At 44.2% G+C, this 56,462-nt stretch carries 66 protein-coding genes (1 of these 66 running past the window's edge); 42 read left to right on the forward strand and 24 right to left on the reverse strand.

Annotated elements, in window-relative coordinates; all coding sequences use genetic code 11:
* The 16 genes from QWZ13_RS09045 to QWZ13_RS09120 form a co-directional block, all read left to right on the forward strand.
* Positions 1-636, forward strand: partial view of an alpha/beta hydrolase gene (locus QWZ13_RS09045; RefSeq protein WP_290281487.1) — the 3' portion only. 159 nt of this gene lie to the left of the window's left edge; only the last 636 of its 795 coding nucleotides appear in the window; its start codon lies off the left edge, out of view; it ends in the stop codon at positions 634-636.
* Positions 633-1,451, forward strand: a complete 819-nt coding sequence (locus tag QWZ13_RS09050; protein WP_290281488.1) for an alpha/beta fold hydrolase — start codon at positions 633-635, stop codon at positions 1,449-1,451. The genes QWZ13_RS09045 and QWZ13_RS09050 overlap by 4 nt, the downstream gene beginning before the upstream one ends.
* A complete protein-coding gene (locus tag QWZ13_RS09055) occupies positions 1,448-1,573 on the forward strand; it encodes a hypothetical protein (RefSeq protein WP_290281489.1) in 126 nt (41 codons plus the stop codon). Before QWZ13_RS09050 ends, QWZ13_RS09055 begins: the two co-directional genes overlap by 4 nt.
* Before the next feature lie 6 nt (positions 1,574-1,579).
* A complete protein-coding gene (gene prmB / locus QWZ13_RS09060) occupies positions 1,580-2,506 on the forward strand; it encodes a 50S ribosomal protein L3 N(5)-glutamine methyltransferase (RefSeq protein WP_290281490.1) in 927 nt (308 codons plus the stop codon).
* Between the two features lie 15 nt (positions 2,507-2,521).
* Entirely contained in the window at positions 2,522-3,619 is a 1,098-nt protein-coding gene (aroC, locus tag QWZ13_RS09065; protein WP_290281491.1) for a chorismate synthase, read from the forward strand.
* A gap of 10 nt (positions 3,620-3,629) precedes the next feature.
* Positions 3,630-4,109 (forward strand): FKBP-type peptidyl-prolyl cis-trans isomerase, encoded by a 480-nt coding sequence (locus QWZ13_RS09070; protein ID WP_290281492.1) that lies wholly within the window; start codon positions 3,630-3,632, stop codon positions 4,107-4,109.
* Between the two features lie 9 nt (positions 4,110-4,118).
* Positions 4,119-4,475, forward strand: a complete 357-nt coding sequence (locus tag QWZ13_RS09075) for a YacL family protein (RefSeq protein WP_290281493.1) — start codon at positions 4,119-4,121, stop codon at positions 4,473-4,475.
* A 180-nt stretch (positions 4,476-4,655) separates the two neighbouring features.
* Positions 4,656-6,821: a VWA domain-containing protein gene (locus tag QWZ13_RS09080; RefSeq protein WP_290281494.1), complete on the forward strand. Its 2,166-nt coding sequence runs from the start codon at positions 4,656-4,658 to the stop codon at positions 6,819-6,821.
* 72 nt (positions 6,822-6,893) lie between these two features.
* On the forward strand, positions 6,894-7,703 hold the full coding sequence (locus QWZ13_RS09085; RefSeq protein WP_215999192.1) for a class II glutamine amidotransferase: 810 nt from the start codon (positions 6,894-6,896) through the stop codon (positions 7,701-7,703).
* 150 nt (positions 7,704-7,853) lie between these two features.
* Positions 7,854-9,515 carry an AMP-binding protein gene (locus tag QWZ13_RS09090; protein WP_290281496.1) on the forward strand — a complete coding sequence of 554 codons (1,662 nt, stop codon included), beginning with the start codon at positions 7,854-7,856 and terminating at the stop codon, positions 9,513-9,515.
* A gap of 82 nt (positions 9,516-9,597) precedes the next feature.
* Entirely contained in the window at positions 9,598-13,542 is a 3,945-nt protein-coding gene (gene hrpA / locus QWZ13_RS09095) for an ATP-dependent RNA helicase HrpA (RefSeq protein ID WP_353958977.1), read from the forward strand.
* On the forward strand, positions 13,518-14,462 hold the full coding sequence (locus QWZ13_RS09100; protein WP_290281497.1) for an alpha/beta hydrolase: 945 nt from the start codon (positions 13,518-13,520) through the stop codon (positions 14,460-14,462). The genes hrpA and QWZ13_RS09100 overlap by 25 nt, the downstream gene beginning before the upstream one ends.
* An 11-nt stretch (positions 14,463-14,473) precedes the next feature.
* Positions 14,474-14,896: a GNAT family N-acetyltransferase gene (locus tag QWZ13_RS09105; RefSeq protein ID WP_290281498.1), complete on the forward strand. Its 423-nt coding sequence runs from the start codon at positions 14,474-14,476 to the stop codon at positions 14,894-14,896.
* Positions 14,897-14,924: 28 nt separating this feature from the next.
* Positions 14,925-15,365: an aminoglycoside 6'-N-acetyltransferase gene (gene aac(6'), locus QWZ13_RS09110; RefSeq protein ID WP_290281499.1), complete on the forward strand. Its 441-nt coding sequence runs from the start codon at positions 14,925-14,927 to the stop codon at positions 15,363-15,365.
* A 103-nt stretch (positions 15,366-15,468) separates the two neighbouring features.
* Positions 15,469-15,975 (forward strand): nucleotidyltransferase family protein, encoded by a 507-nt coding sequence (locus tag QWZ13_RS09115; protein ID WP_290281500.1) that lies wholly within the window; start codon positions 15,469-15,471, stop codon positions 15,973-15,975.
* A complete protein-coding gene (locus QWZ13_RS09120; protein ID WP_290281501.1) occupies positions 15,963-16,412 on the forward strand; it encodes a GNAT family N-acetyltransferase in 450 nt (149 codons plus the stop codon). The genes QWZ13_RS09115 and QWZ13_RS09120 overlap by 13 nt, the downstream gene beginning before the upstream one ends.
* A 41-nt stretch (positions 16,413-16,453) precedes the next feature.
* Here QWZ13_RS09120 and QWZ13_RS09125 read toward each other — a convergent pair whose 3' ends face one another.
* Positions 16,454-17,077 (reverse strand): flavin reductase family protein, encoded by a 624-nt coding sequence (locus QWZ13_RS09125; protein WP_290281502.1) that lies wholly within the window; start codon positions 17,075-17,077, stop codon positions 16,454-16,456.
* Between the two features lie 9 nt (positions 17,078-17,086).
* Positions 17,087-17,818, reverse strand: a complete 732-nt coding sequence (locus QWZ13_RS09130; protein WP_290281503.1) for an SDR family NAD(P)-dependent oxidoreductase — start codon at positions 17,816-17,818, stop codon at positions 17,087-17,089.
* A gap of 144 nt (positions 17,819-17,962) precedes the next feature.
* On the opposite strand from QWZ13_RS09130, the gene QWZ13_RS09135 reads away from it, so the two are divergent.
* Positions 17,963-18,442, forward strand: a complete 480-nt coding sequence (locus tag QWZ13_RS09135; RefSeq protein ID WP_290281504.1) for a GNAT family N-acetyltransferase — start codon at positions 17,963-17,965, stop codon at positions 18,440-18,442.
* 45 nt (positions 18,443-18,487) lie between these two features.
* Here the strand turns inward: QWZ13_RS09135 and QWZ13_RS09140 are convergent, their stop codons facing one another.
* On the reverse strand, positions 18,488-20,398 hold the full coding sequence (locus QWZ13_RS09140) for a methyl-accepting chemotaxis protein (protein ID WP_290281505.1): 1,911 nt from the start codon (positions 20,396-20,398) through the stop codon (positions 18,488-18,490).
* A 107-nt stretch (positions 20,399-20,505) separates the two neighbouring features.
* Complete coding sequence (gene zntR, locus QWZ13_RS09145; protein ID WP_215999204.1) at positions 20,506-20,919, reverse strand: Zn(2+)-responsive transcriptional regulator; 414 nt, start codon at positions 20,917-20,919, stop codon at positions 20,506-20,508.
* A 25-nt stretch (positions 20,920-20,944) separates the two neighbouring features.
* Here zntR and QWZ13_RS09150 point away from each other — a divergent pair, with 25 nt between their 5' ends.
* The 7 genes from QWZ13_RS09150 to QWZ13_RS09180 all read left to right on the forward strand — a co-directional run bounded on the left by QWZ13_RS09150 (position 20,945) and on the right by QWZ13_RS09180 (position 25,238).
* A complete protein-coding gene (locus QWZ13_RS09150) occupies positions 20,945-21,070 on the forward strand; it encodes a hypothetical protein (protein ID WP_290281506.1) in 126 nt (41 codons plus the stop codon).
* Between the two features lie 29 nt (positions 21,071-21,099).
* Positions 21,100-21,624: a peroxiredoxin gene (locus QWZ13_RS09155; protein ID WP_290281507.1), complete on the forward strand. Its 525-nt coding sequence runs from the start codon at positions 21,100-21,102 to the stop codon at positions 21,622-21,624.
* Positions 21,625-21,781: 157 nt separating this feature from the next.
* Complete coding sequence (gene cobU, locus QWZ13_RS09160) at positions 21,782-22,303, forward strand: bifunctional adenosylcobinamide kinase/adenosylcobinamide-phosphate guanylyltransferase (protein ID WP_290281508.1); 522 nt, start codon at positions 21,782-21,784, stop codon at positions 22,301-22,303.
* Between the two features lie 2 nt (positions 22,304-22,305).
* Positions 22,306-23,334 (forward strand): nicotinate-nucleotide--dimethylbenzimidazole phosphoribosyltransferase, encoded by a 1,029-nt coding sequence (gene cobT, locus QWZ13_RS09165; protein ID WP_290281509.1) that lies wholly within the window; start codon positions 22,306-22,308, stop codon positions 23,332-23,334.
* On the forward strand, positions 23,271-24,071 hold the full coding sequence (gene cobS, locus QWZ13_RS09170; protein WP_290281510.1) for an adenosylcobinamide-GDP ribazoletransferase: 801 nt from the start codon (positions 23,271-23,273) through the stop codon (positions 24,069-24,071). The genes cobT and cobS overlap by 64 nt, the downstream gene beginning before the upstream one ends.
* Positions 24,062-24,598, forward strand: a complete 537-nt coding sequence (locus QWZ13_RS09175) for a histidine phosphatase family protein (RefSeq protein WP_290281511.1) — start codon at positions 24,062-24,064, stop codon at positions 24,596-24,598. The genes cobS and QWZ13_RS09175 overlap by 10 nt, the downstream gene beginning before the upstream one ends.
* 19 nt (positions 24,599-24,617) lie before the next feature.
* Positions 24,618-25,238: an SGNH/GDSL hydrolase family protein gene (locus tag QWZ13_RS09180; RefSeq protein WP_290281512.1), complete on the forward strand. Its 621-nt coding sequence runs from the start codon at positions 24,618-24,620 to the stop codon at positions 25,236-25,238.
* A 7-nt stretch (positions 25,239-25,245) separates the two neighbouring features.
* Here QWZ13_RS09180 and QWZ13_RS09185 read toward each other — a convergent pair whose 3' ends face one another.
* Both QWZ13_RS09185 and QWZ13_RS09190 read right to left on the reverse strand, forming a co-directional pair.
* Complete coding sequence (locus QWZ13_RS09185) at positions 25,246-25,719, reverse strand: DUF6691 family protein (protein ID WP_215999211.1); 474 nt, start codon at positions 25,717-25,719, stop codon at positions 25,246-25,248.
* Complete coding sequence (locus QWZ13_RS09190; protein ID WP_215999212.1) at positions 25,716-26,177, reverse strand: YeeE/YedE family protein; 462 nt, start codon at positions 26,175-26,177, stop codon at positions 25,716-25,718. The genes QWZ13_RS09185 and QWZ13_RS09190 overlap by 4 nt, the downstream gene beginning before the upstream one ends.
* A 302-nt stretch (positions 26,178-26,479) precedes the next feature.
* Here QWZ13_RS09190 and rarD point away from each other — a divergent pair, with 302 nt between their 5' ends.
* Positions 26,480-27,352 carry an EamA family transporter RarD gene (gene rarD / locus QWZ13_RS09195; protein WP_290281513.1) on the forward strand — a complete coding sequence of 291 codons (873 nt, stop codon included), beginning with the start codon at positions 26,480-26,482 and terminating at the stop codon, positions 27,350-27,352.
* Here rarD and QWZ13_RS09200 read toward each other — a convergent pair.
* Complete coding sequence (locus tag QWZ13_RS09200) at positions 27,349-28,905, reverse strand: SulP family inorganic anion transporter (protein WP_353959013.1); 1,557 nt, start codon at positions 28,903-28,905, stop codon at positions 27,349-27,351. The genes rarD and QWZ13_RS09200 overlap by 4 nt on opposite strands.
* A 50-nt stretch (positions 28,906-28,955) precedes the next feature.
* Positions 28,956-29,279 (reverse strand): protein tyrosine phosphatase family protein, encoded by a 324-nt coding sequence (locus QWZ13_RS09205; RefSeq protein WP_290281514.1) that lies wholly within the window; start codon positions 29,277-29,279, stop codon positions 28,956-28,958.
* Here QWZ13_RS09205 and QWZ13_RS09210 point away from each other — a divergent pair.
* Both QWZ13_RS09210 and QWZ13_RS09215 read left to right on the forward strand, forming a co-directional pair.
* A complete protein-coding gene (locus QWZ13_RS09210; protein ID WP_290281515.1) occupies positions 29,273-29,410 on the forward strand; it encodes a hypothetical protein in 138 nt (45 codons plus the stop codon). The genes QWZ13_RS09205 and QWZ13_RS09210 overlap by 7 nt on opposite strands.
* Before the next feature lie 50 nt (positions 29,411-29,460).
* Positions 29,461-30,330 (forward strand): MBL fold metallo-hydrolase, encoded by an 870-nt coding sequence (locus tag QWZ13_RS09215; protein WP_290281516.1) that lies wholly within the window; start codon positions 29,461-29,463, stop codon positions 30,328-30,330.
* A gap of 193 nt (positions 30,331-30,523) precedes the next feature.
* Here QWZ13_RS09215 and QWZ13_RS09220 read toward each other — a convergent pair whose 3' ends face one another.
* Positions 30,524-31,402 (reverse strand): hypothetical protein, encoded by an 879-nt coding sequence (locus QWZ13_RS09220; protein WP_290281517.1) that lies wholly within the window; start codon positions 31,400-31,402, stop codon positions 30,524-30,526.
* A 76-nt stretch (positions 31,403-31,478) separates the two neighbouring features.
* Here QWZ13_RS09220 and QWZ13_RS09225 point away from each other — a divergent pair, with 76 nt between their 5' ends.
* On the forward strand, positions 31,479-32,489 hold the full coding sequence (locus QWZ13_RS09225) for an NAD(P)-dependent alcohol dehydrogenase (protein ID WP_290281518.1): 1,011 nt from the start codon (positions 31,479-31,481) through the stop codon (positions 32,487-32,489).
* Here the strand turns inward: QWZ13_RS09225 and QWZ13_RS09230 are convergent, their stop codons facing one another.
* Genes QWZ13_RS09230 through QWZ13_RS09250 form a run of 5 tightly spaced genes read right to left on the reverse strand, consistent with a single transcriptional unit; the run spans position 32,490 to position 34,806 of the window.
* Positions 32,490-32,675 (reverse strand): DUF1289 domain-containing protein, encoded by a 186-nt coding sequence (locus QWZ13_RS09230; RefSeq protein WP_290281519.1) that lies wholly within the window; start codon positions 32,673-32,675, stop codon positions 32,490-32,492.
* Positions 32,676-32,682: 7 nt separating this feature from the next.
* Positions 32,683-33,744 carry a patatin-like phospholipase family protein gene (locus QWZ13_RS09235; RefSeq protein ID WP_290281520.1) on the reverse strand — a complete coding sequence of 354 codons (1,062 nt, stop codon included), beginning with the start codon at positions 33,742-33,744 and terminating at the stop codon, positions 32,683-32,685.
* Between the two features lie 9 nt (positions 33,745-33,753).
* Positions 33,754-33,906: a hypothetical protein gene (locus tag QWZ13_RS09240; RefSeq protein WP_290281521.1), complete on the reverse strand. Its 153-nt coding sequence runs from the start codon at positions 33,904-33,906 to the stop codon at positions 33,754-33,756.
* Positions 33,887-34,642, reverse strand: a complete 756-nt coding sequence (locus tag QWZ13_RS09245; protein ID WP_290281522.1) for an inositol monophosphatase family protein — start codon at positions 34,640-34,642, stop codon at positions 33,887-33,889. The genes QWZ13_RS09240 and QWZ13_RS09245 overlap by 20 nt, the downstream gene beginning before the upstream one ends.
* Before the next feature lie 20 nt (positions 34,643-34,662).
* Positions 34,663-34,806, reverse strand: a complete 144-nt coding sequence (locus tag QWZ13_RS09250; protein WP_290281523.1) for a hypothetical protein — start codon at positions 34,804-34,806, stop codon at positions 34,663-34,665.
* A gap of 59 nt (positions 34,807-34,865) precedes the next feature.
* On the opposite strand from QWZ13_RS09250, the gene QWZ13_RS09255 reads away from it, so the two are divergent.
* The 8 genes from QWZ13_RS09255 to QWZ13_RS09290 all read left to right on the forward strand — a co-directional run bounded on the left by QWZ13_RS09255 (position 34,866) and on the right by QWZ13_RS09290 (position 40,621).
* Positions 34,866-35,606 carry an RNA methyltransferase gene (locus QWZ13_RS09255; RefSeq protein ID WP_290281524.1) on the forward strand — a complete coding sequence of 247 codons (741 nt, stop codon included), beginning with the start codon at positions 34,866-34,868 and terminating at the stop codon, positions 35,604-35,606.
* Between the two features lies 1 nt (position 35,607).
* Entirely contained in the window at positions 35,608-36,381 is a 774-nt protein-coding gene (gene cysE / locus QWZ13_RS09260) for a serine O-acetyltransferase (RefSeq protein WP_215999222.1), read from the forward strand.
* Complete coding sequence (locus tag QWZ13_RS09265) at positions 36,350-36,523, forward strand: hypothetical protein (protein WP_290281525.1); 174 nt, start codon at positions 36,350-36,352, stop codon at positions 36,521-36,523. Before cysE ends, QWZ13_RS09265 begins: the two co-directional genes overlap by 32 nt.
* An 18-nt stretch (positions 36,524-36,541) precedes the next feature.
* Positions 36,542-37,546, forward strand: coding sequence for an alpha/beta hydrolase (locus QWZ13_RS09270; protein ID WP_290281526.1), 1,005 nt, complete (start codon positions 36,542-36,544; stop codon positions 37,544-37,546).
* An 89-nt stretch (positions 37,547-37,635) separates the two neighbouring features.
* On the forward strand, positions 37,636-38,628 hold the full coding sequence (gene trhO / locus QWZ13_RS09275) for an oxygen-dependent tRNA uridine(34) hydroxylase TrhO (RefSeq protein WP_290281527.1): 993 nt from the start codon (positions 37,636-37,638) through the stop codon (positions 38,626-38,628).
* Positions 38,629-38,675: 47 nt separating this feature from the next.
* Positions 38,676-38,810, forward strand: a complete 135-nt coding sequence (locus tag QWZ13_RS09280) for a hypothetical protein (RefSeq protein ID WP_290281528.1) — start codon at positions 38,676-38,678, stop codon at positions 38,808-38,810.
* Complete coding sequence (locus tag QWZ13_RS09285) at positions 38,794-39,621, forward strand: oxidoreductase (RefSeq protein WP_290281529.1); 828 nt, start codon at positions 38,794-38,796, stop codon at positions 39,619-39,621. Before QWZ13_RS09280 ends, QWZ13_RS09285 begins: the two co-directional genes overlap by 17 nt.
* A 1-nt stretch (position 39,622) precedes the next feature.
* Positions 39,623-40,621, forward strand: coding sequence for an AraC family transcriptional regulator (locus QWZ13_RS09290; protein WP_290281530.1), 999 nt, complete (start codon positions 39,623-39,625; stop codon positions 40,619-40,621).
* A 44-nt stretch (positions 40,622-40,665) separates the two neighbouring features.
* Here the strand turns inward: QWZ13_RS09290 and QWZ13_RS09295 are convergent, their stop codons facing one another.
* The 4 genes from QWZ13_RS09295 to QWZ13_RS09310 are packed head-to-tail and all read right to left on the reverse strand — an operon-like array spanning position 40,666 to position 44,376.
* Complete coding sequence (locus tag QWZ13_RS09295) at positions 40,666-41,091, reverse strand: hypothetical protein (RefSeq protein ID WP_290281531.1); 426 nt, start codon at positions 41,089-41,091, stop codon at positions 40,666-40,668.
* A gap of 8 nt (positions 41,092-41,099) precedes the next feature.
* Positions 41,100-42,146, reverse strand: coding sequence for an aldose epimerase family protein (locus QWZ13_RS09300; protein WP_290281532.1), 1,047 nt, complete (start codon positions 42,144-42,146; stop codon positions 41,100-41,102).
* Positions 42,147-42,176: 30 nt separating this feature from the next.
* On the reverse strand, positions 42,177-43,325 hold the full coding sequence (galK, locus tag QWZ13_RS09305) for a galactokinase (protein WP_290281533.1): 1,149 nt from the start codon (positions 43,323-43,325) through the stop codon (positions 42,177-42,179).
* A gap of 1 nt (position 43,326) precedes the next feature.
* Positions 43,327-44,376 carry a UDP-glucose--hexose-1-phosphate uridylyltransferase gene (locus QWZ13_RS09310; RefSeq protein WP_290281534.1) on the reverse strand — a complete coding sequence of 350 codons (1,050 nt, stop codon included), beginning with the start codon at positions 44,374-44,376 and terminating at the stop codon, positions 43,327-43,329.
* A gap of 5 nt (positions 44,377-44,381) precedes the next feature.
* On the opposite strand from QWZ13_RS09310, the gene QWZ13_RS09315 reads away from it, so the two are divergent.
* The 6 genes from QWZ13_RS09315 (at position 44,382) to QWZ13_RS09340 (ending at position 51,056) form a co-directional block, all read left to right on the forward strand.
* Positions 44,382-44,525, forward strand: coding sequence for a hypothetical protein (locus tag QWZ13_RS09315; RefSeq protein ID WP_290281535.1), 144 nt, complete (start codon positions 44,382-44,384; stop codon positions 44,523-44,525).
* Positions 44,512-45,513 carry a LacI family DNA-binding transcriptional regulator gene (locus tag QWZ13_RS09320; RefSeq protein ID WP_290281536.1) on the forward strand — a complete coding sequence of 334 codons (1,002 nt, stop codon included), beginning with the start codon at positions 44,512-44,514 and terminating at the stop codon, positions 45,511-45,513. The genes QWZ13_RS09315 and QWZ13_RS09320 overlap by 14 nt, the downstream gene beginning before the upstream one ends.
* Positions 45,514-45,542: 29 nt before the next feature.
* The gene (gene murI, locus QWZ13_RS09325) at positions 45,543-46,391 is read left to right on the forward strand and encodes a glutamate racemase (protein ID WP_290281537.1); all 849 of its coding nucleotides are present in this window, start codon (positions 45,543-45,545) and stop codon (positions 46,389-46,391) included.
* Between the two features lie 48 nt (positions 46,392-46,439).
* Positions 46,440-48,299: an ABC transporter transmembrane domain-containing protein gene (locus QWZ13_RS09330; RefSeq protein WP_290281538.1), complete on the forward strand. Its 1,860-nt coding sequence runs from the start codon at positions 46,440-46,442 to the stop codon at positions 48,297-48,299.
* Between the two features lie 97 nt (positions 48,300-48,396).
* Positions 48,397-49,125, forward strand: a complete 729-nt coding sequence (gene dapB / locus QWZ13_RS09335; protein ID WP_290281539.1) for a 4-hydroxy-tetrahydrodipicolinate reductase — start codon at positions 48,397-48,399, stop codon at positions 49,123-49,125.
* Positions 49,126-49,325: 200 nt separating this feature from the next.
* Complete coding sequence (locus QWZ13_RS09340; protein WP_290281540.1) at positions 49,326-51,056, forward strand: SulP family inorganic anion transporter; 1,731 nt, start codon at positions 49,326-49,328, stop codon at positions 51,054-51,056.
* 6 nt (positions 51,057-51,062) lie between these two features.
* Here the strand turns inward: QWZ13_RS09340 and QWZ13_RS09345 are convergent, their stop codons facing one another.
* From QWZ13_RS09345 to QWZ13_RS09370, 6 genes are all read right to left on the reverse strand, one after another.
* Positions 51,063-51,632 carry a glycine cleavage system transcriptional repressor gene (locus QWZ13_RS09345; RefSeq protein WP_290281541.1) on the reverse strand — a complete coding sequence of 190 codons (570 nt, stop codon included), beginning with the start codon at positions 51,630-51,632 and terminating at the stop codon, positions 51,063-51,065.
* Positions 51,562-54,444 (reverse strand): aminomethyl-transferring glycine dehydrogenase, encoded by a 2,883-nt coding sequence (gene gcvP / locus QWZ13_RS09350; protein WP_290281542.1) that lies wholly within the window; start codon positions 54,442-54,444, stop codon positions 51,562-51,564. The genes QWZ13_RS09345 and gcvP overlap by 71 nt, the downstream gene beginning before the upstream one ends.
* A gap of 17 nt (positions 54,445-54,461) precedes the next feature.
* Positions 54,462-54,605 (reverse strand): hypothetical protein, encoded by a 144-nt coding sequence (locus tag QWZ13_RS09355; protein ID WP_290281543.1) that lies wholly within the window; start codon positions 54,603-54,605, stop codon positions 54,462-54,464.
* Complete coding sequence (gcvH, locus tag QWZ13_RS09360) at positions 54,565-54,957, reverse strand: glycine cleavage system protein GcvH (protein WP_215999238.1); 393 nt, start codon at positions 54,955-54,957, stop codon at positions 54,565-54,567. The genes QWZ13_RS09355 and gcvH overlap by 41 nt, the downstream gene beginning before the upstream one ends.
* Positions 54,958-54,986: 29 nt before the next feature.
* Positions 54,987-56,078 (reverse strand): glycine cleavage system aminomethyltransferase GcvT, encoded by a 1,092-nt coding sequence (gcvT, locus tag QWZ13_RS09365; protein WP_290281544.1) that lies wholly within the window; start codon positions 56,076-56,078, stop codon positions 54,987-54,989.
* Between the two features lie 120 nt (positions 56,079-56,198).
* Positions 56,199-56,414 carry a hypothetical protein gene (locus QWZ13_RS09370; protein WP_215999240.1) on the reverse strand — a complete coding sequence of 72 codons (216 nt, stop codon included), beginning with the start codon at positions 56,412-56,414 and terminating at the stop codon, positions 56,199-56,201.
* Between the last annotated feature and the right edge of the window lie 48 nt (positions 56,415-56,462).

Raw genomic sequence — 56,462 nt, forward strand, 5'->3', positions numbered from 1 at the left:
GAGCAATTGATACACAGCATTGAGCGTCAAGCCAGCGAGCCCATCATTGGTGTCGGGCATTCTTTGGGAGGCGCATTAAACCTGATGGCGTCTATCGAGCGCCCCGACTTATTTAAAGCGGTTGTGATGCTCGATGTACCCTCATTAAGCCGTTTTGAATCCATTATGGTGCGTGCTGCAAAAAAGATTGGTCAAATGGATAGAATTACGCCGGCAGGGCGAACTAAAAACCGTCGTACTCATTGGCCAGATAGAAACAGTGCATTAGATTATTTTAAATCACGCAAAATGTTTGCGAATTTTCACCCCCAATGTTTAGAAGATTACATCAGTTCGGCCTTGCGTGAGACGGACAAAGGCGAACTGGAATTGGGCTACGAGTTAGACATTGAACTGGCTATTTATCGCACGGTGCCACACAATTTAGCTGCCAGTCGAAAGCAAATTAAAGTACCTACCGGTGTGCTGGTAGGTAATTCTACGAATACTGTCACCGACAACCAGTATCAAAGAATGATCAAAAAAGTAGGCCTACAGGGTCAAAAAGTAGAGGGGACGCATATGTTCCCCTTAGAGTATCCAATTGATACCGCCAATAACATTCACCAAATGCTCGTTAAGATGGGTGTGCAATGAATACCTTTTCGTTGTTGAACGGTCGAGTTCAGGGCGTAAAGTTTGGGCAGGGGCGTAAAGTGTTAGCCTTTCATGGGTTACTTGATAATGCCATGTCATTTGCGTTGCTCAGCGAACATTGTCCTGATCTAGAAATTTGGGCGATAGATATGCCTGGACATGGGTTATCGGCAGCATTGCCCTACAATGATGGCACTTTTCTGCCGGCTAATGTCATTGCTTTAGGGGATGTAATAGATGAGCTGGCTTGGGAAGAGGTGATTATCATTGGTCATTCCCTAGGTGGCATCATGGCGAGTCTATTAGCGGCGGTGGATGATCGTATAAAAGCGGTTTTTAGTATCGACTCGCTCGGTCCGCTTTCCAGTAAACCGGCTGAAAATTTCGAACGTTTTAAGCGGGTTTTTGCCAACCGAAATAAATCAATACCTGTGCGAACCTATAAAACCTACGACGCTATTTGGAAATCTCGATTAAAAGGGATGTTTCCTCTTTCCGAGCGTGCCGCTCGAACCATGGCTAAGCGAGCGGTGGGTTTATCAGCAGACGGCTGGTACCACCGTTACGATCGGCAGCTGCGACAGGAAAGTTTGTGGCGTTTAAATGAAGAAGAGGTTTACCATTGGTTAAGCCAGATTCAATGCCCATTGTACGTGTATCTCACCGGTGCCCAACACTGGCCTGGATACGCCGGAGACTTTGAAAATAGGGAACAGGCGGTACCTAAGTTAGACATTGAAAAACATGAAGGCTCACACCATGAGCATATGGAAGCGCCTGAAAAAATTGCGGCCTGGATTATGAGAAAGCTTTGAACGAACCTAAAAAGGGAGCGTTCAAAGCAATTTCAATTGGCTTCAAATACAATCTTTCACTTTTTAAGCTGTTTAGTATTGCTAATGCTCGCTATAATTGCCTAATTGTCCATTTTAATTAGAGTTTTATGCAAAGCGCTTCGATTACTTTCCCACATATTGATCAAACGACACCGTTAAAAACCGTAGGCGACTGGATACGGTTTTGTGCCAGCCAAATGGAGCTGCAAGGCTGTTTTTATGGCCATGGGTTTGCAAACCCCTGGGATGAAGCTCGATTTCTGGTTTTGCGCAGCCTAAAACTAGACTGGGATATTCCTGATAGTGTTTTGCCGTCTCACTTACTTGGCAGCGAAATTGATTCCTTGTACCAAGCAATACAATCTAGATGCATTGAAAAAATTCCGACCGCTTACTTGTTGGAAGAAGCTTGGTTTATGGGAGAGCCATACAAAGTAACGCCAAATGTACTCATTCCGCGCTCACCGATAGCAGAACTCATAGGGGCAGGATTTGAACCTTGGATAACTGAAGAACCAGGTCGGGCGCTCGACTTGTGTACAGGGTCGGGCTGCATTGGAATAGCCATGGCACGGGTATTTCCAAATACGCCAATCGATATTTCCGACTTGAGCTACGAAGCCCTAAGCATTGCTACTGAAAACATTGCCGATAAAGAGTTGGGTATGCAAATACAGGTGTATCAGGGCGATTTATTCTCTGGAATTGAGCCAACGAATCAATACGACCTGATCGTTTCAAACCCGCCTTATGTAGATCAAGAAGATATCGATGATATGCCAGAAGAGTTTCATCATGAGCCTCGTTTGGGTTTAGCGGCAGGTTTTGATGGTCTCGATCTTGTACACAAAATGATGCTTCAGGCGCCAAGTTACTTGTCTGAAAACGGTTGGTTGGTGTGTGAGGTGGGCAATAGTGCCGCAGCCATGGCCGAAGCATACCCTCAAGTAGAGTTGATTTGGCCGGAATTTGAGCAGGGCGGGCACGGTGTGTTTATTGTCAGTGCGCGCGAACTATCTAAATTACAGAATTAAAAAGAGTTAATAATTATGTCAGGGAACAGTTTTGGACGGCTCTTTACCGTGACCACCTTTGGTGAAAGCCATGGTAAAGCATTGGGTGCTATTGTAGATGGATGCCCTCCAGGAATAGATATCAATGAAGCTGATTTACAGCTTGATTTAGATCGCCGAAAACCCGGCACCAGCAAACACACGACGCAGCGACGCGAAGCCGACGAAGTAAAAATACTATCGGGTATTTTTGAAGGCAAAACGACCGGGACGCCGATTGGCTTATTGATCGAAAACACCGATCAGCGCAGTAAAGATTATTCAAACATTGCTGATACTTACCGGCCGGCACATGCCGACTACGCCTACGATCAAAAGTTTGGATTTCGTGATTACCGAGGAGGTGGTCGCAGTTCGGCTCGTGAAACAGCCATGCGCGTCGCAGCGGGAGCCATTGCCAAAAAATACCTCAAGCAACAATTTGGCGTAGAGATTAAAGGCTTTTTAAGCCAGCTGGGCCCAATTGAAATGGCGCTAAACGATTGGGATTTGGTCGAAACTAATCCGTTTTTTTGTGGTGATGCTGAAAAATTGGATGAGCTCGATGCCTATATGACCGCATTGCGTAAAAAAGAAGACTCTATTGGCGCAAAAGTTTCTGTCGTGGCAACTGGCTTGCCGCCGGGTTGGGGTGAACCTATTTTTGATCGACTCGATGCCGAAATAGCCCACGCCATGATGAGCATTAATGCCGTAAAAGGCGTAGAAATTGGCGATGGCTTTGGTGTTGTTAACCAACTCGGGACCGAACACCGTGATGAAATGTCGCCAGAAGGGTTTTTATCAAACCATGCCGGTGGCATCGTCGGCGGTATCAGTACTGGCCAAGATATCTTAGTTAGCATGGCATTAAAGCCAACGTCTTCTATTACCACACCAGGTAAAAGCATAAACCGTAAAGGGGAAGCTATGGACGTTGTAACCAAAGGACGCCACGACCCTTGCGTAGGTATTCGTGCAGTGCCTATTGCTGAGGCCATGTTGGCGTTAGTGCTCATGGATCATTGTTTACGCCATCGCGCCCAAAATGCCGATGTTGTGCCGCCCATCCCACCAATTCCTAGCCAAGCTTGAAGGATAAAACATGAATATTAGTAAAGATACCGTTGTTGAAATGCATTACACCTTAAGTGAAGCAGGCAAACAAATTGAAAGTAGTTTTGACACCGACCCTCTGGTCTACTTGCATGGTCACAGTGGCATGCTCGAAGGTGTAGAAGCGGCCCTAGAAGGCAAAGCGGCTGGCGATAAAATTGAAGTCACTTTAAGCCCTGAAAAAGCTTACGGCGAAATTAAAGAAAACGCTATTCAGCGCATTCCGTTAAAGCACTTGCAGGGCGCTAAAAAATGGAAGGCCGGAATGACTGCGATTGTTGAATCTAATCAAGGCCGAAAGCAGGTTACTCTTGTTAAAGTTGGTAAATTCAACGCCGATTGTGATTTAAATCATCCGCTTGCAGGTAAAACACTCGATTTCTCTATAGAAATTCTAAATGTACGCGCCGCTGAGCCTGAAGAGGTAGCCCATGGCCACGTACACGGCAAGGGTGGTCACCACCACTAGGCGTTATGCATGGATTTTGAATTTCGTTACAACGAACAGGGTTTGCCGGTGGCTGAGTTCTCGATGGGGCACGAGGCCATTGGTCGTTGGCTAACCGATGAGTTGGGTTCAAACCTAGCCAAAATAAACGTATTACTTGAAGTCATCGAACAGATTGAACAAGCTCGCTTAGCTGAAAAAACGCTTTTTGGCACAGAGCTCACTCTCTATCTCAGTAGCGATGATGTTGAAGTAAAGTCGATTTACGGTGACGATGAAGAAGACCTTCCCGAAGAAACTCACCTCTCAGACAGTTCTTCTAGCGCTATTTGTGGCTTGCCCGATTTTAAGCAGGCCGTAGAAGAGTGGTTAGATTACCACAGTTAGATTTTTCGCTAGACACAGTTTACGCCTCTTCTTAGCTTTTAGAGTACTTATACCGATGTTAACGGGGAGGTGGTTCTACCTGCTGGTGATACCCTGAAAAAGCCTTCAGTTTTTTACTCCCTCGCCGCTACAAGGGAGTAGTGCTATTCTAAATTTACGCGAACCAATGAAGGGTTATTCATGTTGCTTCGATTTTATGTTTCACGGTGGGTTATTGTTTTCAGTATTTGCCTGTCTATTTTGGCGGCCATGCTGCCGGCTAGGGCGTTTGCAGATGTCCGAATTTTGCTCGATGTTTCAAAAAGCATGGCTCAAAATGACCCTGAGAATTTTCGCTTAGATGCGATTAGTCAAATGATCGAGCAATTACCGAATGGCGAAAAGGCTGGTGTTTGGACATTTGGTGAATACGTCAATATGTTGGTGCCCCATGAATCGGTTGATGCGCAGTGGCGGCGTGAGGCAATGGCAGCGGTAAAGCGTTTAAATGCGCCAGCTATCCGAACAAACATGGGCGGCGCGCTTGAAAAATCTTCATACGATTTTAATTATTCTACGTATCAAGGTCCGGTACACTTTGTTCTGATTACCGATGGTAAAGTTGATATTGCGCCTAACCAAGAAGTGAATCGAGTTGAACGTACCCGCCTAATAGAATGGGTGGTGCCTAAATTTATAGAGGCGAATGCGGTTATTCATACCGTGGCAATATCTAACCAAGCCGACCGATCTCTTTTAAAGCAGTTATCCGACCAATCAGGTGGTCAACACCACGTACTCAATAGCGGGCAAGCACTGACCACTTCGCTCATGAGTGTTATGTCGGATATTGCGCCGAAAACTCAAATTCCGATGGAAAATAAAGGGTTTACCGTAGACTCAGGTATTTCTGAAGTGACGGTGTTGATGCGCCATGACGCAGGAGCCGTCAGTTTAATCTCTCCAATGGGCGATATTACGTCTGCAGTTTCACCGATGGATCAGCGCTGGCGAGTCGGAGCTGGGTATTCTCAAGTTACCATAGAATCCCCTGCGTCAGGTCGCTGGCAGGTTCAAGGTGATATCAGTGATAACTCTCAAATCAGCGTACTCTCTGATATAAATATTCGATGGATAAACCCAACGGCTTCAGCCGTGGCGAAGGGCACCGTTGTTTCGCTTGAAGCTGAAATAGTAGACCCCAGTGGTCAGCGTTTATCGGCAATTGACCCAAATTTGATGAATGTCGAAGTGCGTGCCAATCAACAAGTAGTCGGATCTCAATTAGATCAAGGCGTCATAAGTGCCCGATTGCTTCCCCGCCAAGATCAACGACCGCTTGAAGTCGAAGTCATGCTAGATGGAGGTACGTTTAAGCGGCTAATTTACCGACAGTTGCGCTATGTTGAGCCCTATACATCTGAAGTATTGATCACCAAAGATCACTATGAGTGGCGGATATACCCGAATCAACGATTAAGCCAATTCAGTGCAATCAGCGCTACGGCTCGGGCCGTGAGCAATAATAATTCCTTGGCAGGAGATTTTATTGAAGTCGATGGAGGTTACTTGGTTTGGAAACTTCCGTTTGATGCCACTCCAGGAGAATACACCGCAACGGTCACAGGTGATATTGAATCGGATGGCTCGGTCATCATGATAAACCCTCAGGCAGTAACGTTAACGGTTCCGCCATCTGCCATGGGTGATTTTTTAATGACACCTGAGTGGGTAGCGCAACAAAGCGAAATGATGGCAGAGAACACCGAAGAAATAGCGCCGGAACCTATAGAAGAGATGGCCGCTGAAACTGTAACTGTTAACCCAGATGCTGAATGGGTTGAAGAAGTAGAGCCCACCGAAGAATCTTCAGGGTTGGGGATAATGACCTACATGCTCCTATCTATACCTGGGATTATCGTGCTGGTTGGCGCTTACTTTGTGTATCGAAAATTAGAATCAAAATCGTCTTCTTCAGATGAAGATGATGAACTTTTGATGGGTGAGGAAGATTTTGCCGATTTGGATTCACTTGATGTTGCGTCCGTTGATGCCGACTTAGATTTAAGTGTGCCCGATGCGGAAGATGATTTCGCTGATGCACCGGTTATGGATGATATTGTCGATAGTGAACCTGAATTGCCAACACCTGAAGCCACTGAAGCGCCTACTGCAGATATGGAAGACATGTTAGATGATATTGCCGATTTACAATCACAAGCTGACTCAGATACCGTTGTCGAAGGTGAAGAAGATGATGATTTGTTTGATATTGGTTCTTTAGACGATGATCTTGCCGACCTTGATTTAGCCTTAGATGGTGATGACCCATTTGCAGATTCCAATGATGATGACACTAAAAATTAAGCGCGCGAGCAGTAGAATCAAACGTTTAAAAAAGGTAGTTTATGCCTTTTTAAAGTAAACAAAGGCCACATCATGTGTGAGTTACTGGCGATGAGCGCTAATGTACCAACGGATATTGTATTTAGTTTCAGTGGTCTAATACGCCGGGGCGGGCAAACAGGACCGCACTCTGATGGGTTTGGCATTTGTTTTTACGAACACAATGGTGTGCGAGAATTCAAAGATTATCTCGCTTCGGCTGAGTCTAAAATTGCTCAATTTCTAACGACATACCCAATAAAAAGTAAGGTTGTAATCAGCCACATTCGGCAAGCGAATGTCGGACAGGTGAGCCTTCAAAATACCCACCCCTTTCAGCGTGAATTGTGGGGTAAGCCTTGGACATATGCTCACAATGGCCAAATGCCTATTGAGCACATTCCACAACCTTCCGAATTTACTCCCATTGGCCAAACCGACAGTGAAAAACTATTTTGTTGGTTATTAAGTACACTCAAAGCAAAAAGCCACCCCGATGCTACACTGGATGAAGTCTGTTCGTTAATGCTCAGTGTGTGCAGCCAGGCTAACCAACTAGGTGTGAGTAATATTTTACTCTCCGATGGCAACTATTTATTTGTGTTTTGTTCAAATCGACTCAGCTGGATAACACGAAGATCTCCTTTTGGTGAAGCTAAATTGTGTGATGATGATATTAAAGTGGATTTCTCATCAGTCACGACAGAAAACGATGTCGTCACCGTAATTGCAACCACGCCTTTAACGAATAATGAACATTGGCACGAAATGAAACCCGGCGAATTACGCGTATTCAAAGAAGGTGAGAGTGTATGGCAGGGATACTCAGAACCCGTGATACACAAAAAAACGGCTGATTTATAAACAGATTATGAGCGAAACTGACTATGGTTCAGGTAATAGATCCGTACAATTGTGAATATACCTCACAGACTATTGAACATTGCGATTCAACAGCGCACAATTTCAATTATTCTTAATAAATTAATAATAAGAACATAAATTGGAGACACCATGAGCGAGATTTATCGTCACACGAATTATCCTGGGAACATGAAAGCCGAAGTGAACCCGGATGCCTATGAAACTGTTGTTGATCTATTTAATGAAAAGGTTAAAACATGGGGCCATAAGCCCGCATTTACCTGCATGGGCAAAACACTAACTTATGGTGAACTCGATGTTCTTTCTGCGCAATTTGCGGCCTATTTGCAAAACAGTACTGATTTAGAACCCGGTGACCGTATTGCGCTGCAAATGCCTAATATTCTTCAGTTTCCAATTGCAATTTGGGGCGCCATGCGTGCCGGTCTAGTGGTTGTTAATACGAACCCACTCTATACCGATCGCGAGCTAGAACACCAAATGAACGATTCTGGCGCAAAAGCGATTGTTGTTTACGCTGGTATGGCGGCACAGGTGTTACGTTTACAATCTAAAACTCCAATAGAGCGCGTCATTGTCACTGAAATTGCAGACATGCATCCGCCCATTAAACGAGCACTGGTCAATACCGTAGTAAAGCGTGTTAAGAAAATGGTTCCTGCCTATGATGCCAGTTCGACTGTGTCGTTTAGAGATGCGCTAAATGAAGGTAAGAAGTTTTCTTATCGGCCCGTGAAAACAGGTCACGATGACCCGATTATTTTTCAATATACCGGTGGTACTACAGGTGTCGCAAAAGGCGCCATGCTGACAAACCGCAACCTAATTGCCAATATGTTGCAGTCTTATGAGTTCTTCCAGATCAGCCTTAACGATGGTGAAGAGACCTTTATTACGCCATTACCGCTGTATCACATCTATGCATTTACCGTACATGGCATGGTATTAATGTATACGGGTAATCACAGTGTACTTATTCCGAATCCGCGTGATATCCCTGCGTTTGTGAAAGAACTTGCTAGCAATGAATTTACAGGTTTTGTTGGTTTAAACACACTATTCGTAGCGCTTTGCAATAATGAAGGGTTCCAAAAGCTCGACTTCAGCAAGTTAAAGTTTACCATTTCTGGTGGTATGGCGTTAACACACGCCGCGGCTGATCAATGGGAAAACACGACGGGTTGCCCTATTTATGAGGGTTACGGCATGACCGAATCGTCACCAGTGATTAGCTTTAACCCGCCTACATTTCAGCAAATTGGCACCATTGGTATTCCTGCACCGAGCACCGAAGTTCGAATTGTGGGTGAAGATGGCGAAATACAGCCATTCGGTGAGCGCGGTGAGCTTTGTGTTCGTGGGCCGCAAGTTATGAAAGGCTATTGGAATCGTCCTGCCGATACAGAAAGCACAATTGATTCCGATGGGTTCCTCAAAACCGGTGATATCGCAATTTTGCAAGAAGACGGTTACTTACGCATTGTCGATCGTAAGAAAGATATGATTGTGGTTTCTGGATTTAACGTATATCCAAATGAAATTGAAGACGTTCTAGCGAGCCACCCGGACGTAGTTGAATGCGCTGCGATCGGAGTACCTAATGAGAAAACAGGTGAAGCCATTAAAGTGTTTGTTGTGGCGCAAAATAGCGTGACTGAAGAATCTTTGATCGCCCATTGCCGCGAAAATCTAACAGGGTATAAAGTACCTAAACTATTTGAGTTTAGAGACGAGCTGCCTAAAACAAACGTCGGTAAAGTGTTGCGTCGCGAACTAAGACCAACTGAGTAATACAGAACTTTACAATGATAATACGCCACTCAAGGTGACTACACTTTGGTGGCGTTCCATCCTACCTTTGCATACCCTATAATTGCCCGATTGTCATAGTTTTCGGGTCATCATGTCAGATTTAGCAACAAACAAGCTTGTTACAGTCGATCAAGTTCGAGCCTCCTTTTCTAAGTGTATGGTGAAAGACCGTCACGCCTTAAAATTGCAGTGCCAAAAAATTGGGTCGCTAGAAAAGCAACACAAACCAACGGACTCCGCTCATCAACGCTTAGATACATTATTCCGATCTTCTTCCGAAGCATTTAATAAACGGTCAGAAAACCTTCCTGAGGTGAATTTAGAAGAAAGCTTGCCGGTTAGCGAACATGCCGAACAAATTCGGGCGGCTATACGCGATCACCAAGTAGTGGTCATTGCAGGTGAAACCGGCTCAGGTAAAACAACGCAAATACCAAAGTTGTGTTTGCTTGAAGGCAGAGGCATTGCAGGATTAATCGGCCATACCCAACCTCGGCGTTTGGCTGCTCGGTCGGTTGCTACACGCATCGCAGAAGAGCTCAAGGTAAAGTTAGGTGAAACTGTCGGCTATCAAGTGCGATTTACCGACGAATCGAGCGCGCAAACGGCCATCAAGCTAATGACTGACGGGATATTGCTCAGTGAAATACAGCATGATCCTTATTTGAATAAGTACGATACGATCATTATCGATGAAGCACATGAACGCAGTTTAAATATCGATTTTCTTTTAGGCTACTTAAAGCGCCTGCTGGTTAAGCGAAAAGATCTAAAAGTGATCATCACATCGGCTACTATCGATGTAGAGCGGTTTTCTAAGCATTTTAACAACGCTCCAGTTATTGAAGTCAGTGGTCGATCTTTTCCTGTCGATGTACTGTATCGGCCTATGAGCACAGAAGAGTCGGATTACTCGGCCGACTTGCCGAGCGCTATTCTTGAGGCTGTTGAGGAGATTGAGCAGCTGGAAAAAAGCGGAGAGACCGCCTCGAAAGGCGGGGATATCTTGGTGTTTTTGCCAGGCGAGCGCGAAATTCGAGAGGCTTTTAATACGCTTAAACAAGGCAATTTATTCAATACCGAGTTGTTACCTTTGTATGCGCGGTTGAGCGCTAGTGAGCAATTGCGTATTTTTTCTAAGCACAGTGGCCGACGAATCGTGTTGTCAACTAACGTAGCAGAAACCTCGTTGACGGTTCCGGGTATTCACTATGTTATAGACACTGGGTTAGCTCGCATGAGCCGATACAGTTATCGTTCAAAAATTCAACGTTTGCCGATTGAAGGGGTATCACAAGCGTCAGCAAACCAACGTGCTGGACGCTGTGGTCGAGTTGCACCGGGTTTGTGTATACGTCTATACAGCGAAGAAGATTTTCAAACGCGCCCAGAATTTACAGATCCTGAGATTCTGCGAACCAATTTGGCATCCGTTATTTTGCAAATGCTAAATATGCGCTTAGGGCAAGTGGAAGATTTTCCATTTGTTGAGCCACCCGATGCTCGGATGATTCGCGATGGTTATACCTTACTTAACGAATTAGCCGCGGTTCAAAAAAATGGTAAGTTAACCTCAATAGGTAAAGACTTAGCCAGGTTACCCGTTGACCCTCGTATTGGTCGTATGGTGATAGCGGCTAACCAACAAGGCTCCTTAAACGAAGTATTGATAATTGCCAGCGCACTGTCGGTGCCCGATCCTCGTGAGCGCCCGCAAGATAAACAGCAAGCGGCAACCGAAAAGCATGCACAAGATAAAGACCCCGACTCGGATTTCATTGCCTTTGTAAATTTGTGGAATCGTTATGAAGAGCAGCGCCAATCGTTGTCGCAAAACCAGCTTAGAAAATACTGTAAAACACAGTTTCTAAATTATTTGCGTATGCGTGAGTGGCGCGATATTCACCGGCAATTGTTTTTAATGTGCAAAGAGTTAGGCTTTAAATTAAATGCGCAGCCCGCGGGTTATGAGGCCATTCATAAAGGTCTACTGGCAGGTCTATTGAGCCAAATTGCAACGTATAAAGAAGAAAAAACTTACACCGCCGCGCGAGGCCGACATTGTGTGATACACCCATCATCAGTGCATCGTCGTAGAGGTCCAAAGTGGTTTGTAACCGCCGAGCTGGTAGAAACCACACAGGTTTTTGCGCGCACAGTAGCGAAAATAGAGCCAAGTTGGGTAGAACCGCTGGCTTCTCATTTGGTCAAACGTAATTACTCTGAGCCGCATTATGAGAAAAAGCAAGGGCAGGTAACTGCAAAAGAAACTGTTTTACTTTACGGTTTACCCATTGTTGCATCACGCTCAGTACATTATGGGCGAATAGATCCTGATTTATCGCGCGAAATATTTATTCGCAGCGCCTTGGTTGAAGGTGAGCTCACCACAAAAGCACCCTTTTTTAAGTACAATCAGCGCTTACTCGAAGATGTTTTAGATTTAGAAGACAAGGCGCGCCGAAAAGATATTCTAGTCGATGAAGATACGTTGTATCAATTCTATGATGAAAAACTACCACACGATATCGTGAACAACTCTGGGTTTCATGCTTGGCTTAAAAAACAGCCTAAAGATGCACTCAACTTTGATCCAACCTTACTGGTTTCAGACAATGCTTCTAATGTTAGTGATCAGGCGTTTCCCGACACCTTGAATATGAATGGCATGGTTCTGCCATTAAATTATCGCTTTGAACCCGGGCATGAAAAAGATGGCGTGACTTTAAAAGTACCGGCAGCTGCGGTAGCGCAACTTTCCAAAGCACAATTAAGTTGGTTGGTTCCTGGACTGCTACGTGAAAAAATTACAGCGCTGTTAAAAGGCCTGCCAAAATCTTATCGACGTAACTTTGTACCCGTGCCTAACTATGTAGATGCCTTAATGCAATCAATTGAGCCCAGTGATGAACCAATACACAAAGTGATTACTGAGCGACTTTTTAGAATGACAGGGATTCGGGTTCCTGAAGATCAGTGGCCGGAAGAGCGGATAACCGATCATTTAAGGTTTCGGTATGAAGTTGTCAATGATCAAGGTAAAGTCGTTGCAGCCGGGCGTAATGTTGATGAACTCCTGAAGCCCGCCAATGATGCCGCTCAGTCACAAACATCGACACCTAAAAAAGAACAGGCGACCATTAAGAGCGATACCGAATGGTCTTTTGGAGAGCTGCCCGAGTTTGAGCACCATATGCAAGCGGGCATTAAAATTCAAATGTACCCGGCTTTAGTTGATAAAGTCTCTTCTGTCAGTAGAGAGCGGTTTACCAGCCAAGATTGGGCCGCTCATGAGCATCAAAAAGGAGTGTGGCGCTTAGCGCAGTTTGCTTACCAGCAGCCGTTGAACTTTTTAGCGAAAAATTTACCTAAGTTTAAAGAATCCGCATTATTGTTTGCACCTTACGGAAAAGCCGACGCGTTAAAGCAAGATATATTAATGGGTACTGTGCAAAAAACGTTAGACGCCTCTACAAATATACCGAGATCAAAGCTTGAGTTTGAAGCATGGATAGAAAGCCGGCGTGGGGATTTGGTGGAGCGTGGTGAAACGTTGGCCTTGCAAGTACATGAGCAGTTACTCGTGCATCACCGCATCAGAAAGCAATTGAAAGGTAAAATGAGCTTTACCACAGCCTTTATTTTTGCGGATGTCGCCAGCCAACTCGATAATTTAATCTACCCTGGTTACATCAGTGCGACAGAAGGCTCAGTATTTAACGAACTACTGCGTTACCTTAATGGTGCGGAAGCCCGTTTAAATCGAACGTCGGGGATTCCTGCCTCGGAAAATATGGTGGTAGACGAATTACAAGAAATCTGGCAACGTTTCAAAGTAAAGCAAGCCACTAGTATGAAAATGCAACAGTATTCTCCGGAGCTAATGGACTATCGATGGATGATTGAAGAGTATAGAGTGTCATTGTTTGCACAAAAGTTAGGCACTCGCTTTCCGATTTCGGCAAAACGGCTAGAAAAACAATGGCAAAAGGTGAAGGACTCATGACCCCGACGATTCGCGAAGAACGTCTAAAAATACCCACTGTACATGGTGGGCAATTGTTCTTAAGGTGTATAGAGCAACAAGAAAGTTCGCGCGCCGTAGTGCTAATGTTGCATGGCCTTGGAAGCTCAGGCGATGTATTTATTGGTGAAGGGCATGGTTTAGCGAATTATTTAAGTGAATTAGGCTTCACCTGTTATGTACCCGATTTAATTGGCCATGGTCAAAGTTGGCCGCATATTAGTCGTCACCTAGAGCACAGTGTGCACGATATCGTCGAAGAAGACTTAGTGCGTATATTTTCTCAAATAGAAAAAACACTCAACGGCCGTCCATTGTATGTGGTGGGGCAAGGCTTTGGTTCTGTGTTGCTGCTATCCGCCTTTGCTAAGCACCCACTCATCCAGAAATTGACGGAAGGGTTCGTTCACTTTAATGCGCGACGAAGTACAACCATTTCGGGGGCTAGCCATCGATTGCTGTCTAAAGCATTGTGGCGAAAGTTAATGAATGGAGTTGGGGCGGTACGAGGTGACGTACCCTTACATTGGACATCGCAAGCGAATCAACCAGAGGCTTTAAGCTGGTATCGGACCTTTCTAAATTGGTCAGAAGGCGATTGGGTCGACGAAGTCGATCAATTTAATTATGCCGCCAAAATCAGGGCGCTCACTTTACCTCCCAGCTTGTATTTAGCCTCACGCAGCCAAGGTTATTGGTCTAACACCGCTGATGTACGTGAGTTTATGCGAGAGTTGGGCACTCATAACGCGCGAATGCTCATTTTAGCCAAAGGCGACGGTAATTTACGCAACTACAATAGCCTTTCGATGCTGCAACATGATGATGCCTGGGTCGATCATTTCCCTGTAATTCTCGATTGGTTAAATGAACGGATTCGTCAACAAGGTCAACCTGTTTAAAAGGAAGTAGGGTGAAATATATTCGTATATCTACTGATCCATCGGATATGGATATCGATCTAATTCACAGTTTTTTATCCACTCAAGCTCGATGGTGTACGGGTATCCCGCGAACGATCGTTGAAAAAGCCATTGCGAATAGCCTGTGTTTTGGTGTTTTTCTGAACGGTACCCAAGTTGGATTCTGCCGAATGGTAACCGATTTTGCGACCTTTGGTAATTTAGTTGATGTATTTGTAGTCCCAGAGCACCAAGGTAAAGGGTACTGCCAAATGATGTTAGCAGAAGTTAATAACCACCCTGAGCTACAAGGGCTGAGACGCATCATGCTTGCCACATCCGACAAACATGCATTGTATGAAAAAGCTGGCTTTAAACCTTTATTAAAGCCAGAAATATTTATGGAGAAGTTTAACCCTCTTGTTTATAAGTAGCTAAAACTTGATAAAGTGAGTGTAAACAATGGACATAAGAGTAGTAAACCGAATAGATATTGGTGAATGGGCAGAGCTAAGAAATGAGCTTTGGCCTAGCTCGGTAGATCAACATAAGAGAGATTTAACACAATACTTTCAAGGTAAATCAACCCAAATTAATCACGCCTATTTGAGCTTCAATAATGGTGAAATTGTTGGGTTTATAGAATTGAATGTTAGAAATTATGCCGAAGGGAGCTCCGAACCTAGAGTCCCTTTTGTAGAAGGGTGGTACGTGAAACCTGATTTTCAAGGAACAGGAATTGGAAAAGCGTTGATGGAAGCGGCCGAGCAATGGGCTATAAAGTCAGGTTATCACGAGTTAGCAAGCGATACTGAATTTTCTAATGAAAAAAGTATTGCACTGCATAAAGAATTAGGGTTTAAGGAAGTAGAACGAGTTGTTTGTTTTTTAAAGAAACTTTGAGTGCTCATTAGTATTTTAAATGTAACCATTGAATTGAAGTAATAAAGAACAAATGAATTACAAGCAAAAGATAAAAGAAATTATCACCTCAGATAATCAAAGAATGAAGGTGCTCAATGCGGTTCAGTCTATAGGGTTACCTGATGGTATAGTCGCAGCAGGCTTTGTAAGGAATGCTGTTTGGGATTTTCTATATGGAATCGAGACACCGTTAAATGATATCGACGTTATTTATTTTTGTGAATCGGATATTTCAGAAGAAAAAGACTTAATGTTGGAGCATCAACTATTCGAGCTTGAGCCTGATTTTCCTTGGTCGGTAAAGAATCAAGCCAGAATGCATATAAGAAATGGAGATGCACCTTATAAACATTGCTTGAACGCCATGAATTTTTGGCCTGAAAAGCAGACGGCAGTGGGCGCTTACCTTAATCCATTAAACGACCTGGAAATTATAAGTAGCTTTAACCTTTCGCTGTTGTTTAATGGGGAAATTGAATATAACCCTGCTCGATCTTTGGATGTGTTTAATAAAAGAGTTACTTCAAAAAAATGGCTAACTAATTGGCCCTTGTTGAAAGTTAAGACCAGTACTCTATGTACTCAGTAAAGTTAAGAAAAGCAAAACCTTCTGACTTCGACCCATTGGTTGAACTGTTTACTAATGCACGCGTTCGAAAATACTTAGGAGGTGTGTTGAGAAGGGAAGACGCTGAACTTAGAGCCGAAAATTACATTGTTTCTAAGCGGGATACAGACTTTGTAGTTGAAGTAGAGGGCGATTTTTGTGGGTTGATTACTCTTTCCTCTCACATTGAAGAACCCGGCACTGAAGTATCCTTCCAATTCTTACCAAACGCCTATGGTAAGGGCATTGCTAATGAATCACTTACAAAAGTGAAAAGCCTTATATCAGATCGAATAGTAGCAGAAACTCAACTAGCGATTATTTCCTCTCGAAAGTTACTGAATCGATTAGGGTTTATTGAGGTTAAACAAGTTTCCCGCCACACAGAGCAGCAAGTAATAGCTGTGTTAGAAAAGTAGCTTCATAGAATGAAATAGACCGTTAAAATTTTTTTCAGCATTTAGTCTCGGTAATTTTCTTTCTTTGCATAAGGTAATCGCTCAATAATTTGAGTTTTGTGATAGCTGTCTAAGCCGCTCACCGTAACCGTGTTTAATGCTTCCAAATCTATAAAACCATCTTCTTGAATCGCGCCATCTTTCACATGTAAGTCAATAATTTCCCCAATGACCAGTTCGGTACCGTTGATGGCAAGGTGCTGGTGCTCTCTAAACTGTACAGCATATTTTAAGTGGCTCTGGGCAACAAAAGGCGCTTTAAAGTCGGCTAGGGTTTCAGGTGTTAAGCCGGTCATGGTGAATTCAGATTCTTCTTTATCGTATCGTGCTGAGGTTTGATGCGCTTGCGAAACAATATCTGCGTTTACTTGGTTTATGGTATAAACCTTGGTTTCTAAAATATTCTCAAAGGTGTGTCTAGCTACACTGTGGGGGCGAATGATCATGCCAACCAAAGGAGGGTGAGCGCCTAGATGGAATACTGAGCTGACAATGGCCAGATTAGTTTGGCCTTGTGAGTCTTGCGTGCCAATTAGGTTTGCACTTTTAAAACCAGAAAGTGAGTTAATAAGGTGCGCTCTAAAGCGGCTGTCGAGTGTCGCCAATGATTCTTGAGAGTAGTGCATTAAACATCCTTACCAGTTTATTGGTTTACCTTGCCAGTCAATATACGCAGGTTCGTTGGGTTTCGTAAACTGTTGGGCGTTGCTAAGCAAATTAAACAGTTGATTGGCTACAAATTCTGGGCTGAACAACTTATGTTCGGGTAAGTTTTTCTGAAACGGTTTGGATAATGCCGTGTCAGTGGTACAAGGGTGAAAAAGTACCAGCCGTGTGTTTTTGGAACGTCTTGATAACTCAATCGCTGCGGTTTTAAATAGCATGTTCAATGCCGATTTTGAGGCGCGATAACTGTACCAACCGCCTAGCTGATTATCCTCTATGCTTCCAACTCGAGCTCTAAGGGCTGTGATTGTGCAATCATGGTTATGATTCAGCAACGGAAATACAGCTTGCAAGCACAGCAATGGCGTAAGTGTATTGGCAGTAAAAAGCTGTTGAAAATAATTGGCATCAATATCTTCTAAGCGTTTTTCGGGTTGATTACTAAGGGTATGAAGTACGCCGTTGAATAGGATAATTTGGTGTGGCCTTACATTAAGTTGATGCAACTGTTCAGAAACCCTGTTTAAGCTTTCTGGCGAGTAATTGCAGTGCAAATATTCCACTGCATTTTTCATAGGGTTTTGACGGCTCACGGCGTATATTGTCGCATTAGGCTCTTTATCTAATATATGTGATATATACGCTTTTGAAATTGCGCTGTTGGCACCGAACAGTAGGTAGTGTCTAGTCATTGTATTCATTGCTCGGTTACTTTTAGATTCGTAGTTTCATACGTTAAGATTAGCGCTGTAGATCATAATATTATGTTTTACGCGTCGAAAATTTCTAAAAAATAACGATGCAATGTAAGAAAGTCCTCTTATATTGTTTAAATTAGGGGCTCAATGATGATTAGCTTACGAAAATTCGAAGAGGCAGATCGCTCGGCCGTATTAGCCTTGTCAGTTGCAACGAGTCAAGTGCCATTTGTTGGCGAGGTAGCTGAGCTACTTCAAGAGGTCGAAGGAATGCATCGCCAAGTGATAGAAAACCAAGATAAAGGCATAGTTGGATTTTTTCGGTTTGATACTAACTTTGCGAAGTGCCATGAATTTGCCAGCAAAACTGAGTTGGGGGTGCGATCATTTTTCATCGATCAGCGTTATCAGGGCAGGGGGTTTGGTCAACAGGCTTGCAAAGCTATTCGTGAATATGCAACAAAACACTTTGCTGAATTTAATACTGCGGTATTGACCGTAAACTGCAAAAATCCGAGTGCAATTAATGCCTATATTAAAGCTGGCTTTATTGATTCAGGGGAGTTGTACTTGGGCGGTACTGCTGGGCCGCAACATATTATGCGTATGGCATTGAATAAGATTTGAAGTTAAAGGAATACCCGAGGGTATTCCTTTTTTTGTAGGGGTGCTCTAAATCTTAAATCGGCTGACCAATTGCTCTAATGCTTGCGACATCGTTTTTAAAGCATTACTCGATGATTCAATGCTGGTAGAAGCCGCTGCACTTTGCTCTGTGCTGTCGCTAATATTCACAATGTGGCTGTTAATTTCATTCACTACCGCAGCCTGTTCTTCTGTTGCTGTTGCAATTTGGAAGTTCAGATCTGAAATATTCTTAACATTCCGTACAATCTCTTCCAATGCTTCATTCGTTTTAGCTGAGGCTTCAACACTTTGCTGGGCATGACTGCGGCTTTGGTGAACCGAATCTACAGCATTGCGAGCGCCGGTTTGCAGCTCGGTGATCATCTCGTGAATTTCATCAGTTGATTCACCAGTACGTTGTGCTAAGTTACGAACTTCGTCTGCCACTACCGCAAAACCACGGCCTTGTTCACCTGCGCGAGCGGCTTCAATAGCGGCGTTTAAGGCCAATAGATTGGTTTGTTCTGAGATGCCACGGATAACGTCTAAAACGCTACTAATGGCATCACTTTTTTCGGCTAAAGTATCTATATTGGTTGAAACCAAGTCCATATTTGAAGCCATGCTTTCAATTGTTTGACTTGATTCAGAGACGGTCGACTGCGCATTGTGAGCCACATCATTTGCTTCGGTCGAGGCCGTGGCCGCAACGCTAGCATTTTTGGCAATATCGGAAATGGTTGAGCCCATCTCGCTCATGGCGACCGAGACCTGATGGCTCTCATCACGTTGTTGGTTCGCTACGGATTTTAGTTTTTCAGCATCACTGTAAGTCGCTTCAGACGCATGTCTGACATCTGTAGAGGTTTGAGAAACATCGACCACCACATTGCGGATCTTATTCGTAAAGGCATTAAAACCTCGAGCCAGCCTTGCAACTTCTTCAGCTTCATGTTCATTAATTTTGGTGCTTAAGTCGCCTTCGCCTTCACCGAGCTCTTCGAAAGCTTCGGCCATTTTTATTAGGGGTTTCACCAAGTTTTTCGCCAGAATAAAGATTAAGCCCATAAAGACTAAAATACTTACCAGTAGGGTGAGTAGCATGTAGTTTCGTGCTTCATTTAAACCAACATAAAGTTCGGCTTCCGGTACTTCGGCGACAACATACCATCCCAAGCTTTCAATAAAGCTCGAAGCAATAATAGTGTGGCCGTTAGATTCAAAGGCGAAATCTTGTTTTTTCAATAAGTTGGCTGAATTTATGTCTGAATATAATCCAGAAAGAGTCTGCTTTTCGGCATAAACGGAGTTAGGGTGTATTTTCACTAATCCATTGGCATCGACTAAATACACAAAGCCTGTCTGCTCTATTTGAAATTCATTCAGGTAACTGACCATCTCATTAAAAGATTTGGAGACACCTGAAGCACCTCGGCCGTTTAATTGTTGAAAATTGACAAATACATCCACATTGCCATCTTGCTGCGCATAGGTACTGGCCGATTCAGCTTGCCCACTGGATTTGAAAGCAAAAAACCACCCATCAAGATTATCGTTATTGAGTGTTCGTAAAAAACCATCCTGATTCCAATAGTTGTTCGATTCTCTATCCACAAAAGAAGCGTTACTTAGACCGTAAGCGTCTCTAACTGATTTTAAGTAATTAACAACATCGGCCTCTTCAGACTTGCTAGCGCCATTTTTTGACCACTCAATAATGTAAGGGTTGGTGGCGATCATTCGCGTTAGAACGAACATTTCGTTTATTTCACCGTCTAAGGCATTTCGAATTCGCTGTATTAAGTTAGGCAGTTCCGACGACTCTAAGCGAGAAGCTAAGAGTTCGCGAGTTTTAGATTGGCCAACTAATGCTACGATACTGGTCGATAAAAATACGGCCACAAACATAGATATGAGTAGCCTATTTTTAATGGAAAGTGGAGACTTTTGATTCATGGGTTTACCTATTGCAAGTATATGTTTTCACGGGTGAATGTTTAATCTGTTCACCAGTGTAGTCAAAGAATCTGCAATTATCGGCCGAGAATCTAAAAAATGAATATTTATTTGACTTGTTGGTCGGTTTTTTCGAGAGCCTCAATGATCGTACAGTATTCGGCGCTCTCATCACCGCCACAGCACGCATCGCTTAAGCGGTGAAGGGCTACTAAGGCTTGCTTAAGCTCTTCGATTTTCTCTGTTACTTCAGAAATTTTGTTTTCGGCCACTTGTTTTGCTTCAGCACATACATGCGCAGACAAATTTGAGCGAATCGATAAGAAAGTGTCGACTTCATCTAGGCTAAAACCTATGTCTCGAGCACGTTTAATAAACTTAGCCGACTGCAAATCATCTTGGTTATAGACCCTATAATTAGACGGACTTCGGCCAGAGGCTTTCAGTAGACCTGACTTTTCGTAATATCTTAACGTGTGCGGGCTTAAACCGCTGCGTTTAGAGAGTTCACCTATTTTCATCGAATAATCCTTAGCACCTGTGTTAATGCCTTATAGTATAAGGCTTAGAGTCGACTCTAAAGTCAAGGGTTTTATTGCGGTTATATTGTTAAATGAGTTGCAGTTGCAAAGCGCAAACGAGGCGCCTAACCTAGAGCGTATTCAAGCGTAAAACTTCACAAATCAAACTTAGGAGTTTCTATGAGTAAAACAGTCCCAAACGTAACCTTTAAAACCAGAGTCAGAGATGAAAGCATCGGTGGCGATAATCCTTTTAAATGGCAAGATGTAACAACTGATGACATCTTTAAAGGCAAGAGTGTTGTTTTGTTTTCGTTACCCGGAGCGTTCACGCCTACTTGTTCAAGTACGCATTTACCTGGGTATGAAGAAAAATATGAAGAGCTAAAAGCATTAGGTGTTGATGAAGTATACTGCTTAAGTGTGAATGATGCCTTCACCATGTTTCAATGGTCAAAAAACTTAGGGGTTTCTAAAGTTAAGATGCTGCCAGACGGGAATGGTGACTTTACCCGTGGCATGGACATGTTAGTTAAGAAAGAAAACCTAGGGTTTGGCGATCGTTCATGGCGTTATTCAATGCATGTTGTTGACGGAGAAGTTAAAGAGCTGTTTGCAGAAGACGGAAAAATGGATAACTGCCCAGAAGACCCATTTGAGTGCAGTGATGTGAACACTATGATGAACTATTTAAAAAACGCTTAACTACTTCTAAGCTGCTTTTTTACATCGGGAATCGCTAAACCATAAGCCAAGGACAATACCTTGGCTTTTTTGTGCTCGGAAAGCTCCACTGGGCATTGCCATTGAACTTAAATGCCCGTAATGTTCGCTGCTTTCTTACAGCGTGAGGGTGAGAGCAATGTTGATGCTCGTTACCGGTGGTGTTAAATCGGGCAAAAGTCAGTTAGCACAGCGTAGTGCAGAAGCATTATCGAAGCAGCCATTAATGATAGCGACAGCGCAAAGACTGGATGGTGAGTTTAATGCAAGAATTCAGCACCATATCGATACTCGTCCAGACCATTGGCGAACCGTAGAAGCACCTTTAGAATTAGCCAAGGCTTTAGCTGAGCACCCGAAAGACGTTATTGTTGTTGACTGTGTAGGCGTGTGGTTGACCAATTTGTTGGTTGAGGCTCCCGATCAACGTGACACTCAAGTAGAGCAGTTCATTCAGGTTTTGAAAAGGCGGAGTGAACCAACCTTTATAGTGAGTAACGAGAGTGGGTTCGGTGTTATTGGCGCTGATTCGCTCACACGACAATTTATTGATGAACTCGGGTTACTTAATCAAAAACTTGCTCAGCTTTCGACTCACTTTGTCACCAATTTTTCAGGCTACCCAATATGGTTAAAGGGTAACCCAATATTTAAGGAATAAAAATGACACTTGCCACAACATTCTCATTAGAGCTTGCTGAGAAACTAAGTTTTGCCATCGATGATAAGACAAAACCGGTGGGATCATTAGGGCAGATAGAATCATTGGCGATACAGATCGGCCTCATTCAAAATACACTTGCCCCATCTGTCGACAACCCTGCAGCTTTTGTTTTTGGTGCCGACCATGGCGTGTGTGCTGAAGGCGTGAACCCTTTTCCACAAGAAGTGACTGAGCAAATGTTGGCCAACTTTGCACACGGTGGCGCGGCCATGAGTGTGTTTTGTCGTGTTAATGGCATTAAGATGAACGTAGTGAATATGGGCATTGCTAACCCGGATGCGCGGTGGGCTAACGTATTGCACCATGCGATTTCAAACGGAACGGCAAACTTTAGAGAGCAACCCGCTATGACCGATGCTCAAAGTGCAGAGGCTATTCAGATTGGTGCCAGCTTGGCATCTCAAGCGGTGGAGCAAGGTCATAATTTACTTATTGTGGGCGAAATGGGCATCGGAAATACCACCAGTGCGTCGGCAATTTTATCCAGCATTTTGGGGCTTGATCCTAAGGACTGTGTTGGGCCTGGAACCGGCGCAACTGAACAGCAACAAACACTTAAAATTAAGGTTATAAAAGACGCAATAGCTCGGGTAGCGTCACCCTTGACCCCGATGCAAGCGCTAGCTGAATTTGGTGGCTTTGAAATTGCTGCTATGGTTGGGTTTCTGCAAGAGGCCGCTACTTTGAAAACCCCAGTTATTGTTGATGGCTTTATCTCTACCGTCGCGGCCTTAATAGCCGAAAAACATAATCCAGGCCTTAGCCAGCACTGGATATTTGCTCATCAATCTGCTGAGCCTGCCCACGATGCCATGCTACAGGCATTATCTGCAAGACCACTGTTGAATTTGCAGTTGAGGTTGGGCGAAGGGACAGGCGCTGCACTAGCGTATCCTTTGGTTAAGTGCGCCGTTGCCATGCTAAACGATATGGCAACGTTCAGTTCAGCGGGAATCTCGGCATCATGATACGAGATTTCTTATTGGCCGTTGGCTTTTTTACCCGAATACCGGTGCCCGATCACCCAAATTTCAGTGAAAAAGCAATGAACAATACCTCCTATTACTTTCCAGCCATTGGCCTGTTAGTTGGGCTTTTTAATTTAGGCGCATTCTTGATTGCCCAGCAGTTTTTTACGGTTCCAATCGCTGTGATTTTTTCGATTGGCGTTGGGTTCTTGCTGACAGGAGGGTTTCATGAAGACGGCTGGGCGGATACTTTTGATGGTTTAGGAGGCGCCTTTGATCGAGATCGGAAGTTAGAAATAATGACGGATTCTCGTTTAGGTACGTATGGCTCGTTAGCCTTAATTTTTATTTTGTCACTAAAAGCATTGTCGTTATCTGAATTAATGCTTTTATCGGTGTGGCCCGTGTTTTTATTGGCTCATGGCTTAAGCAGGTGGGTTGCCATGCTGGCGATGGTTTTTTGTAAATACGTCAGAGTAGCTGAGAATAAAGCCAAACCTGTGGCGCAGAAGATTTCTATCGTAAAGTGGTTTTTTTCTGGCGTAGTATTAATGCCTGTCTTTTTAATGATTCCGCCAACGGTACTAGGCGTTGTATTTATCGTTGCTTTGGCCGTCTGTCTTTTTTGGGTGGTCTTACTCAAGCGACAGCTGGGTGGTTATACTGGGGATACTTTGGGGGCCATTCAACAAAGTGTCGAGGTTGCAATTTATTTAGGTTGGTTAGCGTGTATCTGATTCGTCACGATGCGGTTGATATGAGTGGCATTTGTTATGGTCAAACGGATGTTCCTACTATTGAACATTACAACCATTCCGCTTCTCGGCTAAAAGATAAGCTGCCACAGACAATAGAAAAAGTAGTCTCTAGCCCATTATCGCGATGTTTGTTGTTGTCCCAGCAACTGTTCAAAGATCAAGAACTTTTGGTTGACCCGAGAATACAGGAAGTTAATTTTGGTCAATGGGAAAATACCGCGTGGCATGATATACCGAAGCATAATATTGATACATGGTCAAAAACACCGACCCATTTTCAATTTCCTGAAGGTGAACATTTGTCAGACTTTTATCAGCGAGTTTTAAGTTTTTGGGATGAATACCAACATCAATCAGGCACTCTTTGTTTAGTCACACATGCCGGTGTTATTCGAGCGTTGCTTGCCATAGTGCATGACACACCTTGGCCAGACTGTTTACAAGTACCGGTTCCTTATTTAGGAGTGTTTCATTTAACCAAGGATTCTTTTTACCCGTTATCTTAGCGCTGAGAGGGCAAAAACGTTGGTCAGTAAGCAATTTATATTTGTGGGTGATTCAGTTACAGATTGCCACCGAAAGAGGGCGCTTCGTCACCAAAAAACTGAAGCCGCTCTGGGTCATGGGTATGTGAAGATGTTGGCATTAGGTGCACTAAAAACGCACCAAGTTTGGAATAGAGGCTTTGCTGGTTACAAAACGGTTGATACTCTAGTGGACCAAGATAGTTGGCCAAAGCAGGTATTAAAAGCTGATTGCACTACCTTGATGATCGGGATAAATGATATTTGGCATGCGTTAAAGCGCAACGAAGACGTTGATATTGAGAGCAGTGTCTCGCACTTTAATCGAATCGTTCAAACGATAAAAGCACGTTCTTCGCACTGTATGGTGATGGAGCCAATTGCGTTACCGTTTGGGGAGGTGACTCGCCGTTGGTTGCCAATAATGGCTAACCTGTTCAAAGAATATCAAGGTGTCTGTGAAGATAATGATTTGTGTTGGATACCATTGCAGCACTTATTAGAGCTCGAAAGGAAACCCGAAAAGTATTTAGAAGATGGTGTTCATCCGACTCAATTAGGGCACCAGTGGATAGCTCAACAATGGTTGGCACATATTTCACCAACCATCGTTGCAGCGTAATTCTAGTTTACCCGATGCAAGCTTCATCGACGTTATGTTTAACGTGCTTAGCACGCTCTATTTTAGCGGTAACATATTTCGCAGCAAACGTACCCACTACATAACTCACCACTACAACTAAAATATCGGTATTAATGAAGCTAATAGAGGTCAGTATTGGACCAGGGCAATAGCCAGCTAAACCCCAGCCGATGCCAAATAGTATTCCGCCGCCAATAATTTTTGCGTCGATTTCAGATTTTGCCGGTACTCGAAACAATTCTGCAAAAACAGGCTTAGAACGCTTCAAAATTAATGGGGTTAAAATAATATTAACCAATAAACCGCCGCCCATTACGAAGGCCAATGAAGGGTCCCAAGCGCCGAAAATATTTAAAAAACCAATGACTTTTGCTGGGTCGATCATTTGTGCAACCGATAATCCGAAGCCAAAAAGAACGCCCGCAATAAGCGCTACGGATAAAGATTTAAAATTATTCATGCGCCAACTCCAAGCAAAGATTTCATTATAAAAACCGTAACAAACCCTGCCGCCATAAAGCTTAATGTAGCCACAAGTGAACGTGGGCTTTTACGAGCTAAGCCACAGATACCATGACCGCTGGTACAACCAGTACCTATGGTGGTACCAACACCGACAAGAAGCCCTGCCAAGATAAGTAGGGGAGTGCTCACCACCGATTCAATATGTTGCACGCCGACAAACAATGCACTATCGGTACCTTTACTGATCCACTGATATATAAAACCACCTAAAATTAGACCGGCTATAAAAACGACACGCCATAAAGTATCGCCCTTTTCTGGCACGATAACCCCTCCCGCGATTCCCGATATTCCCGCGACACGGCCTTTTGCGAACAGTAATAGTGCCGCCGATAAGCCCAAAATAGCGCCTCCAATAGCGGCCGAGTAGGGTGTAAAGTTTACAATTTCCATCGTTACCTCGTTGAGAAATTAAATTACTCTAAATATTAGATTTCTCTAATGTTACTTGTTTTTAAGTAAGTTTCAAGTGGACTCTTGTAAATATATTAGATTTTTATGAAATAAGAACCCAGCCACCTAAAATATCCAGATTAAAATGGGTCTCTCGCTGCCATAAATTCACAAAATAGTTCCCAAATTGGTAATAAAGGTGGGTGTGCGTGACCACTATTTGCTTTACACTCAAACCATTATTTCGTGGTCAATATTGATTGGCCGCGATCATCTTACCGTTGTTTAGATATGAGGTTTAAGTGAAAGGTCTGCTTCAGTCTGTATTAGCCTATTTAATTTGGGGTTGCTTCCCATTGTATTTTTACCTCCTAAAGCATGTGGCGCCATTAGAAGTATTGTCGTTTCGTATTATTTTTGCCTGTGCCTTGAGTTTTTTGCTCATTGGCTACTTCGGCGAAATAAGGCAATTCTTTACGCATTTTAAGAATAAGAAAACCATCTTAATGACCATGCTGTCGTCATTTTTAATTACTGTAAATTGGTTTGTGTTTATTTGGGCTGTATCTGTCGGTAAAGTAATTGAATCGAGTTTAGGCTATTTTATGACGCCCTTAGTAAGCTTATTGTTAGGGGCGGTGATTCTTAAAGAAAAGCTTACTCGCTATCAGTTTATCGCTGGGGTTTTAGCCGTGATGGCGGTTTTGGTCGAGTTAGTCTTGCTGGGTAAAGTTCCTTGGGTTTCCATTATACTGGCCACTAGCTTTGGACTATATGGATTGGTTCGTAAACAGCAAACGTTAGAAAGCTTGCATGGCCTCACGTTAGAGACGTTTTGGGCATTTCCGATTGCCGTATGTGTACTCTTATTAATTCAGTACAACAGCGGAACAGTTCTTAATTACGACTTACCTACCTATGCGTTGCTCGCCCTATCTGGGGCTGTTACGGCCACGCCCTTACTATTGTTTGCATCGTCGGTTAGAAAACTGAACTTAGTCGTTGCAGGGTTTTTAATGTATCTCAATCCGTCTATGCAGTTTGTTACGGCGATTTTTATCTTTGGAGAAACGGCACCTGTACAGCGCTATGTGACCTTTGGAATCGTCTGGTTAGCGATGGTATTTTTTATCTTTGGTATGGTGAAGTCTTATCGAAACCGGCCGGTAGATTAACTTCTAGCCTGTAAGATTAAACTTAATTGATCGTTACTCCAAGGCAATGCGGTGTTCAAAGATGAACATAAGCTTTGCAAACTAGTGGAAGCCCCCGTCATTTTTAGGTCTATTCCCTGTGCGACGCAGTGCTGCTCAATTTCTTGTAAGGCTTGAATGGCCGCAACTCGGCATTGATGTGCATGAGATAAATCTATGACGCACTGTTGCGTGCCTTCCACTAATCGTTCATTGACTTGATTGGGCAGTTGACGGGCAGCGGCAAAATATAAGCTGCCGGATATCTGTATAAGCAAACGACTAGGGGCTTTATTATGTACCGGGTGAGCTTGATTGTGCTCATCGAGTTCATAGCAAAATATTTGTGGCTTGCTGGTTTGAAATAAGAATAGCCCGATACCCAGTAACGTTCCGACTAGAATGGCAATATGAAAATCAAACATTAGCGTACTTAAAAACGTTGAAATAAACAGCATTCGAGTTTGGTGGTTGCCACGCAGCATTTGCTTTATTTGTGCGGGCTTTATCATAGAAATAGCGATGGCAATTAGCAGGCCAGCGATAACGGGCTGCGGGATAGCGCTGATGGCGCTAGCGCCAAATATGAGAATAGGGACCATGACCAAAGCGGCAATAAAGGGCGCCCAACGAGACATAGCACCGCCCACTTCTAGCATAACTGAACGAGTTAAAGAGGTACTGGCTGGAAACGCGCCGGCAAAACTGCCGACAATATTCGCGATGCCTTGGCTTTTAAGTTCACTGGCCAATAAATGTTGGCTACGACTGTTTCGAAGTGTCACGATGAGTTCCAAGGAGCCAATAAATGCGACGGCAAAGCTTGGGATAATCAGCTGCTGAATCATAGATAAAGAGGGCAGGGCTGAATTGATTTGTGGCCAGCCTTCAGAAACTAAGCCTGATTTGCCTAAGGTAGCCCAACTGAGAACCCACGACTGTTGGCTAAAGTGAACCAAAGCCATGCTGCAAATTAATACGATCAGCGGTATGGGCCATCTAGGAAAAAACCTTTTGCCAAGTATGACCGATATGAGTGCGATAAAGGCCAACAAAAAGCTCGCGAAGTTAACGTCGGGCAATGAATAATCTAATAGCCGTATGAACTCTTCTAATACGTTGGAGACGCCTTCAAAGGGTTGCCCAAGCGTTTCGTCAAGCTGCATAACCCCAATAATAACGGCGGCACCTGTGGCAAAACCAACCATGACGGCCTCAGGAACAAAGTCAAAGATCCTTTCCGTGCGGCTTACTACTATGACGAGGCGCATCAATCCTGCCATAAATCCAAGGGTGGCCATCGCCGTCAGAAGCGCATTAGGATCACCAGCCCAAGGGCTCAGCGATGTTAAGATGATGAGCCCCGTCGTATTGGTTGGCCCCACAGTTACGAAGCGGCTTTTGCCCAACAGAGCAGCAATGATTCCAGGAACAGCCGCTGTAACTAAGCCATACATTGGCGGTAAGCCAGAAAGCATGGCATAAGCTAAGCATTGAGGAATGCCTATTAACGCGACAAGTAGCCCAGCATTGATATCCCGGGCGTGTGGTAGTGAAAAGGCGTTAATCGGGTACTACCTTGTTTTTATTGAGCAGCATTAAACAAAATTGAACTTCGATTACCTGTTCGGCAATAGCCTAGCGTTTTCTTATTGCTGGCAATGAGCGCTTTAACACCTTCTACGTATTCAGGCGTAAAGTTTGGCCCTTGCATAGGCATGAACTCAAAGCGAATTCCCACTGCATCACAGGCGGCTTTGATCACGTCATGATTAGGCTGGCCTGGCTCTTCTTCGTCTGGGCGATTGCAAATAATGACGTCAAAGCCTTCTTCTTTCGCTTTTTGAACATCGTCAGCGGTTATTTGAGCAGAGACAAAATAGGTTTCTGCAATTTGAGTCGGTGTCATCTGTTGTACTCCTCATAGGTGGTGGCTGGTTTGTTACGCAACCGATTAACGATTCTCGCATAATGCTACTAAAATTGCATAGTGAGAATTTCAGGGTTGCAAATGATAAAGACACACTATACGATAGGTAAATCTAAATTAGAAGTTGCTAATATTTAAGTGATTAGCCGAGGAGCCTACAATGAGTACCAATACACGCATTAAGACCTTTTTTGATAAGCAGACCTTTACTTACACTCACTTAGTGTTTGATGCACAAAGTAAAGAGGCCGCAATTATAGACTCCGTTCTAGATTTTGACGCTAAATCAGGCCGAACGCATACAGAAGCTGCAGATGCCGTGATTGAATTCGTAAAGTCTGAAGGTTTAACCGTTAAATGGATTCTAGAAACACATGTCCACGCAGACCACTTGTCTGCTGCACCCTATCTAAAAGAGAAATTGGGTGGTCAAATTGGTATTGGCAGTAAAATTAATCAAGTTCAGCATGTATTTAAAGACATATTTAATGCAGAGCCTGAATTTAAAGCCGATGGCTCTGAATTTGACGTAGTTTTCGATGACGAAGAAACCTTTAAGATCGGCCAATTAACGGTAAAAGTGCTTCATACGCCTGGGCATACCCCTGCCTGCGTATCTTATGTGGTAGAAGATGAACATGCATTTGTGGGTGATACCCTATTTATGCCAGATCAAGGCACCGCACGTTGCGATTTCCCAGGTGGCGATGCTAATGTTTTGTTTAATTCTGTAAAACGCCTGTTAAGTTTAGACGATTCAACTAAGCTCTATATGTGTCATGATTATGGCCCGAATGGACGTGACTATAAGTATTTAACGACCGTAAAAGAGCAGCGAGAAGAAAACATTCATGTAAAAGACGCCATTGCAGAAGAAGAGTTTGTTAAGATGCGAACCGAAAGAGACGCGACCTTAGGAATGCCAATGCTGATACTTCCTTCGGTTCAAGTCAATATGAGGGCTGGTGAAATGCCACCTGCCGAAAATAATGGAACTCGATACCTTAAAATTCCATTAAATGTATTTTAATGAAATGCTGAGAATATAGGTTTAGGGCTATTGCTCTAAAAAAAGGTGCTACGGCACTTTTAAAACCCCTGGTCGTAAGCAACCAGTTAAAAACCCGACATGTGTGTCGGGTTTTTTTTTGTTAAAAAAAAGAGGCTGAATCACTCATTATTGTTTTTGTTCGGTGATCCAACCTTTCAAAGTAAATCTAACATTAATATCCAAGCTCAGTCCAAGTCCAGAAGTTGGATCTGCCTTGACTGTTTTCACGCCAAACACCTTGGTCTTCAAATTTAAGCGACACCCAATGTAACCCACTGATGAATTTCATTTCTCCTAAGTGAGGGTGTTTTGCGCCGAGGTACCAATGTACTTTTTGCGTAGTCTTTAGCGTTGGCCGCTGAACACTAAAGCCATCATCGAGTTTTGCCGATGCCTTTAGATCAATCTTAAAATCAGTCGCATTGATTTCAGTAATGGTTGAAGAAATATTAACCAGCTCAATTTGTTTTGAATGCCATTTTAAGTTGAACTGGCCCCCTAGTTGACCATCAATGCGGCTGAGTTCATTTTCATAGTCATCATACCATCCGGTTGTGTCGTAACTTAAATCACTGTTAATGGTGACCAGCTCTGAGTTTTGCCATACTTGACAGTGGTTAGCTTGTGCGGAAGTTTGAATGTCAACATAGGTATAGCCGTCACTGTAAGAGGTCGTTTCTGCTTCAGCTTCTACCTGGGTGCTGCCGCCTTCTGCACACTCAACATTGTCGAATAAATAAGCATAAGTTGTGTCCGTGACATGACCGCGAGACGGCATTCGTGAACGAGGGCTGGTGTATTTATCTGGATCGATCACTTGGTAAGGGGCTTCGGCGGCCAATGCTACAGGTGTAATCGCCGCTTCTACTAAAAATGAAGTGCGCATATCGGCAATCGTGTAAGGCGAAGGTTCGTAATGATAGTCATCTTCGTAATCGCTATAGACTTCTACATAACAACCCATGAGTGATAAAGAAGCGCCGAGTGTTACTAAGGCTTTTAATACTCGGTTAGAGCGTATAGAGTAATTAGATTGTGTCTGTGCGTTCATGCAGTAGCCTCCTTTGACATAAACCCATTATCGACTTTGTGCCTGAACAGAGTCTGAACATTCAAATTAAATAGTTATGCAGAGGAAGGAACTTACCTTGAAAGCCGTGACTTATCGTAAATATGGACCCTCTTCGGTGCTAAAAGTTGAAGAGATCGCTCGGCCCAATACCAAACCTGAACATTATGAAATCTGCGTACGCGCCGCTGAAGTGACTAAAGCCGATTGTGAATTACGCAGCTTTAACTTTCCTGTTAAATGGTTTTGGTTGCCTTTGCGGTTGGCCATAGGTGTTTTTAAACCGCGAAACTCTGTACTAGGCGGCTATTTTTCAGGGACCATAAGCAAGGCTTCTGAATCAGATTCGCGTTTTAAAGTGGGGGATGCTGTTTTTGGTAATACCGGAATGGGCTTCGGTGCCTATGGTGAGTTTTTGAAAGTGTCGGCTAACAACACTATGGTCAAAATACCAAAAAGCTTGAGTTTCGAGCAGGCCGCCGCTGTGCCCTTAGGTGGTTTAAATGCGCTGCATTTTTTGAATATTGTGCAATTAAAAGCCGGTCAGCACATTTTAATCGTTGGCGCCGGCGGCAGTATTGGGTTATTTGCCGTGCAGATTGCCCTTGCAAAAGGTGCGCGGGTTTCTGTTGTCGATAAAGCGTCAAAAAAGGTCATGTTGCTGAAATTAGGCGTAGAAGAATTTATCGATTATCAGCAGAGTGACGTTTACGCACATAAAACGCAATTTGACGTTGTATTCAGCATGGTGGCACAAGCGCCTATTCTAAAAAGCCTTAAACTGGTAAAACCATGTGGAATCTTTGTAACAGGAAACCCATCATTTTCAGACATGCTGTTGTCGGTCATATTGCCAATTATAACTGGTAAGAAGGTGTTGTTCCGTTTTGCAAAAGAGTCAGAACATGAGTTGCATGCGTTAGTTGAATTAGTGAACGAAGGGAAATTAATGCCAATAATTGATTCTATATTACCGATGGAAAAGGCTGGATTCGCGCATGAGAAAGTTGAGTTAGAGCAAAGAAATGGTGCAGTTGTCTTATCGCTCAATAACCTTACCGAAGAGTAATTAACCTTTATAAGGCGACTGTTTTTTTCGAGTATCAGCGGTGGTTAGAATGAGTTGCTTTTCATCACGAGTGGCTTTATGCCAATGTTTGATTTCATCCAGTGATCGAAAACACCCCACGCAAATATCTTGCTCGTTTAAACAGCAATTTCGAATACAGGGTGAAGCGATTTCCGTTGAGGCCATAAGCTAACTAAATAAATTCCGTTATGGGTTTTACTGTGTCGGCAAAGTTTGGCGAATTTACCATATTATGGAAAGCGTCAGCCAACATTTTATTTTTTTCAATCACTTCCTTCCAAACCTCAATTCGCTCCGAAGTTCTGTGTTTCTTAAAATCATTGCGGTCAGGTATTTTTTGATTGGGCAGTTGCGCAATAAACTCAGCGCTTGGACAAACCACAACAGTGTGAGAGTAATTGTCTGCATTTACATGTCGCCAAGGTAAGGCTTTATCAAACCAACCGGGTTTCAATAAAGGCGCAAAGTGAGGGTAAAGTACTAAACCATTTTGGGGTTTTATCGGTAAGTCGAAGTGATAATCAACCATTCCGCCATCACGATACATACCTATTGGGGCATGTGCCGGGTTTTTTACGCCCTCAATAACAACTGGAATAGAACCTGTTGCGTGCAATGCTTGACGAATATTATCGGCACGAAGCGGCACCTGATGTGTTTTAAATTGATCCCATTTTTCAATCGGAAGTTGCGCACCGGTTGATTGAAAAATAACTCGCTCAAACCAAAGAGGCAGCGTTTTACGTGAGATCATATTGGCCAGAGCAACGCCAGCAAACGCCGCGGCTTGGATGTGGGTTTGTTCGTGCTTTGTCATTCCGCGTGAAATAGCCGCCACAATGTTTAATTTTCGTGAACTCTGATTGTGAGATAAACTTTCATCGATGAATGAATCGAGCAGCGCGTGAATGTGATGCGTAATTTCTCGAGCATCGGCATTATCGCTATAGTCTTGATGCAAATAGCCTTGCTCTAGTTTGGCAATCGCATCAACTGGGTTAGGGTTCGCATAGGCACTCATGCGCCAAGCGCCAATTGAGCTGCCAATCAGTTCAACTTGATGGGGAATATTTGGAAGCCATTCTTGAGCGATATAACGATCTAGGTGGGTCAATACAAACCATTTGGGACCGCCAGAAGCACCTAAAATTGCTGAAATATCCGCAGGCTTCAAGCCATGATTTTGAATGTGTTTAAGTGCGTGCTGACCAGCATAAACGTGAAGCGGTTGCATAGTATAGGATTACCAAGAAAATTTAATAGCGTTATAACAATAAAGTGGCGGGTTGAACAAGGATAGAATGGTGATATCTGGTAAAGAGAGGCTTGTAGTATAAAAACAATGAAAGGGTGCAGCGCACCCTTTACGACTACCGTTAAGCCATGTTGCTGGCAACGATGTGTTTAAACAATCGTGGTGCTGCAGCCATCAGCTCGCCACTGTCCATTTTGACCGGCGCGCCAGTTGCATTGCCGGTTAATGCGCCAGATTCTTGAGCAATAAGCATCGCAGTTGCCATATCAGCAGGCGATAAGTTTTGTGCTACTGCTACATTGGTTTTGCCGGCAGCCAGATGAACAAAGTTCAATAAACCACAACCCGTCATTCGTAATTCTGAAGTTCGGCTATGCCATTGTGTAATTAGGTCAATATCGGCAGTTTGCAAAGAAGCGGTTGCGTTAGCAATGGGTGCATAAACGGCTCTTACACGTCGCTCATTGGCTTGTACGCCGCGTCCTCGTTGCGCTGTCATAAAGTCTTCTGACATAGGGTCTACAATCGCGGCAACGTCGATTTTGTCTTTGGTATAAAGTGAAACATTGACTAAAAAGCCAGGGTAGCCAGCTTTTATATTGTTTATGCCAGAGGCGACATCGACAACCCACTTTGATTGTCCATCCCATTCTCGGCTTTCTTCCATGCCAATTTGAGGGGAGTCAATATGATGTTTGGTGTGAGCATTTCGAATAGCTTTACGAGCGCGCCATGCCGCATCTTCGAATGCTTTTTTGAGTACGTCCTCGCGGCTGTCACCTTCATCCATTAATTTGTCGATATTTTCAATGGTATAGTTAATCTTATCTGCTGCACTTTGAGCTGCACGTAGCGCAATACTAACGATTGGTTGCATGTTATTCTCTCACAATATAGTTAAGACCACGGAGGTGCTTCACCAACGTGCGTCAAATTAGGAAATCGGGTCCGCAAGGACTTGTTAAACAGCGATTCGGTCGCGGCGACTGTAGGCCGAACACCGAATGAATCATCTTTTTGATTCAAAAGGGCGCGCATCATACACTATGTTTGCCGTATCATTAAGTGAAATTGTGTAATTTTTAACAGGAAGGTCTTTCTTGCAGTTTGATCATATAAAAATCGTCATGGTAAATACCTCGCATGCAGGCAATATTGGTTCCGCTGCTCGAGCCATGAAAACCATGGGGTTTAAACACCTTGTATTGGTAGAGCCTAAAGAGTTCCCCTCACAAGAGGCTACCACTTTAGCTGCGGGCGCAGGCGATGTTTTAGAGAACGCCCAGGTAGTGAATACATTGCAAGAGGCCGTCGCCGATTGCGCATTGGTGGTGGGTGCTTCGGCACGTTCAAGAAGCTTGCCTTGGCCATTGGTTAACCCTCGGGAAATGGCACATCAGGTGCTTGCCTTACCTAGCAGTGAAAAAACTGCAGTTGTCGTAGGGCGCGAGCGCAGTGGTTTAACCAATGAAGAGCTAGCGATATGCCAATGCCATGTGCATATACCTTCTAACCCTGAATACAGTTCTTTAAATGTTGCCAGTGCCGTTCAGGTGTTGTGTTATGAGTTGGTGATGTCTTCGGTCAGTTTAGAAGCAAGAGATAAGCCTGCATTTGGTGTTGAGTGGGATCAAAAGCCAGCAAACAGTGGCCAGTTAGAGAGTTTATTTGATCATTGGCAAAAAACGTTGGTTGATATTGATTTCCTAGACCCCAATAACCCCAGAACATTAATGAGTAAAATTCGCCGCTTAGTCTTAAGAGCGCAGCCAGATGAGGTCGAAGCCAATATTCTGCGTGGCATGTTAAGTCAAGTCGATAAGACCATAAGGAAGTCTTAGAATGTTCGCCAGATTAAAAGATGATATCCAAAGTGTGTTTGATCGAGACCCTGCCGCGCGAAGCTGGTTAGAAGTCTTGCTAAATTATCCAGGGTTACACGCCATATTGTTTCATCGGTTGTCTCACCGTTTGTGGGGATGGAACTTAAAAGTGTTAGCGCGTTGGGTGTCTCAGTTTAGCCGCTGGCTAACCGGCATAGAAATACACCCAGGCGCCAAGGTTGGGCGTCGGTTTTTTATTGATCACGGCATGGGTGTGGTCATTGGAGAAACGGCCGAAATTGGTGATGATGTCACGATTTATCAAGGCGTGACATTAGGGGGGACCAGTTGGAGTAAAGGGAAGCGCCACCCAACCTTAGAAGACGGCGTCATTGTCGGTGCCGGTGCGAAGGTGCTAGGTCCATTCACCGTGGGCAGAAATGCCCGCGTTGGTTCAAATGCTGTTGTTACAAAAGAAGTGCCAGAGAATGCGACGGTCGTCGGGATTCCAGGGCGAATCGTCAGACAAGATGGTGAGAAAGTATCGCTATTGAACGATAAGCAAAAAGAAATGGCACAAAAAATCGGTTTTGATGCCTATGGTGGTGCGGATATGCCCGATATTACAGCGCACGCAATTAAAGCCCTATTAGACCATGTTCAAGCACAAGATGAACGGATCAACAATATGTGCGGGGCCATCAAAAAAATGGATAAAAACTTTAAATCTAACGGCGATTTAGAAATAAATTGTGACGATTTTGTCTCCATTGAAGAGGCCGACAAAAGCTAAGCAGGCCATTTATATTAACTTAGAGGCATTAAACAGAGTATTTAATGCCTCTTTTTTGAAATTTAGGTTACTAGAGTGCTACTTTTTAGATAGAAGGTGCAATGTAGGGTTAAATTTGAAATACTTTGCGCCTAATTGTTAATCTGCTCGGAGTTTACCGTTGTTTCTCACTTTTTTGATATTGGTGTGTGTCGCACTTTTTGTTTTGGGTCCTCGACCAAAAGTTGACCTAACCACTCCCATCAAGCCAGGTCGTTTTGGTGCTAACCTTTACAGCTCTTATTCAGAAACCGAAAAGCTTAAGAAAATTCAGGCGCAACTTGCCGAAATTGAAAATTTTTTCCCAGCTGTACCAAAAGGGGCGGAAAAAGCGATTATTTTCAATAACGAACATCAGCCAACGAAGACAGACTATTGTGTTTTATACCTACACGGTTTCTCGGCTACTCGACAAGAAATTACCCCGGTTCCTGAAAATATTGCCAAGCACTTTAATGCTAACTACCACGCAACTCGGATAACGGGTCATGGGTTAACCGGAGATGAACTAGCCAAGGCAACCCCATACGACTGGATGTACGATGCCCTAGAAGCTTGGCAAATTGCGGAGCAGTTAGGTAAAAAGGTCATCATTATTTGTACCTCAACCGGTGGCACCTTGGCAACGTGGCTGTCGCAACAACCGCAGACGCAAGGAAAGCTGGCTTCTCTGGTCATGATATCGCCAAATTTCGGACCCAAACATTGGGCCATGCCATTGTTTCAAATGCCTTGGTCTCGTTACTGGATACCCTTAATTAGTAAGGGCGTTCACAGTTGGGAGCCTAGCAATGAAGCGGGCGCTACCTATTGGACATACTCATACCCGACTTCGATCGTGCACGATATGAATGCCTTTGTGAAAGCCGTTTGTAAAAGCAAGGTTGAGCAAATTAACGCGCCGACGTTATTCATTTATTCTGATCATGATGTGATTGTGAACTCTCGTAAAACCGATGAAGTGGCGCGCCGTTGGGGAGCAGAGGTGAAACACCGAATTGCTGTACCTGCGCGTGCGAATGATAACAACCACGTAATTACAGGTGATATAGTGAATCCAGCCTCGACGGATATGATTCACGGTGAAATAGCTTCATTTTTAGCGCGCCATGTGATCAAACATTAATCGGTTGCGCGAATGCTCTATTTTGGTAAAATTCGCGCCCCAAAATCGTTTGAGCTCTGCATTTACGATGCAGCTCGCCATAGGATATTATGAAAAAGATCGTTGTTTCAGCGCTTTACCACTTTGTGGAAGTTAAGCAGCCTGAGCGCCTACGTGCGCCATTGTTAGCATTTCTAGAAAAAAACCAAATTCGCGGTACCTTAATTTTAGCCAAAGAAGGCATTAATGGAACCGTTTCAGGCACGCGAGAGAGTATTGATGCTCTATACCAGTGGTTTGCAAACACACCAGAATTTGTCGACATTAAATCGAAAGAATCGTTTCACGATGAGCAGCCCTTTTACCGCACCAAGGTAAAAATAAAAAAAGAAATCGTGACCATGGGTGTTGAAAACATTGACCCGAAAAAAGTAGTCGGTACCTATGTCAAACCAACTCAATGGAATGAATTAATCTCTGATCCTGAAGTTGTCTTGGTCGATACTCGCAATGACTACGAATATGATATCGGCACGTTTGAAGGGGCGGTGAACCCCAACACACAGTCGTTTCGTGAATTTCCTGAATACGTGAAAGAAAATTTAGACCCCACAAAACATAAAAAGGTCGCAATGTTTTGCACGGGCGGTATTCGATGTGAAAAATCGACGGCCTATTTGAAAGAACAAGGCTTCGATGAGGTATACCACCTTGAAGGTGGTATTTTGAAATATTTAGAAGAAGTCAAAGCAGAAGAATCAAAATGGCAAGGCGATTGTTTTGTGTTTGATAATCGCGTTGCGGTGGGTCACGAACTTAAAGTGGGTGAATACGAGTTATGCCATGCGTGTCGTAAACCGTTATCAGTAGAAGAACGGCAGCACGAACATTATGAACATGGCGTGAGTTGTCATCATTGTTTCGATAAAGTATCCGAAAAACAGCGAGCACGTTTTAAAGAGCGTGAAAAGCAAATGCGATTGGCTCAAGAGCGTGGTGAGCTACACCTTGGCACTGAAGCTAAACAAACCATTGTAAAGCGTCGTAGATCAAAAATAGCCGAACGATTAGCGCAACGTGAGCTAGATACTCAAAAATCTTGATTTTAAGTATACCCTGCTGAAATGAAAGCCCACTTACGTGGGCTTTTTTGTGCATTAAATTCAAGTGGCACCTATTGCGAGTATTTTGGCACGCTTTGCTAGTGTGGTTTACAGTGTACAACGCTAAGATGAGGCACATTCTAAATAAGTTTATAGGAGTACAGCATGTCAAACCAAGCTAAAGTGGCCCTTGTAACCGGTGCGTCATCTGGTATGGGTAAAGATTTTGCGAAAGCTTTGCTCGATGAGGGTTATGTTGTTTACACAGCCGCGAGACGCTTAGAGCAAATGGATGATTTGCAGAAACTGGGCGCCATTGCGGTAAAAATGGACATTACCAAAGAAGAAGAGATTCAAAACCTTGTCAGCCAAATTGAAACACATCATGGCGCGGTGGATGTCTTGGTTAATAATGCTGGCTTTGGTTTATATGGTGCAATGGAAGATACCAGCATCGAAGATGCTCGCTATCAGTTCGAAGTTAATATTTTTGGTTTGGCGCGTCTGACACAATTGTTACTTCCAAAAATGCGTGATCAAAAAACTGGGCGCATTATTAATATTTCCTCAATGGGCGGTAAAATGTATACCCCATTAGGCAGTTGGTACCATGCAACGAAACACGCCTTGGAAGGTTGGTCCGATTGTTTGCGCATAGAGTTGGCACCTTTTGGCATTGATGTTGTAATTATAGAGCCTGGTGCCATTGTCACTGAATTTGGCGATGTAGTACTCGAACCCATGTTGAAGCGATCAGGGCAATCAGCTTATTCTGAAATGGCGCAGGCAATGGCTAACGCCACTCGGGAGTCTTATCAAAATGGAAAAGGCTCGCCCGTATCAGTTATTACCAAACTTTTGGTCAAAGCCGTACGTGCTAAGAAACCTAAAACACGTTATGTCGGTGGTTTGTATGCGAAACCTATTTTGTTTATTCGTCGTATTGTGAGTGATAAGGTTTTTGATCGTATTGTTGCAGCGATGGTGAAATAGTGTGAAGCAAGCAAGCCGGTTTCAGTTGCAAGCAGGGTGGAATGTGATTATCAGTGATATCGGGCAAAATTCTACAGAAGTGGCGCGCCTAGCTGGTTTGCCCGAAGATCTATTTCAGCGCAGTGATGCAACCTTAACCGCTCAAGAGTATTTTAATTTATTTTCAGCGCTGGAAACATTGGCTGGGGTCAACGATCTACCATTAAAGCTTGGCCAAGTCATTTCGGTTGAATCGTTCGATGCTGCTGTTTTTGCTTGCTTGTGTTCACCTAATTTAAAAACAGCCATGCAACGCTTAGCGCTCTATAAGCGCTTAATTGGTCCTATGTTATTGTCGCAAACCAGCTTCGATAACTTTATAGAGTATCAGGTTGAGTGTTATGGCTATGACGGTGCTTTGCCAGTTTCAATAGCAGCAGTCGAAGTTGTGTTTTTCGTAAAGCTGGCGAGGATAGCCACGCGGCGTGAGCTAGTGCCATTAGCCGTCACGCTACCCAGCTTGCCTTCAGGAATAGAAGAGTACAGCGAATTTATTGGAGTTGTGCCTAAGCTTGGGCAAGGTGTAAGTATTAGGTTTTCAATGGAAGATTTAGAGCGGCCTTTCCTCACACAGAATTTAAAGATGTGGACCTACTTTGAACCTGAGTTGCAACAACGATTATCTCTATTGGATAAAGAAGCCTCCATGGCTGCAAAAGTCAGAGGAGTTCTATTAGAGTTGCTGCCCAGTGGTGAAAGCACTATCGAAAACGTGCTGTCTCGCTTGGCGTTAAGCAAACGCAGTTTGCAACGAAAATTATCGGAAGAAGGCATTACGTTTAAGGCTGTTTTGCAGAAAACCCGTCAAGATTTAGCTCGTCATTATCTTAGGGATGAGCGATTGTCACTCGCTGAAATTTCATTCTTACTTGGGTTTACAGATGCGAATTCGTTTGTTAGAGCGTTTAGTGATTGGGAAGGCATTTCACCAGGAAAGGTGCGAAAAAATAATAGTCGTTAAGTAAAGGTGAGTGGGCTCACCCTACTTAACGAATTTTGTAAAAATTATAAACGCAAGCCGACAGCCACGTAATCTGCACCAGGGTGAGTGCCGCCTTCGATGAATATGCTGCTGCTGTTAACATCGATGTTGAAGCCAATTTCAGCACCTAAACCAAACCCAGCATCAATACCAATGGCTGGACCCAGGCTTCCGTAAACGCTTAGCCCTTGACCAACGTATACCAGAACGCCGCCAGAAAGTTCGGCGCCGGCTGTTACACCGCCTTCTACTCCAACACCCACTTCTAATTCTCCATAGGTGTGTAATCCGTTAGACGCTAAAAATTTAATATTTAACGGAATACCTACTGCAACGGTTGCGCCTAATCCACCATAAGATGCAATGGCGACTTCACTGCCACCTTTACCGCCTGCAAATGAAGTTGCAGCAAAGATACTTAAAATTGCTGTAATTAAAAACTTTTTCATAATAATTCTCACAGTTGAGTAAAACGGTACTCGATTATAGCGCTATAAGGATGGGAATTGTCAAACGTACAATCTGGAAAGTGTGCGTGATTTGGCGAATCAGGCCAATATCCCGGTTCAAAACAAAATGCGCCATGTGTTTTATAAACTTGGGAGTCATTAATGGGCGTGTTGCCTAAAAAGTTCCCAGTATAAAATTGAACGCCGGGTAGGGTCGTTGTACAAGTTAATTGAATACCCTCGGCTCGTGCAAACGCGACGGAACTTTGTTCACCGTTGTTGTCTAAGCAATAACAGTGGTCATAACCATGCGCGCGCGCGATAGTAGGGTCTTGTTGGTCGTTAAGTTCAGTAGCGATATTTTTCCATTGTGTTAAATCCAATGCTGTTCCAGCTACCGTATTAATAGAACCCGTTGGCATGCCTGTCGAGTCCGCTTCAACATAGTGTGATGCGTTAATCTTAAACTCATGATCATTTAAGTTCCCAGATTGCGCGCCTTGTAAATTGAAGTATACGTGGTTTGTTAAATTCACCACGGTGCGGGCGTGAGGTTGTGCCGTGTATTCAAAACTCACCGAATTGCTGTCTGTTAAAGTGACAGTCACGGCGACATCAAGTTGCCCCGGAAAACCTTCTTCGCCGTCGGCAGATAAATAACGAAACGTCAATGTTGGGTGCTCATTAACCAATGCAATATGACTTTGCCAGATCTTTTTTGAATAACCTTCAAAACCGCCGTGAATATGATCATTGGCCATATTTTGAGAGACAGAGACCGTTTGATTGTCGATCGAAAATTGGCCGCCTTTTATTCGATTGGCAAACCGACCAATAGTGGCACCAAGCGAGGCCCCCTGATTAATGAAGGCTTCAAGTGTATCGCATCCAAGCACTAGGTTTTCACTGTCGTGTGTTAGTTTGAATCCTACCCAAGCGGCGCCTAAGTTACAAAATTTTGCCTCAGCACCCGATGCATTTCGCAATATAAATTGTTTAACTTCTTCGCCAGTAGCCAAAGTTCCTAACGTTTGCTCAGAGATCGTTGCGACCATGAAAAGCCTCGAGATAATAAAAAAGTAGCATTATGCCATAAATGCACCGTCTTCTGCGGTACAAATATAGATGTCTTCTTTAATTCCGAATGTCGCTTGATATTGTTTCATCACCGTTTGACGAATATCAGATACTAAGTCGGTTGGTGCCAGGGCGACAACGCATCCTCCAAAGCCGCCACCGGTCATTCGAACACCGCCTCGGTCTCCGATGACATCGGCCACCATCTCTACTATTGCGTCGATCGCCGGAACAGTGATTTCAAAGTCATCGCGCATAGACGCGTGTGACTGCGCCATTAATTCACTCAGCCTTGACCAATTTTTGTCTTTAAGCGCCGAAGCGGCATTTAATGTTCGCTCGTTCTCACTAATGATGTGACGGGCACGCTGGTAAACTTGCTGACTCATGTGTGTTTTTGCGTTTTCTAACTGGCTAAACGTTGCGTCTCGTAAATGGCTAACGTTGAGAGCTTGTGCCGCCTCGTTGCATTGAGCACGCCGTAAATTATATTCAGAATCGACTAAGCCGCGCTTAACGTTTGAATTAATTATAACAATGGCCATATCGCTATCTAAGGCTACTGGCTGGCTTTCAAGTGATCGGCAATCAATGAGTAAGGCCTGATTTTTTTGGCCAAGAGCACAAACGAGTTGATCCATGATGCCGGTATTTGCGCCGATATATTCATTTTCAACTTGCTGCCCTAATAGAGCCGCTTTCTTAGGGTCTATCTCAATGTTTGCTAGCTCTAAGAGTGCTCTAATCAGTACAATTTCCAATGCCGCTGAAGAGCTCAATCCTGCACCATAGGGAACGTCTCCTGCGATGGTTATATCAGCGCCCGTCAGTTCATAACCTGTTTGCATTAACACCTGGCAAACACCGCGGAGATAGTTTGACCATCGATGTGTTGTGCACGCGGGAATGTCGCCGGTTAAAGAGAATTCAGTGATTTCTTTATTGAAATTAACCGCACAGGCTCTAATAAGGTTATCTTCGCGCTTCTTAGCACACACAAAGGTCCCAAAATTAATGGCGGCCGGCAATACAAACCCGTCATTGTAATCGGTGTGTTCGCCAATCAAGTTAACGCGACCAGGTGCATGGAAGTGGTGACTGGGCTCAAATTTGAATGCCTCAACAAAATTGCGATGGGCAATACTCTGAATCGACATTCTATTTATCCTTATAATGGTGCGTGCTGAGTGCTTTTAGCTTTTCTGCAGCTTGCTCTGGCGTTAAATCGCGCTGGGGTTCGGCTAACATTTCGTAACCCACCATAAATTTTTTCACCGAAGCGCTGCGCAACAATGGCGGATAAAAATGTGCGTGCAACTGCCAGTAGGGCGTGTCTTTTAAATGAGTAGGCGCACCATGCCATCCCATAGAATAAGGAAAAGAAGTATTAAACAGATTGTCATACTTGGTGGTTAGCACCTTGATGGCATCGGCTAAACTTTTCTTTTCATTTTCTGTTAGTTGATGAAAGTGTGAAACTTGGCGTAACCTAGGCATGAGCAATGTTTCAAACGGCCATGAAGCCCAATACGGAACGACAACGATCCAGTCTTGGTTTTTATATACCGTACGAACGTCATTAGTATCTTCTTTTTGTGCGTATTCCAGTAGCAGATTTTTTTGATACGCCTGATAGTACTGGGTTTGTTGTTGAGACTCTTTTTTGGGCAAGGTAGGAATACTTGAATTCGCCCAAATTTGTCCATGAGGGTGGGGTTGTGAACAACCCATCGCAGCCCCTTTATTCTCAAATATCTGAACCCATTGAAAGCGTTTAGAAAGCTTAATGTATTGTTGTGTCCAAGTCTCGACAACAGTTAGAAGCTGAGAATGGGTCAGTTCCGGTAGCGTTTTACTGTGGTCTGGACTGAAGCAAATGACATGCGCCTCGCCACTTTCAGCCTTCATTTGAAAGAGCGGGTCTTGTGATTGCGGGCTATCCGGAGAGTCAGCTTGCAGGGCGGCAAAATCATTTTGAAAAACATAGGTACCACTGTAGTTTGTGTTAACATCACCAGAGATACGTTCATTGCCTGGGCATAAAAAGCAATTTTCATCATGGGCCGGTAGTTGAGGCTCGTTGATTGGCTCACTTTGTCCTTGCCAAGGGCGCTTGGCCCGATGAGGTGACACCAAAACCCATTCATCGGTCAGTGGATTACGTCTTTTATGGGCGTGATCGGCTGGATCAAAATTATCTTGGCTCACGGATTTTGCCTATCCTTTATTTTTTTCGTGATTTTACTTTATTTGAAAACGTTTTCAATAGTTATTTTCTTGAGATAGTGCCATTATTAGTTCAGTATTTGAAACCTGTTTCAAATGAGTTTAAACGGAGTGTGAATGGCCAATATTAAAGACGTCGCCAAGGCTGCAGGGGTTTCTGTTTCTACGGTTTCTCGTGTGATCAATGATTCAGCCTCGGTTGTGCCAGAAAAAAAAGAAGCCGTCTTAAAAGCCATGGACGAATTAAAGTACAAGCCCAATACACTTGCTCGAGCGCTTGTTAACAACCGATCCGATTGTATTGGTCTGTTAGTCGGTGAAATCGAATCGCCTTTTTTCGGTCAGTTAATGGCGGGTGTTCACCGTAAGGTTATGGAAGCGGGTAAACATGTGATTGTGACGGCGGGTTATCATATGCCAGATCTAGAGCGTAGCTCGATTCGTTTTCTCCAAGAAAGACGCTGTGATGCCCTCATCATTCATTCCAAAGCATTACCCGATGACGAGCTAATAGAGCTGTTTCAACAAGATACGCCGGTGATGATCATTAATCGTTTAATTCCTGGCTGGGAAGATCATTGTGTATTTTTAGACAATGAATATGGCGCCTATTTGGCCACACGGCACCTCATTCAAAAGGGACACAAAAAGATTGCCTACATTGGCACCAATATAGAAATTGAAGATGGCAATCATCGTGTAAAGGGGTATTCGAAAGCCTTGCATGAAGCAGGCATAGATGTAGATGATCGAGCAATAGTGAAGGCTTTCCCCGACGAAGAGGGTGGTCATTCAGCTATGTCTGAAGTGCTTCAACGCAATTTGGGCGTAACGGCCGTTTTTTCTTACAATGACGCGATGGCTGCAGGTGCCATGCTTATGATGCAAGACGCCGGTTTAGACATTCCTGAGAAGGTATCCATAGTGGGCTTTGATGACATCATATTAGCGCGAGTTCTGAAACCGCACCTTACGACGATCCGATACCCAGTTAATGAAATGGGCGCTTTGGCAGCGCAGTTAGTGTTGCATCGATTAGACGAGCGTTATCAAAAAATTGAACAACCGCTAAGGTTTACCCCTCGGCTGATTGAGCGGCAGTCGGTGTTGAGTCTTTAAACCAAACAAGGCAGCGTATTCTGCCTTTCATGGTTCGTGATACACTTAGCCTAGTTGATTCGTTTAGTAAGGTTCCTATGATTGGCGTGTTTGATTCTGGTATTGGTGGGCTAACTGTACTGTCTAGTATTTATAAACTTATGCCTGAATCGCCGCTTATTTATGTGGCCGATCAAGCGCACGCTCCTTATGGGAATTTATCCGATGCACTTTTATTGAAGCGATGCCGGCTTATAACGAGTTGGCTTGAAGCACAGGGCTGCACTTTAGTCGTCATTGCTTGCAATACCGCGACCGCCATGGCGATAGATACCCTGAGAAAAGAGTTTACCGTGCCCATTGTGGGGGTAGAGCCGGGCATTAAACCCGCCGCGATTTCCAGCCAAAGTCGATGCGTGGGCATTTTAGCCACAGAAAACACCGTCGCTTCTGGGCGTTATAAGCGGCTATTAGAACGCTTCATGCCTTCTGTTTCAATTGCCAGCCAAGGTTGTCCTGGCTTGGCTGATGCCATCGAGCAGGGGTCTCATTCTATCGATTCGTTGTTGCAACAATACAGTAAACCTTTGTTGCAAGCCGGTGCAGATCAAATTGTGCTAGGTTGTACGCATTATCCCTTGGTTATGCAACGGCTCCAAAAAATAGTCGGGAATGAGATCAATATTATTGATACCAGTGATGCAGTCGCTTTAGAGGTGCAAAGGCGCTATAACGCGAATTCCAGCCAAAATGGGCTCCCTACAAGCCACATTGCCTTGTTTACCACGGGTAGTCAGACCGCCATCAATAGAATTGTGGCAACCTATGCCGAATTAACTTGGCTTGCTGATTTACCCGTTCAGCATTGCGCTTTATCAGACCTTGCTGAACAGCCATAAGTCACAATAATTGAGCCGTTACTTGGGTTCTGAATAACGACCCGCATAATGAACCTTTCTCGCCATTACGCACAAGGAAGCCCTATGACACAATCTGCTTCGTCGGCTCAAACTGAGGCCGAAATCAAAGACAGCGCTGATCCGTTGTCTCCCCCACCGAGTAATAAAAATGTCTCCAGCTTTTTAGCGGCATTATGGCCCTATTTATCTCGCTATAAAAAAGTTATGTTGGGGGCGGCTACGGCCTTAGTTATTACCGCAATGGTGAGTTTATTGTTAGGTCAGGGCGTGCGACTCGTCATCGATGAAGGCATCGGCGCTGAATCTATGTCATCGCTAAATGCCATGCTTGGCGTGGTGATGATTATGGTCATTGTAATGGCCGTGGGTACTTTTATTAGATTTTATTTAGTCACCTGGTTGGGTGAGCGAATTTCAGCCGATATCCGCAATGATGTGTTTAAACACCTTGTGCGATTGCACCCTAGTTATTTCGAAGAGAACCAATCGGGCGAAATCATGTCTCGATTAACCACCGATACAACATTGCTGCAATCGATAATCGGCTCTAGTTTATCCTTCGCGTTACGTAATGCATTAACGGTATCGGGCGGCTTAATCATGCTTTTTGTCACTAACTTAAAGTTAACCTCCGTTGTGCTGCTGGGCGTTCCTGCGGTCATTGTGCCTGCACTTTGGATGGGCAAACGCGTGCGTAATTTAAGCCGTGAAAGCCAAGACACAGTTGCTGATGTCGGTTCCTACGCGGGTGAAATCATCCGTCAAGTGAAAACGGTTCAATCCTATTCACGCGAGCGATTTGAAATAGACGCCTTTGGTCAAGAAGTAGATAAAGCATTTAACGTCGCCAAAAAACGCATACTTACAAGGTCCACCTTATTAGCTATTGTCATTTTTCTTTCCTTCACCGCGATCGCTTCTATGGTTTGGGTAGGGGGCTACGATGTGATGAATGGCAATATGACGGCAGGTGAGTTAGCCGCGTTTGTGTTTTACGCGCTTATGGTTGCTTTTGGTGTAGCGGGTGTATCGGAAGTTTATGGTGAAATCCAGCGCGCTGCAGGCGCTACCGAGCGTTTAATGGAGCTATTAGGCGAGCAGACCTTAATCACCGACCCGGAACAACCCGAATCGCTTCAAAAAGAAGTTAACCCTCATTTAGCGTTATCGGGCGTTACCTTTGCGTATCCGAGCCGGTTGGATAAACCCTCACTCAATAACGTTTCGTTAGATATTGCCCGTGGTGAAACCATTGCATTGGTCGGACCGAGTGGCGCTGGGAAGTCGACTCTGTTTGAATTGCTGTTGCGTTTTTATGATCCGCAACAAGGGCAAATAAATCTCTTTGGTTCTAATATAAAGGACATACGTTTAGAAGATTTACGCACAAATATGGCGTTGGTACCGCAACAGCCTGTGCTATTTAGTAAAGATGTTTGGTATAACATTCGTTATGGCAAACCAGATGCAACGGATGAAGAAGTCATTAAAGCGGCAAAAGCTGCATTTGCCTACGACTTTATAATGGAGCTTCCTAATGGCTTTTCTAGTCATCTTGGGGAAAACGGAGTGCGGTTGAGTGGCGGGCAAAAACAACGCATCGTGATTGCGCGTGCCATTCTAAACGATCCGGAAATACTTTTATTGGATGAAGCGACCAGTGCACTGGATGCACAAAGTGAATATGAAGTTCAAAAAGCGCTCGATAGTTTAATGGAAAATAGAACGACTTTAATCATTGCGCATCGTTTAGCAACTGTCTTAGGGGCAGATCGAACGGTGGTGTTAGATAAAGGCACGGTTGTCGCTCAAGGCACACATGAGTCTTTGATTGAAACTTCAACCCTGTATAAGCGCTTAGCCGACCTACAATTTGGCGAAAGCTAGACTGTATTCCGCATAAGTCACTTTACTCGTTAAGGTGGCTTTAATAAGCTTTAGCGACTGTTTAGATCTTCATTCAAAAAAATTACAGAGGTATGTTGTGATTAAGGTATTAGTAAACGGCGCAAATGGGCGCATGGGCTCGGAAGTAGTTAACGCCATTTCCCGCGATGCTGAATTAGAGTTAGTAGGTGCCATTGACCGCGACACCAATTTGGCCAGTGCTATTCAAGAATTATCCCCTCAAGTAGTGGTCGATTTCACCATTGCCTCTGCAGGTTTTGAAAATACCAAAACTATTATTAATGCCGGTGTGTGTCCTGTTGTTGGAACCAGTGGATTTCAAGAAGCCCAAGTCAATGAATTAAAAGCGTTAGCTGCTGAGAAAAAATTGGGGGGTTTAATTGCGCCGAATTTTTCAGTGGGCGCTGTATTGATGATGAAGTTTGCTGCCGAAGCGGCTAAATATTTGCCCGATGTCGAAGTCATTGAAGCACACAGTACGCAAAAGGAAGAAAGCCCTTCGGGTACTGCCTTGAGAACGGCTGAGATGATCGCCCAAGCTAGAACGCGATCAGCTGAAAAGACCAGTGAAAAAGAGCTTATCGAAGGCGCTCGTGGCGCGACTTTGCACGAAGTTCCGCTGCATTCCATACGCCTTCCGGGCGTTGTAGCCCAGCAAACAGTGATGTTTGGTGGCTTATCAGAGACATTGAAAATTGAGCATAATTCGCAACATCGCAGTTCGTTTATGCCAGGCGTTTGCTTAGCTTGTAAAAAGGTCGTTGATGAGCAAGAGTTGCATTATGGTTTAGAGTACCTGCTTTAACCTCAACCTAAGGCGCTTGCTTGGTTCTGGGTGAGCGCTTTATAGAGTCTTTTTTCTCCTCATAACTTTCTACTTTAGTTTTTTCTAATATATGCTATTATCCCTCTCAGATTAACTATTAGAGCCGTGAGCGGCTATGTTTAAAGTAGGCCAATTGCTCGAAATAAGCGTAGCTTTGCTATTTAAAGTGAGGAACTAGGGTGAAAGCATTAGAAAGAATTCAAGGCAGCGACCTCATGCAGGGCGTTATAGCCTTGGTAACCACTGGGCGTTACGGTAAAAAGCTGCTCATTAGTGACATTAACGCCGCTATTATTGTAACGTTAATGCTTATACCGCAAAGTTTAGCCTATGCGTTAGTGGCCGGTTTGCCGCCTGAGGCCGGTTTGTATGCGTCTATTCTTCCACTTATAGCCTATGCGTTTTTTGGCACCAGTGCGGCATTGGCGGTTGGACCGGTGGCAATCGTAAGTTTATTGACCGCCAATACCTTAATGCCAATGGCCGAAGTTGGTACCGATGAATACATGCAGTTAGCTTTGTTATTGGCCGCTATGGTTGGCGCTATGTACTTTATCATGGGCGTTTTTCGATTAGGGTTTATCACTCAGTTATTGAGTTACCCTGTGATGAAAGGCTTTATTACAGCCTCTTCATTGTTGATTATTATTGGTCAAATAAAGCCGTTAACAGGCATTTATATGTCTCGTGGAAACTTAATAGAGCGTTTCCATACGCTCGATATAAGTACGTTCCACAGTGTTTCGAGCATCATGGGTGTCGGTGCCATGTTGTTGCTATTTTGGACTCGTTCAAAGCAAGGTATTGCGATAACAAACCGGCTCTTTGGCTCTTTTGCAACTCTTTCAAGAAGGTTGTTTCCAATGTTGTTGATATTGGTGGCAGCCGTGCTAACCGCGTTATTGTCACTCGATACCAAAGGGGTTGCCACCGTTGGGCTATTGCCTAAAGGCTTACCCAGTTTGCAATTGCCTGGGTTTGATCTCGGGCTTATCAGTCAACTGATGCTGCCTGCTTTTATTATCACATTAATCGGGATGACAGAATCTATTGCGGTTGGTCAAACGCTTGGGGCGGTGAAGCGTCAGCGTATCAATCCGAATCGTGAGCTACTTGGTTTAGGTGCGGCCAATTTTGCGGCCGGATTTAGTGGTGGCTTCCCCGTTACCGGAGGCATGGCTCGTTCAGTGGTTAATGCCGACGCTGGTGCAGAAACCCCAATTGCGGGTGCGTTGACCGCCGTATTTTTAAGCTTTGGCATTTTGTTTTTAACGCCGTGGTTATCTTATATTCCAATTCCAGTTTTGGCAGCCACCATTATTGTCGCAGTGAGCCAGTTATTAGAGTTTCCATCGATGGCGACATTGCTTCGAATGAATCGTATTGATGGTGGTATCAGCTGGATCACAGCCATTTTAGTCTTGGTTTGGGAGGTTGAAGCAGGTTTGCTGGTAGGCGTTATTTTATCGGTACTGTCATTATTAGCGAATCATCGTCAGCCTTATATGGCCGAGCTTGGGTTAATTCCCAATACCGAGCGATTCAAAAATATCAAGCATGCTCAAACAGAAACCTTGCCCAATACTTTATTACTTCGTGTGGACGAGAGCTTAACGTTTTTAAACGCCGGGGTTATTGAGCAAGCATTTTTGCAGCGAGTATCTGAAAACGATGAATTGAAAAACTTAGTCATCGTTGCCTCAGGAATTCACACCCTAGATGCCAGTGGCGCCAGTATGCTAAAACGGTTTTGCCAAGAAATGGATGCGGCTAATATCAAGCTATATTTAACCGATGTGAAGGTGCCTTTAGCTAGAAAATTAAAAGCGTATGATGTATTTAAGCGACGACCAGAAGCGATGGAGTATCCGACGATTGAGCTTTATAAAAAGCTACAATCGTCGAATTAAGTTCGATTACTTAGTGTCGACCATTAGATCGGGCGATAAGTTTTCTAAAGCTTGAATGACATTATCTAAAGACTGCTCGTCGGTTAATGCAAACTCAATCATGGCCTTGAAAATAACGCCGCCGCTCATCGAAGCGGGGGCGATTTTTGTTTGCAAATCTATGACGTTAGCGTGTTGGCCGGCCAAAGCATCGGTCACTTCTCTCACGATACCAGGGCGGTCGTTACCGACCACCTCAATAACATGACCGGTGTTATGGCCTTCACCAGTTTCGCCCATTTCTATAGAAACATTTAAGCCGTCTTCTTTAAGGTTTTGAAGGGCTAATGAAAGTGCTTCAAAATTAGCTTCTGGCACTTCAACACGAACGATACCCGCAAATTTTCCAGCCATGGTTGCTAAACGGCTTTCAAGCCAGTTGCCTTGGTGAGCGGCAATTTCACGTGCTAAACGCTCGGCAATGCCGGTTCGGTCGTTCGCCATTATCGTCAGTATAAATTCCATCTTAGCTCTCCGAATAAGAATCAGTGGTTGGGCAGGCACAGAACAAGTTTCGGTCGCCCCAAACGTCGTCAATGCGGTTCACAAATGGCCAGAACTTATTTTCACCGACCCATTCTAATGGGAATGCAGCTTCTTTAATGGTGTATGGGCGATCCCAGCCATTGATGAGATCGCTCTGGCTGTGTGGGGCCCTAACCAATGGGTTGTTATCGGCCGGCCAGTGCCCGTCTTTCACTTGCTGGATTTCACCATGAATGGCAATCATCGCGTCGGCGAAACGATCAAGCTCTGCTTTCGATTCTGATTCAGTTGGTTCAACCATAAAGGTTCCCGGGACAGGGAAACTCATGGTCGGTGCGTGGAATCCGTAGTCCATCAATCGTTTAGCGATATCCACTTCACTGATGCCCGATTCTGCTTTTAGCGGGCGTAAATCTAGAATACATTCATGTGCTACACGGCCGTTTGGCGCGGTATACAAAATAGGGTAGTGGGCCTTTAAACGCTCAACTAAATAATTGGCATTTAAAATGGCCGTTTGAGTCGACGTTTTTAAACCGTTAGCCCCTAATAAACGAATGTACATCCATGAAATGGTCAAGATAGATGCGCTGCCGTAAGGTGCAGCGGAAACTGCGCCCATTAATGGATTAGCATTTTTAACTGGGTTAACCACGTGGCTAGGAAGATAAGGCTCTAGATGTTTACGCACGCCAATCGGTCCCATACCCGGGCCACCACCACCGTGTGGAATGGCAAAGGTTTTGTGCAAGTTCATGTGGGAAACATCTGCGCCAATATCAGCAGGACGCGTTAAACCAACTTGTGCGTTTAAGTTGGCCCCATCCATATACACTTGGCCACCGTGATCGTGCACCAACTGACAAATTTCTTTTATTCCTTCTTCATACACACCGTGCGTAGACGGGTAAGTAATCATTAAGCAGCACAGGTTATCCCCGGCTTGTTTAACTTTTTCGGCCAAGTCTTCTTGATCGACATTGCCTTTAGAGTCGGTTTTAGTTACAACGACTTTTAGCCCCATCATTTGAGCTGAAGCTGGGTTAGTACCATGTGCCGACTGAGGAATAATACAAATATCTCGATGGCCTTCGCCAAGCGTTTCTTGGTATTTTCGAATCGCAAGTAGGCCCGCGTATTCACCTTGCGCACCCGAGTTTGGTTGCATGCTGACAGCGTCAAAACCTGTGATGCTCTTAAGCATATTTTGCAATTCTTCAACAAGTGTTCGGTAACCGCGAGTTTGATTGTAAGGCGCAAACGGGTGGATCTTGCCAAACTCTGGCCAAGTGACTGGAATCATCTGCGCAGTGGCGTTTAATTTCATCGTACAAGAACCTAAAGCAATCATGCTTTGGTTCAATGCTAAGTCGCGATTTTCCAACTTTTTCAAATAACGCAACATGTCTGTTTCACTGTGATGGCTATTGAACACAGGGTGCGTTAAAAAGCTGGATTGGCGTTCTAAAGACTCCGGTAAGAACGAGGTGTCTTGTTGATCTAGGTCATCGTCAATTTTTGTGGCGTTTAAATCGTGCTCACCTAAGAAAATATCAAATAATTCTTCAATATCTTCACGAGAAGTCGTCTCATCGACAGAAACACCGAGGTAACCATTTTTATCTTCACGCAGGTTAATGTTTGCTGCGGCCGCTCGTTCAACAATAATTTCGTGATTGTGAAGCGGGTCTATTGTTAAGGTGTCGAAAAAGTGGGAATTTAAAACTCGAATTCCTTTGGCGACTAACCCTTCCGATAAAATTCCAGTAAGGCGGTGTACACGCTTTGCAATTCGCGTTAAGCCTTCAGGGCCGTGGTAGACCGCGTAAAAACCAGCCATGTTTGCCAATAAAACTTGCGCCGTACAAATGTTGGATGTCGCTTTCTCGCGACGAATATGTTGTTCACGAGTTTGCAAAGCCATGCGGTAGGCGGGTTTGTTGTTGGCATCTTTAGAAACGCCAATGATTCGGCCGGGTATAGTCCGTTTGTGCGTTTCTAAGGTCGCAAAAAAAGCCGCATGCGGACCCCCATAACCCATAGGAACACCAAAACGTTGGCTATTGCCGATGACTATGTCAGCGCCCATCTCACCGGGTGTTTTCAATAAACACAGCGCAAGTAAATCGGAGGCAACAATGCTCATGGCATTCTTTTCTTTTAACGCCTGTATTATTGGCTCAGGATCAGATATATCGCCATTGACGCCAGGGTATTGAATTAAGGCGGCGAAAACGTCTTCCTCAGAGGCTTTCGATATTGGACCAACTATGATGTCGTATCCGTAATATTCGGCACGGGTACGCAGCACATCTAGCGTTTGAGGCAAAACATTTTCATCGACAAAAAAGGCATTCGATTTATTCTTTCGAACCGTTCGCTTTGCCATGGCCATTGCTTCGGCGGCTGCAGTCGCTTCATCTAACAAAGAAGCATTTGCCAGCTCCATGCCCGTTAAATCGATCACCATTTGCTGATAATTGATGAGAGCTTCTAAGCGACCTTGGGCGATTTCAGGTTGGTAGGGCGTGTAAGCGGTATACCAACCTGGGTTTTCTAAAACATTTCGAAGGATTACATTTGGTACATGCGTGTCGTAGTAGCCCATGCCAATGTAGTTTTTAAAGACCTTATTTTGCCCTGCAATAGCCTTAAGATAACTGATGGCTTCGTGCTCTGGCGTGGCATCTTCTAGTTGCAGTGCCCGATTGAGCTGAATATCGCGCGGGACAATTTCATTAGTTAATGCATCAATAGAAGGGGCGTTAACCAGTGACAGCATTTCTTGCTGTTGTTGCTTATCTGGCCCTACATGGCGGCGAATGAAGGCGTTACGATACTCTAGATCAGTCAAAGAAGTCATGGATTATCTCAATTGGTCTATTTAGGCGAGGAAAAGGATTCCTGCGGTATTCTATGGTCGGTTTCGTTAATGGGGCGACTAGAGCCTTTTAATAGGCTCGGTGTCGCCTTCAGAAACGGATTATTCGTTGTCTGCGCACTGATCCGCGTAAGACTCGGCATCCATTAGCTCATTAAGCTCTTCTGGATCGGTTATTTTGATTTTGAAAAACCAGCCGTTTTCATAAGCGTCTTCGTTTACCTGTTCAGGAGTGTCTTCTAAGCTGCTGTTTACCGCGACAACTGTGCCAGTCACAGGCGTATAAATATCTGAAGCAGCTTTTACAGATTCAACAACAGCGATAGGATCGCCAGCTGTCACTTCAGCACCTTCCTCAGGCAACTCAACAAACACTACATCGCCTAGTTTCTCTTGAGCGAAATCTGAAATGCCTAACGTAAATACATCATCGCCATCTTCACGAAGCCATTCGTGGGAAGCGGCATATTTTAAATCTGCAGGGATATTGCTCATGTTGTATTCCTTCTTAAATATGACAAATATTAATCAAATTGTTTTTTACCGTTGCGAACAAATGGCAAGGCGACAATACGTACTGGAACCATTTTACCGCGCATTTCCACAAAACAGGAATCTTTTAAGTCTTTAGGAATACGCGCCATCGCGATAGATTGAGATAAAGACGGAGAGAATGTGCCGCTGGTGATTTCTCCCACGGCAGGGCCGTCTTCTGTTGCATGAATAGCTTGATGTGAGCGCATAACACCGCGCCCCTCTAAAACTAACCCAGCCAGTTTCCCGTATTGACCCTTTTCTTTAATGATCTCAAGTGCTTTGCGGCCATTAAACGAGCGATCGTTCGGTTCCCAAGCAATGGTCCAACCCATAGCCGATTCTAAAGGATGCTTTGTCTCATCCATGTCGTTGCCATATAAGTTCATGCCAGCTTCTAAGCGCAAAGTATCACGAGCGCCTAAACCGGTGGGCTTAACACCTGCTTTCAGTAAATCTTGCCAAAACGAGACAATATGTTCATGTGGCACCATAATTTCTAAACCGTCTTCACCGGTGTAGCCTGTGCGTGCAAAGAACCAATTGTTATGAGGTAAACCTTGGAATGGCGTGAGCGATTCGACAGTAGAAGCGGCGTCGGCTGGTAACACGCTTAACGTTTTTTCAATCGCTTTGGGGCCTTGAACTGCGATCATCGATAAATCATCACGCTCGGTCAGTGCCGCTTCAAAATTAACGATTTCTTTGTTCATCCAGGCGAGGTCTTTCTCACGAGTGGCACAGTTGACTACTGTACGAAAGCCGTCTTTAATGCTGTAAACGATAAGATCATCAATGACACCGCCTTCTTCGTTTAGCATTCCGGTATATAAAGCTTTGCCTTCGGATTTGAGCTTCGCGACATCATTTGCGAGCAGCTTCTGTAAAAACGCCTTAGCCTCGTCACCGGTAACATCAACAATGGTCATGTGAGAAACATCGAAGATTCCAGCGTCTTCGCGTACCGCTTCATGCTCTTTAATTTGTGAGCCATAGTTGATGGGCATGTCCCAGCCACCAAAATCGACCATTTTTGCACCAGCATCAAGGTGCGCCTGATAAAGAGACGTTTTCATTGCCATGGTTGAGCCTTTGTTAGGAGTTATTTTTTGCGGGAAGGCTACCGTAAATTACCCTGCTTGTCATTCGCAAAGCAATATCCTGTTCAGGCGGACAGGTGTCTAGAAGTTATTACACACTTTTCAAAGGGTGCGGTTACGGGTTTCAGCCGCGGGGTCGATGAAAATTCGCTCAGCCCGCATCATGCGAATCAGCAATAAAGATGAATGTATTGCCGCGTCTTGAGCAGATTGGGTGAGTTCATCGAGCGCTTGGTTTTGCGTATTTAAATCGCTAAATGCAAACTCGATCAATTCTTCGGTGCTGAGCAGGTTTTTACCTAAAATGATGGTGGCCATGATAAATATCTCATTGATTGACTCGGTACTTCGAAGTTATCGGCCAAG

Origin of the sequence: Reinekea marina (assembly GCF_030409715.1) — a bacterium.
Lineage (GTDB): Bacteria > Pseudomonadota > Gammaproteobacteria > Pseudomonadales > Natronospirillaceae > Reinekea > Reinekea marina.

Excerpts from the sequence above, each read along its gene's own strand:
- QWZ13_RS09050 (WP_290281488.1), top strand. The coding sequence starts at position 633 with ATGAATACCTTTTCGTTGTTGAACGGTCGAGTTCAGGGCGTAAAGTTT.
- prmB (WP_290281490.1), top strand. The coding sequence starts at position 1,580 with ATGCAAAGCGCTTCGATTACTTTCCCACATATTGATCAAACGACACCG.
- aroC (WP_290281491.1), top strand. The coding sequence starts at position 2,522 with ATGTCAGGGAACAGTTTTGGACGGCTCTTTACCGTGACCACCTTTGGT.
- QWZ13_RS09070 (WP_290281492.1), top strand. The coding sequence starts at position 3,630 with ATGAATATTAGTAAAGATACCGTTGTTGAAATGCATTACACCTTAAGT.
- QWZ13_RS09075 (WP_290281493.1), top strand. The coding sequence starts at position 4,119 with ATGGATTTTGAATTTCGTTACAACGAACAGGGTTTGCCGGTGGCTGAG.
- QWZ13_RS09080 (WP_290281494.1), top strand. The coding sequence starts at position 4,656 with ATGTTGCTTCGATTTTATGTTTCACGGTGGGTTATTGTTTTCAGTATT.
- QWZ13_RS09085 (WP_215999192.1), top strand. The coding sequence starts at position 6,894 with ATGTGTGAGTTACTGGCGATGAGCGCTAATGTACCAACGGATATTGTA.
- QWZ13_RS09090 (WP_290281496.1), top strand. The coding sequence starts at position 7,854 with ATGAGCGAGATTTATCGTCACACGAATTATCCTGGGAACATGAAAGCC.
- QWZ13_RS09100 (WP_290281497.1), top strand. The coding sequence starts at position 13,518 with ATGGCAAAAGGTGAAGGACTCATGACCCCGACGATTCGCGAAGAACGT.
- QWZ13_RS09115 (WP_290281500.1), top strand. The coding sequence starts at position 15,469 with ATGAAGGTGCTCAATGCGGTTCAGTCTATAGGGTTACCTGATGGTATA.
- QWZ13_RS09120 (WP_290281501.1), top strand. The coding sequence starts at position 15,963 with ATGTACTCAGTAAAGTTAAGAAAAGCAAAACCTTCTGACTTCGACCCA.
- QWZ13_RS09125 (WP_290281502.1), bottom strand. The coding sequence starts at position 17,077 with ATGCACTACTCTCAAGAATCATTGGCGACACTCGACAGCCGCTTTAGA.
- QWZ13_RS09130 (WP_290281503.1), bottom strand. The coding sequence starts at position 17,818 with ATGAATACAATGACTAGACACTACCTACTGTTCGGTGCCAACAGCGCA.
- QWZ13_RS09135 (WP_290281504.1), top strand. The coding sequence starts at position 17,963 with ATGATGATTAGCTTACGAAAATTCGAAGAGGCAGATCGCTCGGCCGTA.
- QWZ13_RS09140 (WP_290281505.1), bottom strand. The coding sequence starts at position 20,398 with ATGAATCAAAAGTCTCCACTTTCCATTAAAAATAGGCTACTCATATCT.
- zntR (WP_215999204.1), bottom strand. The coding sequence starts at position 20,919 with ATGAAAATAGGTGAACTCTCTAAACGCAGCGGTTTAAGCCCGCACACG.
- QWZ13_RS09150 (WP_290281506.1), top strand. The coding sequence starts at position 20,945 with ATGCCTTATAGTATAAGGCTTAGAGTCGACTCTAAAGTCAAGGGTTTT.
- QWZ13_RS09155 (WP_290281507.1), top strand. The coding sequence starts at position 21,100 with ATGAGTAAAACAGTCCCAAACGTAACCTTTAAAACCAGAGTCAGAGAT.
- cobU (WP_290281508.1), top strand. The coding sequence starts at position 21,782 with ATGTTGATGCTCGTTACCGGTGGTGTTAAATCGGGCAAAAGTCAGTTA.
- cobT (WP_290281509.1), top strand. The coding sequence starts at position 22,306 with ATGACACTTGCCACAACATTCTCATTAGAGCTTGCTGAGAAACTAAGT.
- QWZ13_RS09185 (WP_215999211.1), bottom strand. The coding sequence starts at position 25,719 with ATGAATAATTTTAAATCTTTATCCGTAGCGCTTATTGCGGGCGTTCTT.
- QWZ13_RS09190 (WP_215999212.1), bottom strand. The coding sequence starts at position 26,177 with ATGGAAATTGTAAACTTTACACCCTACTCGGCCGCTATTGGAGGCGCT.
- QWZ13_RS09205 (WP_290281514.1), bottom strand. The coding sequence starts at position 29,279 with ATGACACCGACTCAAATTGCAGAAACCTATTTTGTCTCTGCTCAAATA.
- QWZ13_RS09215 (WP_290281516.1), top strand. The coding sequence starts at position 29,461 with ATGAGTACCAATACACGCATTAAGACCTTTTTTGATAAGCAGACCTTT.
- QWZ13_RS09220 (WP_290281517.1), bottom strand. The coding sequence starts at position 31,402 with ATGAACGCACAGACACAATCTAATTACTCTATACGCTCTAACCGAGTA.
- QWZ13_RS09225 (WP_290281518.1), top strand. The coding sequence starts at position 31,479 with ATGCAGAGGAAGGAACTTACCTTGAAAGCCGTGACTTATCGTAAATAT.
- QWZ13_RS09230 (WP_290281519.1), bottom strand. The coding sequence starts at position 32,675 with ATGGCCTCAACGGAAATCGCTTCACCCTGTATTCGAAATTGCTGTTTA.
- QWZ13_RS09235 (WP_290281520.1), bottom strand. The coding sequence starts at position 33,744 with ATGCAACCGCTTCACGTTTATGCTGGTCAGCACGCACTTAAACACATT.
- QWZ13_RS09245 (WP_290281522.1), bottom strand. The coding sequence starts at position 34,642 with ATGCAACCAATCGTTAGTATTGCGCTACGTGCAGCTCAAAGTGCAGCA.
- QWZ13_RS09250 (WP_290281523.1), bottom strand. The coding sequence starts at position 34,806 with ATGATGCGCGCCCTTTTGAATCAAAAAGATGATTCATTCGGTGTTCGG.
- cysE (WP_215999222.1), top strand. The coding sequence starts at position 35,608 with ATGTTCGCCAGATTAAAAGATGATATCCAAAGTGTGTTTGATCGAGAC.
- trhO (WP_290281527.1), top strand. The coding sequence starts at position 37,636 with ATGAAAAAGATCGTTGTTTCAGCGCTTTACCACTTTGTGGAAGTTAAG.
- QWZ13_RS09285 (WP_290281529.1), top strand. The coding sequence starts at position 38,794 with ATGTCAAACCAAGCTAAAGTGGCCCTTGTAACCGGTGCGTCATCTGGT.
- QWZ13_RS09295 (WP_290281531.1), bottom strand. The coding sequence starts at position 41,091 with ATGAAAAAGTTTTTAATTACAGCAATTTTAAGTATCTTTGCTGCAACT.
- QWZ13_RS09300 (WP_290281532.1), bottom strand. The coding sequence starts at position 42,146 with ATGGTCGCAACGATCTCTGAGCAAACGTTAGGAACTTTGGCTACTGGC.
- galK (WP_290281533.1), bottom strand. The coding sequence starts at position 43,325 with ATGTCGATTCAGAGTATTGCCCATCGCAATTTTGTTGAGGCATTCAAA.
- QWZ13_RS09320 (WP_290281536.1), top strand. The coding sequence starts at position 44,512 with ATGGCCAATATTAAAGACGTCGCCAAGGCTGCAGGGGTTTCTGTTTCT.
- murI (WP_290281537.1), top strand. The coding sequence starts at position 45,543 with ATGGTTCGTGATACACTTAGCCTAGTTGATTCGTTTAGTAAGGTTCCT.
- QWZ13_RS09330 (WP_290281538.1), top strand. The coding sequence starts at position 46,440 with ATGAACCTTTCTCGCCATTACGCACAAGGAAGCCCTATGACACAATCT.
- gcvP (WP_290281542.1), bottom strand. The coding sequence starts at position 54,444 with ATGACTTCTTTGACTGATCTAGAGTATCGTAACGCCTTCATTCGCCGC.
- QWZ13_RS09355 (WP_290281543.1), bottom strand. The coding sequence starts at position 54,605 with ATGCCGAGTCTTACGCGGATCAGTGCGCAGACAACGAATAATCCGTTT.
- gcvH (WP_215999238.1), bottom strand. The coding sequence starts at position 54,957 with ATGAGCAATATCCCTGCAGATTTAAAATATGCCGCTTCCCACGAATGG.
- gcvT (WP_290281544.1), bottom strand. The coding sequence starts at position 56,078 with ATGGCAATGAAAACGTCTCTTTATCAGGCGCACCTTGATGCTGGTGCA.
- QWZ13_RS09370 (WP_215999240.1), bottom strand. The coding sequence starts at position 56,414 with ATGGCCACCATCATTTTAGGTAAAAACCTGCTCAGCACCGAAGAATTG.